Here is a 56225-nt window from a genome sequence, read left to right as displayed (position 1 = left end):
ATCCGGCAGCAGGCCCATGACGGCGAGCATCGATACCGATTTGCCCGAACCGGATTCACCGACGATGGCCAGCACTTCGTGTTTGTCCACGGACACATCAATGCCGTCGACGGCGGTGAAGGCACCGGTGGCGGTGGCGAATTTCACCGTCAGGTTCTTGATTTTCAGCAGGCTCATATCTCAGCTCCGCTTCAGTTTGGGATCGAGCGCATCACGCAGCCCGTCACCCATCAGGTTGATGGCAAGCACCGAGATCAGGATCGTCAGGCCGGGAAGGGTAACAACCCACCAGGCGCGCAGAATGAACTCACGCGCTTCCGCCAGCATCGTGCCCCATTCGGAGGCAGGCGGCTGAGCGCCCATGCCGAGGAACCCGAGTGCGGCCGCATCGAGAACGGCGGACGAGAACGAAAGCGTTGCCTGTACGATCAGTGGTGCAAGGCAGTTCGGCAGGATGGTCTTGAACATCAGCCGGAGATTGCCGGCACCGGCCACGCGCGCGGCCGTGACATATTCACGCCGAAGCTCGCTCATCACCGCCGCACGCGTCAGACGCGCAAAATGCGGCTGATAGACGATGGCAATGGCGATCATCGCGTTGGTGAGCCCCGGCCCAAGGATCGCGACCAGCACCAGCGCCAGAAGCAGCGATGGGAACGCCAGGATGACGTCCATCACACGCATGATGACGGTATCGACCCAGCCGCCGAAGAAGCCGGCAATGAGACCGATGACAATGCCGCCAATGAGCGCGATGGAAACGACAACGATGCCGATGAACAGCGAATATTGCGCGCCGTATATCAGACGGGACAACATGTCACGCCCGACGGCGTCGGTGCCGAAGAAGAAGCCGGCACGGCCGCCTTCCTGCCAGACCGGCGGCACCAGCAGCGCATCGCGATATTGCTGGGTTGGATCATGCGGTGCGATCAGCGGCGCAAAAACCGCGACCAGCACGAGGAGAATAAACACGGCAAGGCCGATGACGGCACCACGGTTCTGACGGAAATAGAACCAGAAATCGGCGATCATCCGGCGGCGGATGGCGGCGTCAGAAAGCCTGACGACCGGAGCTGTGGTCACATCGCTCATTTGTGACGGATCCTTGGATTAATGAGGCCGTAGGTGAGGTCGACGAGCAGGTTGACGATCATCACCAGACCCGCGATCAACAGCAGGCCGCTCTGCACGACCGGATAGTCGCGGCGCGAGATGGAATCGATCATCCACTTGCCGATACCCGGCCAGGAAAAGATGGTTTCGGTCAGGATGGCGCCAGCCATCAGCACGCCGATCTGCAGCCCGATGGTGGTGATGACGGGGATCATGGCGTTGCGCAGCGCATGAATGCCGACCACGCGGGAAGGAGACATGCCCTTGGCACGGGCCGTGCGCACGTAATCCTCACCGAGAACCTCCAGCATGGCTGAACGCGTCTGGCGCGCAATCACTGCAAGCGGAATGGTGGCAAGCACCACCGAGGGCAGGATGAGATGCGACAGGGCCGAGGCAAACGCACCCTTCTGCCCCGAGATCAGGCTGTCGATCAGCATGAAACCGGTGACGGAGGGGAAGAAATACATCAGCGAGATGCGGCCCGAAACCGGCGTCCATTGCAGGATACCGGAGAACATGATGATGAGCAGCAGCCCCCACCAGAAGATCGGCATGGAAAAACCGACCAGAGCCGTCGTCATGGAAATCTGGTCGAACCAGGAACCACGTCTGATGGCGGCGATGACACCGACCGGCACGCCGATGAGCGTTGCGATGATGATGGCGACGAGACCAAGCTCGACCGTCGCGGGAAAGAGCGACAGGAACTCGGTGAGAACCGGCTTCTTGGTGACCAGCGAATTACCGAGATCGCCCTGAAGCAGCCGTCCCAGGAAATGAAGATATTGCTGCCACACGGGCTGGGCAAAGCCGAGCTGTTCGGCAAGCTGCGCATGCCGTTCTGGCGAAATGCCACGCTCGCCCGCCATCAGCAGCACGGGATCGCCCGGCAGGACGCGCACGAAGGCGAAGGCAACGATGGTGATCCCGAGGAAGGTCGGAACGAGATAGAGAAGTTTGCCGAGAATGAACCGGATCATGGCTTTTTCCTGAAAAGACGCGCGGAAGAACAGGGTTCTTCCGCGCGTCCGGTTGTTCGGGGATTACTCCGCGATGTCGACGTTTTCGAAGGTGAAGTCGCCAAGCGGGCTCATGGTGAAGCCGGAAACCTTGGCGGACATGGGAACGAACTGCGTGGAGTGCGCAAGCGTCGCCCACGGAGCCTGTTCCTTGAAGATCACCTGTGCCTGCTCATAAAGCTTGGTGCGCTCGGCAACGTCGGTGGTCTGCTTTGCCTTGGCCAAGAGGTCCGAGAACTCCTTGTTGCACCACTGTGCACGGTTCGCACCGCCTTCACCGGTTGCGGCGCAGGACAGGAGAACGCTAAGGAAGTTGTCCGGGTCACCATTGTCGCCGGTCCAGCCGAGGATGACGGCGCCGTCGCGCTTCGTTTCGGTGGACTTCTTGAGATATTCACCCCACTCGAAGGAGACGATCTCGGCCTTGACGCCGACCTTTGCGAAATCCGACTGGATCAGCTCGGCGGTACGACGGGCGTTCGGCATGTAAGGACGCTGCACCGGCATCGCCCAGATCTTCATCGACAGATCCTTGACGCCAGCGGCTTCGAGAGCCTTCTTGGCAGCTTCCGGATCGTAAGCATCGTCCTTGATGCTGTCGTTGTAGGACCACATTGTCGGCGGGATCGGGTTCTTGGCAACCTGGCCTGCACCCTGGAACACGGCGTCGATGATCGCCTGCTTGTTCATCGCCATGTTCAGCGCCTTGCGGACTTCCGGCTTGTCGAAAGGTGCAACGGTCGTGTTGTAGGCGAAGTAAGCGACGTTCAGGCCCGGCTGTTCATCGAGCTTGAGGTTCTTGTCGGCGCGGATGGTCGCGAGATCAGCCGGAGCGGGGTATGGCATCAGGTGGCATTCGCCAGCCTTCAGCTTCTGCAGGCGAACCGCGGCGTCAGGCGTGATCGCGAAGATCAGGTCGTCGATCTTCGGGGCTTCACCCCAGTAGTCGGCGTTCTTCTGGAAGCGGATGACCGCATCCTTCTGATAGGCGACGAACTTGAACGGACCGGTGCCGATCGGCAGGTTGTTGAAGTCTTCCTTGGTGCCGGCCTTCTCAAGCGTATCGGCATATTCCTTCGACACGATGGATGCGAAAGGCATGGCGATGTTGGCGAGGAACGGCGCTTCCGGGCGGGTCAGCACGAACTTGACCGTGTGATCGTCAACCTTGACGATTTCCTTGATCAGGGACGGCATTTCCATGGAGTTGTAATATTCGTAGGTGATGCCTGCGATATACTGGTTCCACGGGTTCTTCGCGTCGCCCTGGCGGTTGTAGCTGAAGATCACGTCGTCAGCGTTGAATTCGCGGCTCGGCGTGAACTTGTCGTTGGAGTGCCACTTGACGCCCTTGCGCAGGTGGAAAGTATACTCGAGACCATCCTTGGAAACGTCCCACTTTTCCGCAAGGCCCGGCTCTACTTCTGTCGTGCCCTTTTTGAACTCCGTCAGACGGTTGTAGACCGGATGCGCGGAAGCGTCGAAGGTGCCGCCGGCGGTGTAAGGCGACGGATCAAAGCCTTCCGGCGATGCCTCGGAGCAGTAAACGAAGGTCTTCGCCATGGCTGGCATGGCGGAAGTCATCGCAAGTGCAGAAGCGATAAGCAAACTGCGGGTCAGCATTTTCATCTGATGGTCCTTTCCCTCTTTTTCTGAGTTCCTGCGGCCCCCTCCAGGGGCCTACCTCTTCTGGTCAGCGGCGGCACGGGGATGCCCGTCTCGCCGTTCGGTCTTTGCCTCCCGACCAATTACCCGGCGACCGGCTGAAACAACCGGTCGCGGTTCGTTTCCGGTGGGCAGAACCAACGCGGCCCTGCCTCCGTCATGTAAGCGATATCTTCGAGACGAACGCCGCATTCCCCATAAACGCACAGCATCGGCTCGATGGAAAAACACATGCCGGGCTCAAGCGCCGTGGCATTTCCTGCAACGATATAGGGTTCTTCGTGAATATCCAGCCCAAGCCCGTGACCCGTGCGGTGCGGCAGACCGGGAAGCTGATAATCCGGGCCAAATCCGGCCGCCTTCAGACTGTCCCGGGCGGCCTTGTCCACCTCGAAACAGGCGGCGCCAACGCGAGCGGCAGCGAAGGCCGCGGCCTGTGCGTCACGTTCGGCATTCCAGAGAAAACGCTGCCGTTCCGTTGGCTTGCCAAAGACATAGGTACGGGTGATATCGGAACGATAGCCATGAAGAATACCACCGAGGTCGACCAGCACCATGTCGCCCTGGTTCAGCGTCTGCGCATGGGGCACGCCATGCGGATAGGCCGTCGCCTCGCCGAACTGCACCGCCACAAAAAGCGGCTTCATACCAAGGGCAATATGGGCGGCATTGACGAAATCCGCGACTTCCGTGGTGGAGATGCCGGGACGCAGTCCTTCGAACACGGCCTTCTGCACATTATAGCTCGCGTCCATCGCGGTCTGAATAAGGGCGATCTCCGCTGCCGACTTGACCTGCCGCTGGGCGACGATCAAGGGCTGAGCGGAAATGATTCGGCCTTCCAGACGCTGCATGAGCGCGGATGCGAAAACAAAGGGCGTGGCGGGATCGATGGCGACGAAGTGACCTGCACAGGCCAGCGCACCGATACGCCTTGCCATCAGGTCGAACGGGCTTTCATCCTCTTCCCAGGTGGCGACTGCGCCGGGGATACGGATCAGAGTCTGGAGTTTCGGTTCCTCGAAGGTCGGGCTTATATAGATCGGCTCGCCCTCGGCCGGCACCAGAGCACCGTGAATACGCTCGGAAAGGCCAAGCGACAGACCGGTATAATAAGTCAGCGACGACGAAGCGTCGAGCCAGACCGCCTTGATGTTTTGCTGGGTCATTCGCGCCTGCAGGCCACGCAACCGCAACCTGAGCTCGTCTTCAGCGATCGATGAAACCGCGATCGGCTGAAACTGCTTCAGCGCCTCTTGAAAGTCTGCCATTCTCTCCCCGCCGCCTTCGGGCGCACGGACACTGGCGTGCCGGCACCTCCCAAGCGTTCTTTTGCCCATGCTTAACCACAGGGGGAAGGCTAAGCAATGGGGCGGGAGGACGCACCGCCACAAAACTGTGCATATTTATCTAGACATAACGAAATCGTGATCGACGCGAGCCTGATTTCAGCAGTCGTTGCCTTGACGCGGAAATCGAAAATCCCCCGGAAATCCAAGGGAGAAACCAGCCCCTTGTCCACGCGTCGCGTGCAGCCGGGAAACGGACCCCAATCCACCACGTAAAAAAGAGCCAAGAAAAGGAAAAAGCCTGCCGCGGGAGGAGGTGCGGCAGGCTTCAAACTTGATCGGTGATTGGGAGGAGGAGTACCACCGATCCACATCGAGCGACGCTGGGAGGAGGAGTGCGTCGCTTCGATGATTTGAATATAGCGGGATCTGTGATTTTTAACAGAGCAAGTCTCGCAATGCAGCATTGCATTTCTGCATAGCTCCGGAATGACTGCCCGGTTTTTCGGCACAACCTACCCTACCGCGGGAGGTCAGCTCTCCCGGTAGACCTGGAAACCGGCGAAGGACTGGTTGACTGGCATGAGCTCAAGACTGTTGATGTTGATATGTTTGGGCTGAGAGGCGACCCAATAGATGGTGTTGGCGATATCATCGGCCGTGATCGGATTGACGCCCTTGTAGAGATTGTCCGAAGCTTCCTGATTGCCCCCGGTGCGCACCAGCGTAAATTCCGTTTCGCACATGCCCGGTTCGATCGAGGTTACCCTGACGCCCTTGCCGTGCAGATCCGAGCGCAGACCGAGCGAAAACTGCCGCAGGAAGGCTTTGGTGCCGCCGTATACATTGCCGCCCGTATAGGGATAATGCGCGGCAACAGACGAAAGGTTGACGACGATACCTTTACGGTCGATCAGTGTCGGCAGGAGATGGTGGGTGATGTTCAGCAGACCGGTGATGTTGGTGTTCACCATGGTCTGCCAGTCCTTTAGCGGCACCTGCGGCGCGGGGGCCGTGCCCAGTGCCAGACCGGCATTGTTGACGAGGACATCGATGTCTCGGAAGCCCTCCGGCAAGGCGGCAAGCGCTTTTTCGGCCGCGTCCTCATCGGTGATGTCGAAGGCGGCGCCGTAGAAAGCCGATCCGAGTTCGGCCGCCAGTGCCTCCAGTCGTTCCGCCCGACGGCCCGTGCCGATGACCTTCCAGCCTTCTCTGATGAAGCGTCGGGCCGTAGCCTCTCCGAAGCCCGACGTCGCGCCGGTGATGAGGATGGTTCCGCTCATGATGATGCCTCCACTCTATTCGTTTTTTCAGGGTCAATCGGTGTCAGTAGTTTTTCCGCCGCCGCTGCAAGGCAACGCCGGTAGGCCGCGAGATCCGTATACAAGTCCTCATCGGAAACGTCGCCGACAATAACGTTGCCGCCCCGCCGCAAAATCCCGCCGTGCAGCATGAGATTGTCGACCATGTCGAAATTCTCGATCGACAACCCGTCCGGTCCGCGATACCGGCCCGTTTCATCCACGGTGACAACATTGCCGTAATGCGCCTTGATGCGGCTGAAGTGATTGGCCGCGACATTGGTGTAGGCGAACACCGGCTTGCCCAGCGCGCACATGAAGCCCAGCTCGTAGCTCGTTCCCGTGTCGGCGGCGATGCCGCGAAACGGTGTGAGATTGGCAATCACGGCATCCGCTTCAAGCATCATCCGTTCGTCGACTTCATTGATGTTGCAGCCATGACCGATCCTGGTATCCGCCGGCGGGATCTGCAGATCGCCCGGCGAAAGCGGGATGAAGCCGGCCTCCCGCGCCAGTGCTGCCTTGAGGTCGAGCATTTCGCGCGCATTCGGGAGGAACACTTCCGGTCCGGCGAGATAGATTTTCTTTGTCATCGGGAATTCATGCGATTTGTCAGGAAAAGATTTCCGACCCTAACCCGGGGACTTTCGCAAAGGCAAGTGCCAAGGGCGTGCGGCGTGGCGCGGCGGACCGACCGATAAAACGGTATCGTCCCGCTAGTCTTTCCGTTATAGCCGGAGCAGTAGACAGGAATTTCTGGAGCAGGACATGGCAGCACCCATCCGTTATCACGAAGGCGATATTTCCGCCGAAGATGCCGCGCGCTATACCGGCGCCATCGCCATCGATACGGAAACGCTGGGGCTGGTGCCGCGTCGCGACCGCCTCTGCGTCGTCCAGCTTTCGCCGGGCGACGGCACGGCAGACATCATCCGCATCGCCGCTGGGCAGAAAGAAGCGCCGAACCTCGTGCGCATGCTTGCCGATCCCGCCCACCAGAAGATCTTTCACTATGGCCGTTTCGATATCGCCGTGCTTTTTCATACGTTCGGTGTGACGACCACGCCGGTCTTCTGCACCAAGATCGCTTCACGGCTGACCCGCACCTATACGGACCGGCACGGGCTGAAGGACAACCTCAAGGAAATGCTGGAGGTCGATATTTCCAAGGCGCAGCAATCTTCGGACTGGGCAGCGCAAACGCTTTCCCCGGCGCAGCTCGAATATGCCGCTTCCGACGTTCTTTATCTGCATGCGCTGCGCGACAAGCTGACGGCGCGTCTCATCCGCGACGGCCGCCTTGATCATGCCGATGCCTGTTTCGCGTTTTTACCGACCCGTGCGAAGCTAGACCTGCTCGGCTGGGACGAAACCGACATTTTCGCCCATAGCTGAGCGTTTTCGCCTTCGTTTAAACACTGATTTACCAGACTTGCCTATTCTCGGCCGTAACTTTGGGCGGCCGGGGACTTTCCAGATGATTACTCCGCTACAACAGACGGCGGGCATTGCAGTGAGCGACCTCATGCGCTCGATGGTCGAATCCATCGAGGAACGCCAGCGCGAGGAGCAGGAAAAGGCCAACGGCACCAAGAAGGATGATGCGGTCAGAACGAACCCGCAGCCGGATGAAAGCCAGCGCGTCGCCAATGAGAAGATAAGCGCTTATCTCTTCGGTGCCATGAAGCCGGACCCGGATGCCTTCGCCTCGCTTGTTTCCCGCTTTTCCGCCGCCCTCGGCATCACGCAGGACGTGGATGAATCCAATTTTTCCTTCGCACAAAGGCTTCAGGATGCGCTGACCCTGACCCAGGGTTTCGAAAAAACCGATGCGCAGGGAAAAGCCACCACAATTTCCCTCGCCTCCTTCGGTGTTTCGCAGTTGCAGGTCGTCGATGTACTGAACAACGGCGTCAACGCCAAAACCGATCCCATGGCGGCCCTTGCCGCCCGCATCGCCGAGCGTGCCGGCCTCACCGGAACGGAGGAGGATTTTGGCGCGCAGATGTCGGAGGCCATCATGGCCGCGCGGGCGACCTTGCCCATGAACGTCAGTGAACTGGAGGAATCGACCGGTCTCGAGGAGCTCGGCATCTCAGCCAGCGCGATGATCGCCGCCATCGCCAATCCTTACGGAGATCAGGCGCGAGCGGTAAAAGATGCGCTCAATGACAAGGCACAAGGCACTCTCTTCATGACGAGGGAGACCCTGAAGGTCATCCAGCGTCTGGAAGACGTGGCAGATCCGAAGTCTAAGGAAGAATTGCAGGCCGAACGTGGCGAAAAGCGCATTGGCGAAATCAACGATGCGGAAGTGGCAGCCGAACGGGAAGAAGATATCCAGACCCGTGACGCACAGGGCAAGCTTGAGGACGTGCAGGAACTTCAGGACGTCGTGAAGGAGCACATTGACGCCTCCGCCGATGAGAAGGCGGATGGCGCAGCCGGCCAGGGCCCCGCCGACATTTCATCGGAAATCGCCCTGATTTCCGTGCTCGCGGCAACGCCGGCGGAAGAGGCCCCACCTGCTGAAGGCGATAACGAGCCTGAGGGAGCGGATGCGGCCACCACGCCGGCCGATGCGGAAAACGAGGCAGAAAAGCTGCTTGATGCACAGGCCGCTGTCGAAGCTGCCGGAACCGACATCTTGCCGATTTCGGTCGATGAAAACGGCCTTTATGCATTGCTGAAGAAAAAGGCGGCATGATTGCCGTCTGGAACTGTCACGTGAGCGAAACATGATGTGAGTTCAGACATGGTCGATATCTCAGGCGTGTCAGGCGGCGCCATTCACGATGCCGAACCGAACGCGGCCCAGGCCCTTCTTTCCATGGCGGCTCCGCCCCTCGCGCCGGAGGATGCCACCATCATTCCACTGGCTGGCGAAGAAGCGACTATCGCGCCCGCAGAAATCCAGCCGGAGCGAAGCTTTCCGAAAGCGAGCTGGCTGGATGCCATGCCGCCGGAGGCGCTGGAAGTCACGGTGAGCGAACCCGATCGTATCTCCTCCGTCAACTCGGACGACAACGGGCTTTATCGCATGTTCATAGGCGTTTCGCCCTGAGCCGGTCCGGCCGTGCGCAATCACTTGGTTAGCCAAATCTTAATATCTGCAGGCGAGGATTCGGCTTGATGATTCTGTGTGCGCTGAAAAGAGCGGCCTTCGAGCCTATGGTGCACATGGCGCTCCCGCATGAGCGGGCGAGATGACACCTGTATGCCAGCGGCGTGGCGATTTTCAACATTCGAGGCAGATGCGGATCACAGAGCCAATGGGGATTGGCGCTTTCGCAGCCGGCGCCGGCCACCGATAGAAACGGAGCGCAGCATGTTACCGCCTGTATCCAAAGTTTCCGCAGCCGATGCCACCTATGGAGCCTCGCTCGCGCCGGCGCAGCGCGCGCAGCCGAAAGGCGTCGTGCAGCCGCAACCAAGCGCTGCCCTTCCCGAACAGAGCGCCAGCCTTTTTTCACGGGCTGCAGTGGCCTCCCTCGCCGGCGAGTTCCATCTGGCCCGGAGCACCGCAGTCTTGGCGGAAACACTCGGCAAGCTGATGAACCTGCCGCGACGGGACGGCGAAGCCGTCGAAACCTATGTCGGGCGTCTGACGGAAGCCTTACGCGCCCTGCCGCCCGCGCAGCGTCTTGCGCTGGAACAGCAGATTGGCAAAGCACTGCAGGGTCTCAGCCTTTCGATGCTCGCGGAAATCCTGAAACAGCCGACGGGACCGGATGCGGCGCGGCTTGCGCTGCTGATCGAACTATCGCGTTACAGGGGGGCCGATCTGGCTGCGAGGGCGGTGGTCTCCTCCTATCAGCAGAATAATTCCGCCAGTCCGGCGCCCGCCCAGCCCAGGCAGCAGCCGACCGCCGCGAGCCCCAATGCGGAGTTCCGTTCCAATCCGCCCGCGGCAGCGCAATTGCCGGGCTCCACGACAACCGGCCGTCTGTTGCCGCTGCTCACTGGCCCACTCGCTCTCAGCGGTGCGGCAATGAAGGCAACGGTCACGGCGCTGGCCGCGCAACCGGAAGGAGCCGTCCGGCGTTCCGCCGCGCCCGCAAATGCGCCTGACCTGCCAGACCAGCCGGCAAAACCGGAAGGCAGGACGGAAAACACAACGCGTCCGCTTCCGCCGCAGACGGGCAGCATGACAAAAGAAGCGCCGGCAGAGACCCGTCCAGGCAATCCGCCTCGCGCGCAAACCGGCGAAACACGCCCTGCCCTTCCGCCTCGGGAGATGATGAAGACCGAGCAGAAAGACGTCCGCACCGCCTCACCATCAATCTTCGGCCCGCCTGCAACTGATGCAGAGAACGTGGCCAGTCTTGTGCTGGCCGCCGCGGCCGGCAAACTGCCGGCGAGAGCAAGCACGACGCAGCAGCCCCCTGCCATGCCGCAGGGCATCCAGCCGCCATCGCCCGACGATCAGCCAACCGAAAAGTCGGGGCTGATGACGTCCGCTGCCCACCCAACAGGGGAAGAAGCGGAGACGGTGGCTCACCGGCCTGAAGCTCCCTACTCTTCGCGACTCCCGCTGGACACGGAAGCGAGAATGGCGATGATGGAGCAATCCGCTTCGCAATCGCTGATCGCCGCCGCTCTGGCAAAAGACGGTACGCCGCTGCCGCTCGTCGCTTATCCCCCTGCCGATGATGATTACGAATCAGAAGCGCCACCCCGGGGCGGCGGGCCTTTTTCCGACGATGAGGCGGAAAGCGAAAGCGGAGCGGAGTCTGAAAATTCCGGCGATGACGACGGCCTGGAAGAGCGCGTTGCCGCCAATGACGGGATCGACACGCAGGAACGTCCGACGGCGACGGCCGCCGACGACAGCGCGGAGAATTATTACCTCAAGATGAGCGGCGTCCTCTGAACGCCACATTGCCTGCCGGCGGATCGCCCAAGAAAAAACCCGCCGGAAAATTCCGGCGGGTTCTTCATTTCAACGATCTGGACGATTATTCGCCGCGGTTCTTCAGAGCCGCGCCGAGGATGTCGCCGAGCGAAGCGCCCGAGTCGGACGAACCGAACTGTGCGACGGCTTCCTTCTCTTCAGCGATTTCCAGAGCCTTGATCGAAAGCATGACCTTGCGGTCCTTCTTCGAGAAGTTGACGACGCGGGCGTCGACAACCTGGCCAACGGAGAAGCGCTCAGGGCGCTGCTCGTCACGGTCACGGGAAAGATCAGCGCGACGGATGAACGAGGTGAGGTCTTCGTGGTTGACGAGCTTCACTTCGATACCGCCATCGTTGACCGCGGTGACTTCAGCGGAAACGACTGCGTTCTTGCGCAGGTCGCCGGAAGAAGCGGCTTCGCCGACAGCGTCCTTGCCGAGCTGCTTGATGCCGAGCGAGATGCGTTCCTTCTCAACGTCAACGTCGAGAACGACAGCCTTAACGACGTCACCCTTGTTGTACTCTTCGATGACCTGCTCACCCGGACGGTTCCAGTCGAGGTCCGACAGGTGAACCATGCCGTCGACATCGCCTTCGAGGCCAATGAACAGGCCGAATTCGGTCTTGTTCTTGACTTCGCCTTCGACTTCCGTGCCAGCCGGATGGCTGTAAGCGAATGCCTGCCACGGGTTTTCAAGCGTCTGCTTGAGACCGAGCGAGATACGGCGCTTCGACGGATCGACTTCGAGAACGACAACGTCAACTTCCTGGCTCGTGGACAGGATCTTGCCGGGGTGTACGTTCTTCTTGGTCCAGGACATTTCGGAAATGTGGATCAGGCCTTCGATGCCCGGCTCCAGCTCAACGAATGCACCGTAGTCGGTGATGTTCGTGACCGTACCGGAGATCTTCTTGCCAACCGGGTACTTGGCGGAGATGCCATCCCACGGATCCGACTCGAGCTGCTTCATGCCGAGCGAGATACGGTGGGTTTCCTGGTTGATGCGGATGATCTGAACCTTGACCTGCTGGCCAATGTTGAGGATTTCCGAAGGATGGTTGACGCGGCGCCATGCCATGTCGGTGACGTGCAGCAGACCGTCGATGCCGCCGAGGTCAACGAACGCACCGTAATCGGTGATGTTCTTGACGACGCCGTCAACAACCTGGCCTTCTTCGAGGTTCTGAACGATTTCAGAACGCTGCTCGGCACGCGACTCTTCGAGAACCGTACGACGCGAAACAACGATGTTGCCGCGACGCTTGTCCATCTTGAGAATTTCGAAGGGCTGCGGGTTGTGCATCAGCGGGGTAACGTCGCGGATCGGACGAATGTCGACCTGCGAACGCGGCAGGAACGCAACAGCGCCATCCAGATCGACGGTGAAACCACCCTTGACCTGGTTGAAGATGACGCCTTCGACGCGCTCGCCAGCTTCGAACTTGGCTTCGAGCTTGACCCAGCTTTCTTCGCGGCGAGCCTTCTCGCGCGACAGAACGGCTTCGCCGAGAGCGTTTTCAATGCGCTCGACGTAAACTTCGACTTCGTCGCCGACCTTCAGCGTGCCGTCCTTGGACTTCGCGCCGAATTCCTTCAACGGTACGCGGCCTTCAACCTTGAGGCCGACGTCGACGATGGCAACGTCCTTCTCGATTGCCGTTACGATACCCTTGGCAACATAGCCTTCGGCAAGATCGTTGGAGGCAAAGGATTCTTCGAGAAGCGCTGCGAAATCTTCGCGCGTGGGGGTAGATACTGACATGAAATCTCCTGATTGCATCCGCGCAATGGCGAATACAAAAGCGCCGGTGGGCTAGTGTTGTTGATACCCGACCCCATGCCCGCCTTTTCAAAAGGCTTTCCGGCGCAAGGACATGTCTTCGGGCAATTCCTGACTAAACGCAGACGGCAGGAAGCCGTTCCGCGAAAAACCTATCTCTTCAGAGCGGCGTCGATGATCGTGCGCGCGGCCTGAAACGCCGCCTCTATACTCATTTCCGACGTATCTAGCAAGTGCGCGTCTTCAGCGGGTTTCAACGGGCTGTCGGCGCGGCCCATGTCGCGCTCGTCGCGTTTTTTCACCTCGGCGAAAATGGCATCATAATCCGCGGTGCCGCCATTGGCCAGAATCTCATCGTAGCGCCGGCGCGCCCGCACGTCGGCAGAGGCGGTGACATATAGCTTCACTGGCGCATCCGGGCATACTACCGTGCCGATATCGCGGCCATCGAGAACCGTACCCGGCTCCCTCAAGGCAAAACGCTGCTGCGCCATCACGAGCGCGCGCCTCACCGGTGTCATCACCGCAATCCTCGACGCGGCTTCGCCAATATCGTGCCGGGACAGGACGGAGCGGTCGAGCCCCGCAAGATCGACCTCCAGGGCGACCTTCTCCGCCACGGCCTCGTCATCCAGCGGCAGACCCGCGTCCAGAAGCGCCTTCGCTGTCGCCCTGTAGGTCAGCCCGGTATCGAGATGATGAAAACCGTAGGCTTCCGCGATCTTTCGCGACAGGGTTCCCTTGCCCGCCGCAGCCGGCCCGTCTATGGCGATCGTGAAGGTCATTAAGCTTTCCGCCTGTGCATCTGTTATTCATATAATAGAGTGCGACACGCCTTACGATTTATATCAGCATTCCCGCACAGGGGTTGCGCCAAGGCAGGAGGCACCCGAAGTTTGTCTTTGACACGAAAGAGCGCAACGATTAAGGGGACCGGCTATAAATTTTACCGTCTATGCCGGTTTTACGGCGTACACACCGAAACTCATTCGACAATTTGAGGCTTAGACAGTGGCAAAAGCGGAACTTGGTACCAAGCGCACAGACCCCGATACCGGCAAGAAGTTCTACGATCTGAACCGCGATCCGGTCGTTTCTCCTTACACCGGCAAGTCCTGGCCGCTCTCCTTCTTCGAGGAAAGCACAGCTCAGGCAAAGCTCGAGCAGGCTGAAGAAGAGGATGTAGCGGAAGTCGATACCGAAAACACGGAAGTCGAACTCGTGTCGCTGGAAGATGCCGACGGCGACAACAGCGGCGACGATATCCCTGATCTCGGCGACGACGATGACGTCGAAATCGACGACGATGACGACACCTTCCTGGAAACCGACGACGAAGATGACGACGACGACATGTCCGGTATCATCGGCGTATCGGGCGACGACGAAGAAGCTTGATTTTATTCGACAATTCGGCCCGACGACAAAAAAATGACGCCGGGCCGTTTTTTATGCTTGCACTCGTCGGAAAGCCGCAGTAGTAAGCCGCCACCGAACGGAACAACTACCGCTTCGGTTCCCGGAACCGGAAGAAATGCCGGAACCCTTATGGGGCTATAGCTCAGCTGGGAGAGCGCTTGCATGGCATGCAAGAGGTCAGCGGTTCGATCCCGCTTAGCTCCACCAAATTTCCCAAGACAAAATTCATCACGTCAGTAAAATCTGGATCGTGCGACCTTCAGTCCCACCTCACGCGGCCATCTATCGCAATAACGCCCGCACATCCTGTCCGTTGATACGGCATTCCAGAGAACGGAGCGCACCGCTCTCCTCCACCACGCGACATTCGACATATCTGCCGCGCAAAAGGTTCTCCAGCGCTTTGAAGGCATTGAGGCCGCAGGCATAACGGCGGCCGTCCGGGGTGGTGCAGACACGGTTTCTCTCCACCTCCTCCACGCCTGCTAGGCGGAACTCCTCGTTTTTGAAGGTGAAGCGGCTGCTGGAGATAACGCGAAGGCGCTGGTCGGCATGCATCTTCAGCGGGAGGGGATCCGGCGGGGTCGGAACGCGCTCGTATTCCTGCCGGATGGGGTCAACCCGTACGGGCGAGGTGGTCCACAGCTGTTCGGTGTTGGGCGCAAGTCCTGCCGAGGCGGAGGCAGTCTCGCCATTGACAAGCGAGGCAATACGCATGCCGGCTATGGCGACGCCTATGACCAGGACGATCTGAAACAGCAAAATTGCGACCTGCCGGACCATGTCACCGCAACATCAAAAACAATGAACAAAATAACATCGGCCTGACGTTCCCTTGCGAGAGGCCACGGCAGCCCATCACATCAATAGAAGCTTGCCTGCGCTGATATCCCTGACCGTGCCCATGGCCATGATCGGAAGCCGATCGCTGTCGAGGATCACGCGTCCTGTTGTCCGCAGCCAGCGAAAACCACCAGAGGTGAGCTGGATACGGTATTCCTGATCGTAAAACACGCCGTTCGTCAGCGAATTATAGACCGCTTCAGCCACACGCGCCCGGGAGCCGCTTTCGATTTGCGCAATAAAATCCTCTACCGGGATACCGCGGGCGGCCTTTTCCGGACGAACCTCCCGCAGGCGCGCGGCCACGGCATCCAGATAAACCAGATTTTGCCCAATGTTCCAAGTGTAGTAACCCACAAGTGTCTCTTCGAGAGATATGTTCTTCAACATCGGCCTTCAACAGTCTGAGATGCTTGTGGCGGGTCTCTACCATAATGGACGATAAACGGCTAACCACAAGAATTCATTCTTTTGTCTGATATAGTATCTTTTTTGGCCGGTCGCTTATCGACAGGCCATTTCGGCCGCCATGTTGGCGAAGCGATCTTCCTGTGCCAAAGAAGGTGGACCTTGCCGCCACAGATCACAGGAGCCGCCGTGACCATCGGGCTTGCCCATGCCGAACTCATTGCCGTCGTCACCGCCATTACCGGAGATGAACCGCGCGTGATGACCGTTCGGGCGGGGGCGGCGCTTCCTTCGGGACCCTTCGAATTCGGTCACAGGACGCTTCAAAGCGGCTTGCGGGAATGGATTCACGAGCAGACGCATCATCCCGTCGGTTATCTCGAGCAGCTCTACACCTTCGCCGACCGCGACCGAAACAACGATATTCCGGGCGGCAGAACCATCTCCATCGGCTATCTGGGACTTGTCCGCGAACAGGAGGCGATGGACGGCAAACGTCCTTTCTGGCACGGGTGGTACGATTATTTCCCGTGGGAAGACCATCGCCAAGGACGCCCCGCGGTTCTCGCCAGCATCATCGAGAAGCTGCGGGGATGGGCGGATTCCGACCCATCTTGTAAAAACCAGCGCCACTTGCGGGCCGATTTTACCTTCGGCCTCGACGGCGGCGGCTGGAACGAGGAACTCACCCTTCAGCGCTATGAGCTGCTGTATGAGGCGGGGCTAGTTGAGGAAGCACAGGCCGAACCCCGGATCAATTTCGGAAGGCCGATGTTCGCCGATCACCGCCGCATCCTCGCCACCGGAATTGCCCGGTTGAGGGCGAAAATCAAATACCGGCCGGTGGTATTCGAACTGATGGCCGATACCTTCACGCTGCTGCAATTGCAGCGCGCCGTCGAGGCGTTGGCCGGGCTGACGCTGCACAAGCAGAATTTTCGCCGGCTGATCGAACAGCAGCAACTGGTGGAAGAAACCGGCGACATGGCCACGGAAACCGGCGGACGACCGGCAAAGCTTTTCCGCTTCCGCCAGACCGTCCTCGATGAACGCGCCCTTTCCGGAACGAAACTGCCGCTCTCCCGCAATTGACATATGCTCATAATGAGAATATCTCTTCGTTCTAGATATACTCAAAACGAGCATAAATGGGAGAGCATCGTGAACGAGCAGATTTCCGCCGCAAGCCTTTACGACCGCGTCGCCCGCGTCATTCCCAAGGCCGAATGGATGGGTTTCCAGGACGATGTGGAGGCGATCCTTGAGTTGAAGCGCAAGCGTAATGCCGTCATCCTCGCCCATAATTACCAGACACCTGAAATATTTCATGGTGTCGCCGATATCGTCGGCGACAGCCTTGCCCTTGCCCGAAAGGCGATGGAGGTGGAGGCGGATGTCATCGTTCTCGCCGGCGTGCATTTCATGGCCGAGACGGCGAAGCTGCTCAATCCGGGAAAGACCGTGCTCATTCCGGATGTGGCTGCCGGCTGTTCGCTTGCCGATTCCATCACGCCGGAGGATATCACCCTCCTGCGAAAGGCCTATCCCGGCGTGCCTGTTGTGACCTATGTGAACACGTCCGCCGCAGTGAAGGCGGCGTCCGATATCTGCTGCACGTCGGGTAATGCCCGCCAGGTGGTGGAATCGCTCGGCGTGCCGCGCGTCTTGATGCTGCCGGATGAATATCTGGCGAAGAACGTGGCCATGGAAACCAATGTCGAACTGATCGCCTGGCGCGGCCATTGCGAAGTACACGAGCTTTTCACCGCCGATGACATCAGGGAGCTGCGGGAAAGCCATCCCGGCGTGATCGTACTGGCGCATCCCGAATGTCCGCCTGAGGTTGTCGAGGCCGCGGATTTTTCCGGCTCTACCGCCGTGATGTCCGACTATGTCGGTCGTGAGCGCCCCGCCCGCGTGGTGCTTCTGACGGAGTGCTCGATGAGCGACAATGTCGCCGTGCATCACCCGGACGTCGAATTTATCCGCCCGTGCAATCTCTGCCCGCACATGAAACGCATCACGCTCGGCAATATTCGCACAGCCCTTGAGGAAAACCGCCACGAAGTGACTGTCGATCCGGCCATCGCCGCTGCCGCCCGTCGCGCGGTGGAAAGGATGCTGGAAGTATGAGCGAGCGCTTGCCGCAGCAGGACTGGACGGCCATCGTCGGCAACGGCATTGCCGGCCTGATGGCGGCGCTGACACTTGCGCCGCAGCCCGTGCTGCTTCTGACACGTGGTGCGCTTGGCGGCGAAACGTCGAGCGCCTGGGCGCAGGGCGGCATTGCCGCAAGCCTCGGTCCCGATGACAGCGTCGCGCTGCATCTTGCCGATACGCTCGCCGCTGGAGACGGTCTCTGCGATGCGGAAATGGCCGCCGATATCGTTTCCGCCGCCCCTGCTGTCATCGAGGCGCTGGAGCAGGGCGGGGCGCGCTTCGACCGGGACGCCGATGGCAGGCCCATCTTCGGGCTGGAGGCCGCCCACAGCCGAAGGCGCATCCTGCACGCCGAGGGCGACGGTTCGGGCGCGGCCATCGTCAGGGCTCTCGCCGCCGCCGTTCTGCGCACACCGTCGATCACGGTTCTTGAAGGCACCGAAGTGCGCCGGCTGCTGACACAGGACGGCGCGATTGCGGGCCTCGCCTGCGCCGGACCGAAAGGCGGCTTCGTTCTGCCGGCAACGCGGGTGATTCTCGCCACCGGCGGCCTCGGCGGCCTCTACGAGGCCACGACCAATCCTTCCGGCAATTTCGGACAGGGCATCATGCTGGCCGCCCGCGCCGGCGCAATTCTTGCCGACATGGAATTCGTACAGTTCCATCCGACGGCGCTTTCTTCAGCGCGGCGGCCGCTGGCGCTGGTCAGCGAGGCAGTGCGGGGCGAAGGCGCACTTCTCCTCAACGAAAGCGGTGAAAGGTTCATGGCCCCTGTTCCCGGCGCGGAACTCGCCTCCCGCGACGTCGTCGCACGCGCGATAGATCGTGAAATCCTGCGCGGCGGCAGGGTGTTTCTTGACGCCCGCAAGGCCCTTGGCTCCGGCTTTTCCGCCCGGTTTCCTGCAATCGACCTGCTCTGCCGGGAGGCTGGAATAGATCCGGCCCGTGAACTGGTGCCCGTGCGCCCTGCCGTGCACTATCATATGGGCGGCATTGCCACGGACGGCAGAGGCCGAAGTTCGGTGCCGGGCCTGTGGGTCGCCGGCGAGGCCGCCTGCACGGGGCTTCACGGCGCCAACCGGCTGGCCAGCAATTCCCTGCTGGAAGCTGCCGCAATGGGTATGCGTGCGGCGCAGGATATCGCCACCCAGCCCTCGTTCGCACGGCCGAGTACCACCGCTTCTGCAACCCGCACGGTGGACAATCCTGCCGCCGATCCCGCCACCGTCCGCGCCATCATATCCCGACATCTCGGTATCGTCAGACATGCGGCGGGTCTAACCGAGGCGATCCGGGATTTACTGCCGCTCGTGGAGGGAAAGGGCCCGGCATCCGATCCCGCCCTCGTGGGTCTGGCGATCGCTGTTTTTGCCGCCTTGCGGACGGAATCGCGCGGAGCGCATTTCCGCGATGATTTTCCTGGGAAGGATGCGACGGCGACGAGGCGTCGCCTGAGCATGGCAGAGGTGATTGACCTTGCCCATGCCCTTTCCTCGACCAGCCCCTCCTCTTCCAGCTTCGCACGGACCGCCTGACATGACCCTTGCCCCCCTGCCCCGCCTCATCATCGAACCGCTGGTCCGTAACGCCCTTCTGGAAGACCTGGGCCTTGCTGGCGACGTCACTTCTACCGCCGTCATTCCCGCCGATCACCGGTCGGTCGTCGTCATGGCGGCACGCGAAGAGGGTGTCGTCGCCGGGCTTGATGCTGCGGAACTGGCCTTCCAGCTCGTGGACCCGGCCATCACGATAGAGCGGAACGTGCAGGATGGAGCTTCCGTCGCACCGGGCGACACCGTCGCAACGATCAGGGGGCCTTCACGCGGGCTTTTGACGGCAGAGCGTACGGCTTTGAATTTCCTCGGCCACCTGTCGGGTATCGCCTCCGTCACGGCTAAGATCGTCGCGGCCATCGCCGGGACCAATGCTTCGGTCGCCTGCACCCGCAAGACCACACCAGGCCTCCGGGCACTGGAAAAATACGCCGTGCGCGCCGGCGGCGGCATGAACCACCGTTTTGCACTCTATGACGCTGTTCTCATCAAGGACAACCACATCGCCGTGGCGGGCAGCGTGCGTGACGCGATCCGCCGTGCAAAAAAGGGTGTCGGCCATCTCGTCAAGATAGAAGTCGAGGTGGACACGCTTTCACAGTTGCGCGAGGCGATGGATGAAGGTGTCGATGCGGTTCTTCTCGACAATATGACGCCTGAACAGCTGCGCGAAGCGGTGAAAATTGTCGCCGGTCGTGCCATTACCGAAGCGTCCGGGCGCATCACTCCACAGACGGCTGCGGCCATCGCCGCCACGGGCGTCGACCTCATCTCCATCGGCTGGCTGACCCACAGCGCGCCAGTTCTGGATATCGGACTGGATTTCGAGAGCAAAAATTGAAGCCTGCACGCGGCACGGAACAAATTTTCCGCGCCATCGTTATTATCCCGCCTGGGGTCGATTCAAGGCGGGGGGACGTGCGCACAAAGCGGGTCCATATGCCTTTTGACCTCTCTTAGAAAGGAAAGGCCTGTTATGGAAGACGCACAAGTTGGCTGGATTGCAGCAATCATCATTGGCGGTGTAGCTGGTTGGCTCGCCGAACAGTTCATGAAAAGCAATATGGGTGTTTTCATGAACATTATCCTCGGCATTGTCGGTGCCATCGTCGCCAATTTCCTTCTGGGACTGGTGGGCGTTTCGCTCGGCGGCTGGATTGGCTATCTCATTGCCGGTTTCATCGGCGCCTGCATTCTTATTGCCGTCGGGCGTGCATTTCGGCGCTAAGGGGAGGACAGAATGAGCTTTTTCGACAAGATCAAGAACGCGATTTTCGGCAAGGCGGAAGCCGCCCCACAGACTTCGGCTCCGGCCGGCACGCCGACGGGCACTGCCAGCACAACTGCAGCGGCCCCTGCCGCACCGGCTTCACCTGCACCGACAACGGCGGCACCGGCTTCAACCGGCAACGTCGATGTAGCGTCCATCCTGGATGCGGCGGTTAAGAAAAACGGCCAGAAGCTGGACTGGAAGCACTCCATCGTCGACCTTCTCAAAGCCCTCGACCTCGACAGCAGCCTGACCGCCCGAAAGGAACTCGCCAGCGAACTCGGTTACACCGGCGATACCTCGGATTCGGCGACCATGAACATCTGGCTGCACAAGGCCGTCATCAAGAAACTCTCCGAAAACGGCGGCAAGGTTCCGGCCGAACTTCTGGACTGAACCGATAAACGGGAGGCCGCCATGGACGACTATTCCAGCTTGAGGGAGCAGATCGGTCGCGATCTCGACACCCTGCAGGGAACGGAGAACCCGAAATCGATCTTCGAAATCGCCGACGATTACCTTTTGGGAGATCCGGGTCTGAAGCGAACCATCGTCGAAGACATTATCAAGGAAGAAGCGGACAAGCGCGGTATTGCTATCCACTGAAGCAGCGCCTAGCAGGCACCGGCGTTAAAAAAGGGGCGGCATCCGGTTTGGATGCCGCCCCTTTTGTGTCACGCACATCAAACCGCTATCTATGCAGCTTGGCTTCGGCCTTTTTCGCGTTTTCTTCCATCAACTCATACCACATCGCATTCATGACGGCGAAGATGGCGGCGAGAGGCAGGCCGAGCAGCCAGGCGAAGTACCACATGTTCGATCTCCTTCTTTCTTGATCAATAAGCATGACCGCTGTCATCGCGGATCGCCTTTTCATCCACCTTGCCCCACAGCACCCGATAGACCCACGAGGTGTAAGCGACGATGATCGGGATGAAGATGAGGGCGACGACCAGCATGATGAACAGCGTCATATGGCTGGAGGACGCGTCCCATACCGTCAGGCTCGATTTCGGATCGACCGAAGACGGAAGGATGAAAGGAAACATCGTGAGCCCCACTGTCGAGATGATGCCGAAGATTGCGAGCGAACTGGCAAGCAGCGCCATCACCTCCCGGCGCAGCGTCAACAACAGCAATGCGACGAGCGGAAAAAGAAGGCCGAGGGCCGGCGCCAGCATCATCCATGGATGCGCTGCATAATTGGAGAACCAGACCCCGGTTGCAATCTCCACCGTCTTTGACAAGGGATTGGACGGCCCATCGGTCACGACTTCCGAGGTGAAGCGATAACCATCGATACCAAACCACAGAAGAACGCCGCCAAGCGCGAAGAGAACGGTGGTGGCAAGTGCGGCGACGGAGCCGAAACTGCGGGCGCGGGCCGCCACCGGACCATCCGTTTTCAGTACCAGCCATGCGGCGCCATGCATGACCAGCATGGCGACGGATACAAGCCCGCAGAGAATGGCGTAGGGGTTCAGAAGTTCAAACAGCGTTGTCCCGTCATAGAAAATCCTGAGATCGTCATTGAGGTGGAAGGGAACACCCTGCAGTACGTTGCCGATCGCCACGCCGAAGATAAGCGAAGGAACGAAGCCGCCGATGAAGAGCGCCCAGTCCCAGCCGGTGCGCCATGCGGTACTCTCGCGCTTGGACCGATATTTGAAACCGACCGGCCGCAGGATCAGTGCAAACAGGGTGGCGAACATCGCCAGATAGAACCCCGAGAATGACACCGCATAAAGCGGCGGCCAGGCCGCGAAGATCGCTCCGCCACCGAGGATGAGCCAGACCTGATTACCCTCCCAGACCGGGCCGATGGAATTGATGACGACACGCCGCTCCACATCCGTTTTCGCCACGAAGGGCAACAGCGCGCCGGTGCCGAGATCGAAACCGCCGGTCACGGCAAAACCGATCAGCACCACGCCAAGCAGCAGCCACCAGATGATGCGGAGGATTTCGTAGTCGATGAGTTGGTGCAATATCATGATCGTTTACTCCGCAGCGACGAGTTTTTCAGGAACGAGCGGCGCTTCCGGCTGATGGTCCGGATCGGGGCCCTTGCGGATCGCTTTCAACATCAGGCCCATCTCGACGATGAAAAGTACCGTGTAGATGGCGATGAAGCACAGGAGCGTGATGAGGACCGTGGACGCGCTGAGACTGGAGACGGCGGCTGCGGTCGGCAACACGCCCTCGATGATCCATGGCTGGCGGCCGAACTCGGCCACGACCCAGCCCATTTCCGCCGCGATCCATGGCAGCGGAATGGCGAATACCGCCACCTTCAGCAGCAACGGGTAATGATCCAGCCGGCGGCGGGCCGAAAGATAGAAGAAGGTCGCGGTCAGAAGGATGAAGAACATGCCGAGACCAACCATGATGCGGAACGACCAGAAGAGCGTCGGCACATGCGGGATGGTATCCGCCGCCGCCTTGGCGATCTGCTCTTCGCTCGCCTGACGAGGATCGTCCACGTAGCGTTTCAGCAGCAGGGCGTAACCGAGCTCATGGCCGAGTTCCGCGAAGGTGCCGCGCACCTCTTCCGGCAATTCGGCGCCCTTGCCGGTGGCGCGAATCTGCATCAGGGCATCATAGGCCTTGATGCCGTCGCGGATGCGGGTTTTGGCCTGCTCCACGAGATCGTTGATACCGGGAATTTCCGTATCGAGCGAGCGCGTGCCGATGAGGCCCATGACCCACGGGATCTTCACGGCAAAATGTGTCTCGCGCGATTCCTGATCCGGAAAGCCGATGGCGGTGAACGGGGCCGGCGCAGGCTCCGTCTCCCACATGGCTTCGATGGAGGCGAGCTTCATCTTCTGGTGTTCGGTCGAAAGATAACCGCTTTCATCACCCAGCACGACGACGGACAGCGCGGACGCCAGGCCGAATGAGGCAGCAACCGTCATCGAGCGTTTGGCAAGATCGACATGGCGGCCTTTCAGCACATACCAGGCGGAAACGCCGAGCACGAAGATGGATGCCGTGACATAACCGGCGGAAACCGTGTGAACGAACTTCGCCTGCGCCACCGGGTTGAACAGGACTTCAAAGAAGTCAGTTACTTCCATGCGCATGGTCTGGGGATTGAAGGCGGAGCCCGTGGGGTTCTGCATCCAGCCATTGGCGATCAATATCCAAAGCGCTGAGAAATTGGAGCCGAGCGCCACACACCATGTCGCGACGAGATGGCCGAGCTTCGACAGTTTATCCCAGCCGAAAAAGAACAGACCGACGAAGGTGGCTTCCAGGAAGAAGGCCATCATGCCCTCGATCGCCAACGGCGCACCGAAGATATCGCCGACATAATGGCTGTAGTAACTCCAGTTCATACCGAACTGGAATTCCATGACGATGCCCGTGGAGACGCCCAGCACGAAATTGATACCGAACAGGGTGCCCCAGAATTTCGTCATCTGCCGCCAGATTGTGCGGCCGGTCATGACATAGACCGTTTCCATGATGGCGATCACCACCGACAGTCCGATCGTCAGGGGAACGAACAGAAAGTGATAGAGAGCCGTCACCGCAAATTGCAGGCGCGACAGCGCCACTATGTCGAGTTCCATGGTCTTATCCACCTTTTCCGGAAGGCCGGCCTTCCATTTGTAAGACGACGCCGGCTCTCAAAAAAATCTCAGTCCGGGCGCAATGTGTTCAGCACTACGCCGTATTCCGGAGTGCCGCTTTGACATTCATCAAATTGACGCCCCTCTTTCAGCACGACGATGCGGTCTGCGAATTCCGCCTCGCGGCGATTATGGGTGATGACCACGACGGTCCTGCCCTCCGCCGAGGCAAACAGGCGGGCAAGCACGTCGCGGGCGGTCTCGCCGTCCAGCCCTTCCGTCACCTCGTCGAGAAGCCAGAGGGGCTTGTCGGTGAGCAGGAAGCGGGCCAGCGCAAGCCGGCGCGACTGGCCGCCGGAAAGCCCCTGTCCCGCTTCGCCAAGCCTCGCCTCCAGTCGGCCCGGCATGGCCTTGACGTGTTCGGCAAGGCCCGCCGCCGTGAGGACCTCCCACAACTGGCTCTCGGTCGCGGCAGGATTTGCCAGCCTTAGATTGTCGGCGATGCTGTCGCGGAAGATCTGGCTTCTCTGTGTCATAGGGCTGGACGGCAGCGCGCTGACCGTGCCTGCCGACGGCTGCAATTCGCCCGCCAGCAGCTGGATGAGGCTTGTCTTGCCCGCGCCGCTTGGACCGACGATCGCAAGCCTTTCTCCGGCGCAGATCTCAAGCTCGATATCCGTCAGCACTACGTTGCCTTCACGTTCGAGGCGCACGCCATGAAGCTCGGCCGCAATGCCGCCAGCCGGCAGGGGCGGACAGTGCAACGCAGCTGCAGGCGCGAGTCGTGGTGCAATGCGGCGTGCGGAAAAAAGCGTTCGTCCCAGTTCCATCGCCCCACGGCGCAGCGCCGTGAACGGCTCCAGGGCCGCCAGACAGACCAGCAGGCCAAGCGCCGCGGCGGGCGCACCGAGCTTTTCCTGCTCCGCCAGCCAGGCCACGCCGAGAAGCGTCGCGCTCAAAAGTACCGCCGTTGCAACGCCGAAGGAAAACCCGGCATTCGTCTCAATGCGGTTCAAAGCTTCATCGCAATCGAGCAGATAATCATCGGCCCGTTTCACCGCCTCGACCTGTGAGGCAAGCCGGCCGGCCACGAGCAGTTCCGCCTGCCCGCCGACAAGATCCGCCGCGCGAGCGCGTAGCGCCTCCAGACCGACCGCCCTTCGGCGCGAGAATTTCTCCGCCCGCAAAGCTGCACGCACCGCAATACCGAGGCCGGAAGCGACAAGAAACGATGCAGCCAGAAGACCGGCAAGCGGATCAATGAAAGCAAGCCCGATGCCGGTTGCGATCGCCGCAAGGACCGCGACGGCCGCGGGAAGCAGCACACGCAGGTAGAGTGAATCCAGCGCATCGATATCCGCTGTCAGCCGGTTCAAAAGGCGCGCCGGCCTTGCCTGGAGATTTTTCGCCGCCTGCGGCGCGGCAAAACCGCGAAACAGCTTTTCCCGAAGTGCCGCGAGGATGGAAAGCGTGGCCTCGTGGGTCGTCATGCGCTCACCATACCGCGCGGCGGTGCGGGCCAGCGCGAGAAGGCGAATGGCGGCTGAAGGTGCAAAAACGTCGAAAGCATAAGCTGTCGCCGGAAGCAGGCCGGCAATGGCGGTGGCCGTGATAAACCAGCCGGATATGCCAAGCAGACCGATGCCTGCCAGCACTGTGGTCGCCGCCAGAACCGCACCGGCCAGCAACATGCCGCTCCGTGCCGACCAGAAGAGGGCGATAACGGGTTTCAATATGGCGAAGCGCGACATCATGAGGGATCTCCCGATCTCACCGCCGCCATATCCACGACCCTGTCCATGCGCGCGGCCAGCACCGGATCGTGGGTCGCGACGATCAACGTCCTTCCCTTTGCCAGTTGCAGCAGGTTTTCCGTAACGAGTTCGGCCGTCTCGCGGTCGAGATGCGCTGTCGGCTCATCGGCCAGAATGAGCCGTGCGGCGGGGTCGGCGAAGGCACGGGCAATGGCGAGCCGCACCGCTTCACCGCCGGAAATGCCATGGCCGCCATCTCCCACCGGCAGATGCCCGCGGGAAGACGACAATTGATCGAGGCCGGTGCTTTCGAGCGCCATGTCAACCATGCTCCGCGTGATGCCGGCCCGGCCGAAGCGAATGTTCGCCTCCAGCGAGCCGGCTGTGAAAAACGGCTTCTGGCCAATCCACCCGATGGATTTGCGCAGTATGTCCGCCGTCTCATCGTCGAGTACGGTGCCGCCGATTTTTATCGTGCCGCCCTGGGCCTTGGCGAGCCCGGCAACAAGGGAGAGCACCGTGGATTTGCCGCAACCGGAGGGTCCGAGAAGTGCCACTGTTTCACCCGCCCGGACATTGAAATCGAAATTTCGAAGCACGGGCGATGCACCGGGATAGGCGAAGGTCAGGTCATGCATATCCACGGTTGCCGGCGTCGCAACTGTCACGTCCGGCGCGTCCTTGCCCGTGCCTGCAATAGCCGACCCACCCTTCGCCAGATTGTCGAGCGCTCCGAGCGCAGCCTCGCCGGCCGCCCGGTCGTGCCAGACGGCGGACAATTCCCGCAGAGGCTCGAAAAATGCCGGCGCGAGAAGCAAGATGAAAAGACCTTCGGCAAGCGTCAGTTTCTGACCCCACGCGCCGAAATCGAGAAAGCCGAGCAGATGGAAACCGATGTAAACGGCCGTCATGGCGACGCCGAGCGCCGCGAAAAGCTCAAGCACTGCCGATGAGAGAAAGGCGATCCTGAGCACCGCCATCGTTCTCTTCTTGAGATTCTGCGCATCGGCGCTCAGGCGTGTGGCCGTTAGATCGACCGCCTCCAGCGCGCGAATCGTTTCCAGCCCGCGCAGCCGGTCGAGCAGGAAAGCGTTCATATTGCCGGCCTCAACAAGCTGCTTTTCACTGGCGGCCTTGGCCTGCCAGCCAATCAAAGCCATGAACAGCGGAATGGTCGGCATGGCAAGCAAAAGCACCAGCGCCGCGATCCAGCTGAACGGAAGGATGACGAGGGCATATGCCACGGGAACGATCGTTGCCTTCATCCTTGCCGGGTGAAAACGGGAAAGATAGGGCACCAGTGCTTCCGACGTTTCGGCGACGACAGCTGCCACCTCACCGGAAGCCGTTCGCGAGAGGTCGAGCGGGGAGACCCTGGCCAGGGCGTGGAGCGCTTCCAGCCGCCGCTGCGAAAGAGCCGCCCGCGCCATACGGAACGACATGCGCGCTGCGGTTTTTTCCAGAAGGGCCTTGAGGATACCGAGAAGAAAAATGGCGGCAGCCGGCGGCATGAGCGCCATCATTGGCGCACCATCAGCAATTTTTCCGACGGAAAAGGCAAGCAGACCCGCCTGTGGCAACCAGAACAGCGAAACGAGAACATGCAGCAGGGAAGCCGATCTTGCCGCCGCCGGTGCGTGCATTTTTTGCGGGGTGGGCGCTTTATCGGCGCGGGGCTTGCGGCCAGGAATGGAAAAGACCCGCCGCGTACCGAGTGACAGTGCAACCGGCGCGGAACAGCCGTCATCGCGGCTGTCGGCCAAGGGAGGGGTCTGGGCTGACATGGTCATGATCGCCTCAGCCGTCCTTTTTCGCGACGCGGGGCCGACCAAGGGAAACGATCTTGTCCTTGGCCTCCAGAAGCTTGGTGACTTTGGAACCGAGCGCCAGAAGAGAAGCCAGCCGTTCCGTCTCCAGCCTTTTCACATCGTCATACCAACCCGTCAGCTGCTCGATCAGCGTCTTCATCTCATCGATACGCCTCTGCGCATGACGCTCATCTTCGTTTTCCGGCGTTTCCATCAGGATTTCCCGAAGCACGCTGAGGGTCGGATCGATTTCGCGTTTCTTGCGCTCCTCAGCAAGCGTTCGCAGGATGTGCCAGACATCCTCAGGCGTCGTGAAAAAATCACGCCTGTCTCCGGGGAAGTGCTTGAGGATTGCCAGATTCCAGGCTTGCAGTTCCTTGAGGCTCATCGACACGTTGGACCGCGAAATGCCGAGCGCCTCCACAATATCGTCCGCGCAGAGCGGCTGTGGCGATATGTAAAGCAGAGCATAAACTTGGCCGACAGTGCGGTTGATGCCCCAGCGGCTGCCCATCTCACCGAAATGCAGCACGAAGGACTGAACGAGCGGGGAGAGATTGGAAGACATTTCTCTTCTTTCTGAATTTTCAGTAATTTCTGAAATTTCGATAACGCAAAAAACGACTGGCGGCAAATCACCTTTTTGACCTGCGTCAAAATGTGCAAATGGGCAGAGACGACGCTGGTATAGACGGTCCTGGGTGCAGTCCGGGCAAAATATGCGGCAGTTGTGTTGGGGGGTATGACAGGCTGGAGCGTTTGCTGGCGTCCGTCACTTTCCCTCCGTCATTCCGGCCTCGAGCCGGAATCCAGTCAGCCCAAGTCCTTGGGCCGCAAGGACTCTCTCGTCGCGCAGACGCGTGTCGGCTGGATCCGGCTCCAGGCCGGAATGACGTCCCGAAGCAGTCGATGATATCGATAACATCTACGCGAGTCGCCACGACCAAGAATCAGCCCAAAAAAATGGGCGGCGGGATGACCCGCCGCCAATCGAAACGTCGGCGTAGTCGCGCGTAGAAACCTTGCTTACGAAAAAGCGATCTGAACCTTCATGGCGCGGCTGCGGTCGGAAGCGAATTCGAAGGCCGAGATGGCATCGGCGAGATCAACGGTCTGGGTGATGAAAGGTTTGACATCGATCAGGCCCTTTTGCATCAATTCAACGCCGGTTGCGAATTCCTCATGGAAGCGGAAGGAACCGCGCAGATCGAGTTCCTTGGCGGTGATCGCCATCATCGGCAAGCTCATATCGCCGCCAAGGCCAAGCTGGACGATGATGCCGCGCGGGCGAAGCGCCGCGATACCGCCGGCAAGCGCCACGGCGGCGCCTGAGCATTCATAGAGAATATCGAAGGTTCCCTTGTTCGCACCGTAGGCGGCAAGCGCGTCGGGCTCGTCCTTGCTATTGATGACGCGATCCGCACCCGCCTCACGCGCCTTGCCAAGCGTGAAATCGGAAAGATCGGTGGCGACGATCTCAGCTGCACCGGCGCGGCGCGCGGCCAGAATGGAGAGGATACCGATCGGGCCGCAGCCCGTGACAAGCACACGTTTTCCCAGCATATCACCGGCTCGGCGGGTGGCGTGCAGCGTTACCGCCAGCGGTTCCGCCATGGCGGCCTCACCGGCGCTCAGGCCATCGGCCGGCACGCATTGCAGGGCATCGGCCACCAGGACCTCGCGGAAGGCGCCCTGAATATGCGGGAAAGGCATGGCGCTGCCATAAAACCGCATGTTCAGGCACTGGTTGTGCAGGCCTTCCTGGCAGAAGCGGCAGGTTCGGCACGGCCGGGATGGCGAAACCGCAACCAGACCGCCGATCTTCAGCCCATCGACGCCTTCGCCCAGTTCCTCAATTACGGCGGAGACCTCATGGCCCAGCACCATCGGTTCACGCAACCGCACGGCGCCGAAACCGCCATGATTGTAATAGTGCAGATCACTGCCGCAGATTCCGCCCCTGGCCAGACGGAGCCGCACCTCACCCGGTCCCGGCTTTTCCTCCGGCCGGTCTTCGATGCGCACATCCTTTGCCCCGTGGGCGACAATCGCTTTCATGACAACTCCCGTTCAAGCGCGCGCCATTATGGCGCATAAAATTCTTCATCCCATTGCTGCCGCAAGATGCGCCTCGACGCGCCTTGTCAGTTCGCCACCCGCCCGATACGTACCGAAAGCGGGCGCATCAGCCTTGACATCCGCCCTCAAACGGATGAATGTTATCGGTAACATATACTTTCAAGAATGCAATGTCGAGAGACTGGAGGAAACAGTGGGCCTTAATTTGTTCGATCTTTCCGGCCGCCGCGCCCTGATCACGGGTTCGTCCCAGGGCATCGGGTTGGCGCTGGCGCACGGGCTGGCGGAAGCAGGGGCGGAAGTGGTGCTGAACGGGCGCGATGAGGTGAAGCTGAAGGCAGCGGCAGCCAGCATCAAGGGTGCCAGAACGCTTGCCTTCGATGCTACCGATCACGGCGCGGCGCGCGAGGCGATCGACCGTTTCGAAGCGGAGGTCGGCGCCATCGATATCCTCGTCAACAATGCCGGTATGCAACACCGAACGCCGCTGGAGGATTTTCCGGCGGATGCCTTCGAGCGCCTGCTGCAAACCAACGTCGCCTCGGTGTTTCACGCCGGGCAGGCTGCCGCGCGCCACATGATCGGCCGCGGCCGTGGCAAGATCATCAACATTGCCAGCGTGCAGACCGCCCTTGCCCGCCCCGGCATCGCCCCCTACACCGCCACCAAGGGTGCCGTTGGCAACCTGACAAAAGGCATGGCGACGGACTGGGCCAAATATGGACTGCAGTGTAACGCCATTGCGCCCGGTTATTTCGACACCCCGCTCAACGCCGCCCTTGTTGCGGACGAGACCTTTTCGGCATGGCTTGAAAAGCGCACGCCGGCCGGTCGCTGGGGCAAGGTCGAAGAGCTCGTCGGCGCCTGCATTTTCCTGTCGTCCGATGCATCATCCTTCGTGAACGGCCACATTCTCTACGTCGACGGCGGCATTACCGCCTCGCTTTGACACCCCAGGCCCGGATGGCCGGCTGCACCGCCATCCGGGCTTGAACGACGACACCACGACGCTTTGGGAGGAGGCCGTGACCACCATGACCGAGAAGAACAAAGTTGCACTGATCGGCGCAGGCGCCATGGGCGGGGCGATCGGGACACGGCTCATAGAGACCGGCAATCAGCTGACGGTTTTCGATCTGGATGCGGAAAAGGTGGCGGCACTGACGAGCCTCGGCGCGCAGAGCGCGAGCACAGCGGCGGAAGCAGCGTCGATTTCCGATGTAGTCATTCTCAGCCTCAATTCGCCGAAAATCGTTCGCATTGCCGTCTTCGGCAAGGATGGCGTCGCGGCGGGGGCCAAGCCCGGCACGCTCATCATCGACATGTCTTCCATCGATCCGGAAGCCACAAAGGAACTGGCAGCCGATGCCGCCGAAAAGGGCCTGCGCTGGGTGGACAGCCCGCTTTCGGGCGGCGCGCCCAAGGCGCTTGTCGGCCAACTGACGCTTATGGCGGGGGGCAGCGAAAAGGATGTGGCCGATGCGCATCGCGTGCTGCGACATGTGGCCAGCAATTACACTCATATGGGACCCTGCGGCGCAGGGCAGACCACGAAACTCATCAACCAGGTTCTGTGCGGTCTGAACTTCCTTGCTGTAGCGGAAGCGACGCAACTGGCGCTGGACGCCGGCGTCGATGCCGCAAAAATTCCGCAGGCACTGAAGGGTGGCCGCGCCGACAGCGCCATCCTGCAGGAGTACATGCCGCGTTACGTGGCAAGGGATTACCGCCGCACCGGCCGGATCGACAATATGGTGAAGGACCTGAACGGCGCGCAGGATCTCGCCCGACGCACCAACACGGCCATGCCGCTGACGGCTGTTTGCGCCGAGGTGCACCGGATGCTCACGGCAGCAGGGCTCGGTGGAGAGGACCAGGCAGCGCTTATGGAGTTTTTCAGCGGCGCAAAGCGAAGCTTTCCGGACTGATTGACCGGCAGACAGGGGATGGCAGGAGCCTGTTGATACAGTCCCTGCGAGCCATTGCGAAATTGTCTTTCAGCGAAGATGATCAGGCGAATCGGCACGGCAGTGGCCCCGATGACAGCAGACGCATGTATGCAAAGGACAATTTCCCGATGACCACCTCCGCGACAGGCACGGGAATTGCCAGTCTGACCGTTTCCGGAACCGGTTTCATTGCCGAAATCGCTTATCAAGGGGCGACGCTTCTGAGCTGGCGGCCGGTCTCTGCCGATGGCAGCGGAGGCGAAAATCTTGTCGACGGATATTCGACGCCCGCCGAAATGCAGTCCCAAAATGGCGTGAGGAACGGCATTCTCGCGCCCTTCTCCAACCGCATCCCGGATGGTCGGTTTAGTTTTGCCGGGCAGACGCACCGCATTGAGCCGGTGCTTGCCCATGAAGCCCTCGTCTTCCACGGATTTGCCAGAGCCCTGCTCTTCGTCCTCGCCCAGTCATCGGAGGAAAACGGCGCTCATACTCTCATCTTCCGTGCCGAAATATCGCCTGCGGATTTCAGCGGTTACCCTTACCGTCTCGCCATCGAAGTGGAATATCGCTTCGTCGACCATGACGTTAACATCGACATACGCGGCATCAACCGCGACGACCGGCCCCTGCCCTTCGCCGCCGGCTGGCATCCCTATTTCCGCCTGCCTGGCACCACGTCCATCGACGACCTTCTCCTCACTCTGCCTTCGCGAACAGCAATTGAAACAAACGAGTATCTCATCCCCCTGCGAAACCCACAGGGCGGGTTACTCAAACGGAACGACACCCTTTTTCTCCATACCCCGCTGGCCGGGCATGTGGTCGATGCCTGTTTCACCGATCTGATTGCATCCGCAAACGGGCTTTACGAGACGAGGCTCGAAAACCCGCATGACGGTTCAAGCCTGACGGTCTGGCAGGAGCGTGGGCACATGCATGTCTTTACCGGGGATACGCTCGCACGCGAGAGGCGGCGCTCCATCGCGCTCGAACCCGTGGAAACGCCGACCAACGCCTTCAACCAGGCGGAACTCGCGGATGCAATTACGCTGCAACCGGGCGAGACGCGAAGCTTCCGCTTTGGCGTCCGTTTCAAGGCAGCACGCTGATCAAGGTTCGATAGCCCTCAGATATGCGTCGTCGGCAGCGAAGACGACAGTTTCACCGTCTCCATGGAGATATAGGCGGACATGTCGTAAAGCTGCACGCGGCGCAGAATCTGTTTGTAGACCGTGTCGTAATATTCGACATTCGGCAGTACGAGCTTCAGAATATAATCAAAATTGCCGGTGAGCCGGTGAACCTCGACGATTTCAGGGATGGTGCTGACCGCGGCATGGAACCGGTCCAGCCAGTCCTCCGCATGAAGGCCCGTTCTTACCAGCAGGAAAACCGTGGTCGGAAGATTGATCTTCCGCCGGTCGAGCAGCGCCATGGTGCCTGTCACGTAACCTTCCGTTCGTAGCCGCGTGATGCGGCGCGAACAGGCCGATAGCGACAGGGAAACTTCCTCTGCGATATCGGCGAGCGGGGTTTCGGCATTTTCTTGGAGAATCGCAAGGATTCGGCGGTCGCGGTCATCAATCATCAGCGAACAATGCACAGGTTAACGCAAGCGCGCAAGAAATTTGCGACATCAGGACAGAAAGTGCGCAAAGTTTGCATCTAGGCCGCGAAAACTGCGCAAAAACGCATGCCGTTTTCGTTGCGACGATGGCATTCTTACTTTCAATCAAAGTTGAAAGGGAACTCTTATGAAACGGATCGGCCTGATCGGCGGCATGAGCTGGGAATCCACCGCAACCTATTACCGCATGATCAACGAGGCGGTTCGCGACAGCCGCGGCGGTCTGGTCTCGGCCGATATCGTCATGCATTCGCTCGATTTTTCCGAGGTCGTCGCCCTTCAGAAGGCAGACCGCTGGGATGAGGCCGGCGCGCTTCTGGGTGCAGCAGGCGCGCGCCTTGCCAATGCCGGCGCCGATTGTGTACTGATCTGCACCAATACCATGCATCTCGTTGCCGACACCGTTGCGAAAATGTCCGGCGTGGCGCTGATTGACATCATCGACGAGACCGCAGCCGCCCTGAAAACGGATGGACGCAGCAAGCCGCTGCTGCTCGCCACCCGCTACACGATGGAACACGGTTTCTACACCGACCGGATGCGCCGCCACGGCGTCGACGTGGTCGTGCCGGATGCGGAAGACAGGGCCGCCATCCACGACATCATCTTCGGTGAATTGTGCCAGGGCGAGATCAAGTCCTGCTCGCGTGACCGCTATCTTGCGGTCATCGAGAAGGCCCGCGCACTCGGCGTTGATTCCGTCATTCTCGGTTGCACCGAAATTTCCCTGCTGATCGATCCCGACGCCCTGCCGCTGCCGGGTTACGATTCGACCGCCATTCACGCGAAGGCCGCCGTCGGCTTTGCGCTCGGAGACAAGGCATTCGACAGAGCTGCATGAATGTGCCGCCTCTTTGCATATTCCGGTAAACCGGTCTGGCTCGACAGCCTGCTGATCGAGCCGGAAGCCTCGCTGGTCAGCCAGTCCATGGCAGCAAGGGAAGCCAAGACCGTCGTTAATGGTGATGGTTGCGGCCTTGGCTGGTATGGCGAACGCGGAACGCCCGGCGTCTTTCGCGACACGCGGCCGGCCTGGTCAGACGCCAACCTCGCGGCACTTTGCCACCAGCTTCGCTCGGGCATGTTCATGGCGCATGTGCGATCTGCAACGTCGGGCGAAGTCTCGCGCGCCAATTGCCACCCCTTTGCGCATGGGAAATACCTTTTCATGCATAACGGCCAGATCGGTGGCTATGAGCAGATCAGGCGCGATATCGATTCCCTTATCCCCGATGACATCTATGCATCCCGACGCGGCACGGGCGATAGCGAAGCGATCTTCTTGATTGCCGCCGGCCATGGCCTTGAGGTGGACCCGGTCAATGCCATCTCTACCGCGCTGCGGCTTTGCCAGGAAAAGATGATGGCGGCAGGTGTCTCTTCCGCATTGAGATTCAGCGCCGTTCTGATGGATGGTGATTGCGTTCACGCCTTCCGCTGGTCAAGCGATGACAAGCCGCCGACACTTTATTGGCGCGGTCTGGACGAAGGCATTGCGTTGAGTTCGGAACCCTTTTCCTTCGATTGTGCTCCCTGGTGCGCCGTTCCACCAAATACCAGCGTGACGATCCGCGCCGGAAAAATGACGACACAGGCTTTTTTCCTTCCGTAATCCCGGCTTTGCTGGCCGCATTTTCCCGGTTTCGCGGCGTCGCTTCCGTCGACCGGTGCGGCTGCCGCGATGCCTCGTTTATTTTCATTGAATTTTTGCAGCCGCGAAGGCTAGTGTGTGGTCCATGGCGTCGGATCGGAATAAGCACGATTTTCGGCTCGACGCGCAAAACGGAATATTAGAGCGAAACAGATTTCAGGACCGGTGAACCATTTAGAAGTGTTGCAGCCTCTCCCTTTCTTGCACGTTGCCCACCATCGCGACGACCGTGCAAACCCGTTCAGGAACGACCCGTAATGGGCCGGCAATCCCTTCGGCGATCCTCGGAACGCAGAGTAAAAATTCTTATTTTTCATCACCCTAAGCCGTTCAACTTTCCGAAAAAATTGCTGTTGCCACACCTCCATATCGATGCATAAACTGGCATCAGCAAAGGCAACACGGATCGACCTCATCAGACCCTCTCCTCCCACCAAGGTGCTGACCGACCAATGATCAATAATCTCAACGCCGCCGATCTCCCCCGTCCCGCGCCGCGCAGTTCCAACCCGGAAATCATGGCGTCGGAAATCATCGAACGCCTCACCTACCGTATCGGCAAGGACGTCAAGGTTGCCAAGCCGCATGACTGGCTGACCGCGACCATTCTCGTCGTACGCGACCGCATCATCGACAAGTGGATGGAATCCACCCGCAAGGCCTATGCCAACAATTCCAAGCGCGTTTATTACCTGTCGCTCGAATTCCTGATCGGCCGCCTGATGCGCGACGCCATCTCCAATATCGGCCTGATGCATGAAATCCGCGACGCGCTGTCATCGCTCGGCGTCGATCTTGACGTCATCGCCGGGCTGGAGCCGGATGCCGCGCTCGGCAATGGCGGCCTTGGCCGTCTCGCCGCCTGTTTCATGGAATCCATGGCGACGGTTGATATCCCCGCCTATGGCTATGGCATCCGTTACGTGCACGGCCTCTTCCGCCAGCAGATGGCTGACGGATGGCAGGTGGAACTGCCGGAAACATGGCTTGCCCACGGTAACCCCTGGGAATTCGAACGCCGCGAAAGCTCCTATGAAATCGGCTTCGGCGGATCGGTGGAGACAATCGGCGGTTATGAAGATCCGCAGCGTTTCGTCTGGAAACCGGCCGAACGCGTCATCGCCATGGCCTATGACACGCCGGTCGTCGGCTGGCGCGGCACGCGCGTCAATACGCTCCGCCTCTGGTCGGCACAGCCGATCGATCCCATTCTGCTGGCTGCCTTCAACGCTGGCGACCACATCGGCGCGCTGCGTGAAAGCAACAAGGCGGAGAGCCTGACGCGGGTTCTTTATCCTGCTGACGCGACGCCTGCCGGTCAGGAACTGCGCCTGCGGCAGGAATTCTTCTTCTCCTCCGCCTCCTTGCAGGACATTCTGCGCCGCCATCTGCAGCAATATCCGGATTTTACTTCGCTGCCGGAGAAGGTCTCGATCCAGCTAAACGATACACATCCGGCCATATCCATTGCGGAGATGATGCGCCTTCTATGCGATGTGCACGGGCTGGAATTTGATGAGGCCTGGAAGATCACCCAGGGTACCTTCTCCTACACCAATCACACGCTGCTGCCGGAGGCGCTGGAAAGCTGGCCCGTGCCGCTGCTCGAACGTCTTCTGCCCCGGCACATGCAGATCGTCTACGCCATCAACGCAAATACGCTTCTCTTTGCCCGCAAGGAAAAGAAGATGGCGGATCAGCAGATCCGCTCCATCTCGCTCATCGATGAAGGCGGCGAGCGCCGCGTGCGCATGGGCAATCTCGCTTTCATCGGCTCTCATTCGATCAACGGCGTTTCCGCCCTCCATACCGAGCTGATGAAGGAGACGGTCTTTGCCGATCTCCACGGCCTCTATCCTGACCGTATCAACAACAAGACCAACGGCATCACACCGCGCCGCTGGCTGATGCAGTGCAATCCCGGCCTCACCAGCCTGCTTCGCGAAACGATCGGCGACGATTTCCTAGACGATGCGGAAAAGCTGACAGCGCTCGACCGTTTCGCCGACGATGCCGCGTTCCGCGAGAAATTCGCCGAGGTGAAGCGTCTGAACAAGGTGCGCCTTGCCAATACGGTGGCGCAGCGCATGGGCATTCGCGTCGATCCGTCGGCCATGTTCGACATCCAGATCAAACGTATCCATGAATATAAGCGCCAGCTTCTGAACCTCGTGGAAACCGTCGCGCTTTACGACCAGATTCGTTCTCACCCGGAACTGGATTGGGTTCCGCGCGTTAAGTTCTTTGCAGGCAAAGCGGCGCCGAGTTACCACAACGCGAAGCTGATCATTAAGCTTGCCAACGATATTGCCCGGGTCATCAACAACGATCCGGCCGTGCGCGGGCTTCTGAAAGTGGTATTTGTTCCGAACTATAACGTCTCGCTCGCGGAAATCATGGTACCCGCCGCCGATCTCTCCGAACAGATCTCAACGGCCGGCATGGAGGCCTCCGGCACCGGCAACATGAAATTCGCCCTCAACGGCGCACTCACCATTGGCACGCTCGATGGCGCCAACGTTGAAATGCGCGATCATGTTGGTGAAGAAAACATCGTCATTTTTGGCATGACGGCCGATGAGGTGGCCAGAGCCCGTGCAGAGGGTCACAATCCCCGCGCGATCATCGAAGGATCGTCGGAACTGTCGCAGGCCCTTTCGTCCATCGCATCAGGCGTCTTCTCGCCGGATGACCGCTCACGATTCGCCGGCCTGATCGACGGTATTTACAACAGCGACTGGTTCATGGTTGCCGCCGATTTCGACGCCTATGCCGGTGCGCAGCGAGAAGTAGATGCGATCTGGAGTAATCCGGATAGCTGGTACGCCAAAACAGTGCGCAATACGGCGCGCATGGGCTGGTTCTCGTCCGACAGGACGATCCGCCAATATGCCACCGAGATCTGGAGAGCCTGATGAAAAAACCGCTCAATTCGGCCGAAGAAAAAAAGACTGGCGACATCACGAAGGCTGAAATCGAGGCGATCAAGAGCGGTTTGCATTCCAATCCCTTTGCCCTTCTCGGCGTTCACGAAACGCCGGAAGGGTTTTCTGCCCGCTGTTTCATTCCGGGTGCCGAGGAGGTTTCCGTCCTGACGCTGGACGGAAATTTCGTGGGCGAATTGAAGCAGCTGGACCCGGACGGCTTTTTTGAAGGCCCGATCGATATTTCGAAACGCCAGCCGGTGCGTTACCGCGCCTGCCGCGACGATGCCGAATGGGCGGTGACAGACCCCTACAGCTTCGGCCCGGTTCTCGGCCCCATGGATGATTATTTCGTCCGGGAAGGATCGCATCTGCGGCTGTTCGACAAGATGGGCGCGCACCCGCTGAAACTCGAAGGCGTTGAAGGTTTTCACTTCGCCGTCTGGGCGCCGAATGCGCGGCGCGTTTCCGTCGTCGGCGATTTCAACAATTGGGACGGCCGCCGGCATGTGATGCGTTTCCGCAAGGATACGGGCATCTGGGAAATCTTCGCGCCCGACGTCTATGCCGGCTGCGCCTACAAATTCGAGATTCTCGGTGCAAACGGCGAGCTGCTGCCGCTGAAGGCCGACCCCTATGCCCGCCGCGCCGAGTTGCGGCCGAAGAACGCTTCCGTCACTACGTCTGAACTGACGCAAAAATGGGAAGATCAGGCCCATAGGGAGCATTGGGCGCAGGTGGACCAGCGCCGCCAGCCGATCAGCATCTATGAGGTCCATGCCGGCTCCTGGCAGCGTCGTGAGGACGGCACCTTCCTAAGTTGGGACGAGCTCGCCGCCCAGCTCATTCCCTATTGTACGGATATGGGCTTCACCCATATCGAGTTCCTGCCGATTACGGAACATCCCTATGACCCTTCCTGGGGTTACCAGACGACGGGTCTCTACGCCCCAAGTGCACGTTTTGGCGATCCCGAAGGGTTTGCCCGCTTCGTCAATGGCGCTCACAAAGTTGGCATCGGCGTTTTGCTGGACTGGGTTCCCGCACATTTCCCGACCGACGAACATGGACTTCGCTGGTTCGATGGCACCGCACTCTATGAGCACGCCGATCCACGTCAGGGTTTCCATCCCGACTGGAACACGGCGATCTATAATTTCGGCCGCGTCGAGGTCATGTCTTACCTCATCAACAACGCGCTTTACTGGGCTGAAAAATTCCATCTCGACGGCCTGCGCGTCGATGCAGTCGCCTCGATGCTCTATCTCGATTATTCCCGCAAGGAAGGTGAGTGGATCCCGAACGAATATGGCGGGCGCGAAAATCTCGAATCCGTGCGCTTCCTGCAGAAGATGAATTCCCTCGTTTATGGCACCCATCCGGGCGTCATGACGATTGCCGAGGAATCCACCTCCTGGCCGAAAGTGTCGCAGCCCGTTCATGAGGGCGGTCTCGGTTTCGGTTTCAAGTGGAATATGGGCTTCATGCACGACACGCTGAGTTATTTCTCGCGGGAGCCTGTGCATCGCAAGTTCCATCATCAGGAACTGACCTTCGGCCTGCTTTACGCCTTCACCGAAAATTTCGTGCTGCCGCTGTCCCACGACGAGGTCGTGCATGGCAAGGGGTCGCTGATCGCCAAAATGTCCGGCGATGACTGGCAGAAATTCGCCAATCTCCGCTCCTATTACGGCTTCATGTGGGGTTATCCCGGCAAGAAGCTGCTGTTCATGGGTCAGGAATTTGCGCAGTGGAGCGAATGGAGCGAAAAGGGCGCGCTCGACTGGAACCTGCGCCAATATCCGATGCATGAGGGCATGCGCCGCCTCGTGCGTGATCTCAACCTCACCTACCGATCCAAAGCCGCCCTGCACGCCCGCGATTGCGAACCCGACGGCTTCCGCTGGCTTGTGGTCGATGATCACGAGAATTCCGTCTTCGCCTGGCTGCGCACCGCGCCCGGCGAAAAGCCGGTTGCGGTCATCTGCAACCTCACCCCGGTCTATCGGGAAAACTATTATGTGCCGCTGCCCCAGGCGGGGCGGTGGAGGGAGATTCTCAACACCGATGCCGAAATTTATGGCGGCAGCGGCAAGGGAAATGGCGGACGCGTTCAGGCGGTCGATGCCGGCGGCGATATCGGGGCGATGCTCGTCCTGCCGCCGCTCGCCACGATCATGCTCGAGCCGGAAAACTGACAGACAGAGAGGGAGGACACCATGTCGGAAAAAAGAGTTCAGCCTTTGGCGCGTGATGCAATGGCCTATGTCCTCGCGGGCGGCAGAGGCAGCCGCCTGAAGGAACTGACGGATCGCCGGGCAAAACCCGCCGTTTATTTCGGTGGCAAGGCGCGCATCATCGATTTTGCGCTCTCCAACGCGCTTAATTCCGGCATTCGCCGCATCGGCGTCGCCACGCAATACAAGGCGCACTCCCTCATTCGGCACCTGCAGCGCGGCTGGGACTTCTTCCGCCCCGAACGTAACGAAAGCTTCGACATCCTGCCCGCCTCCCAGCGCGTTTCCGAAACGCAATGGTATGAGGGTACGGCAGACGCGGTTTACCAGAACATCGACATTATCGAGCCCTATGGGCCGGAATACATGGTCATCCTCGCCGGCGACCATATCTATAAAATGGACTACGAATACATGCTGCAGCAGCATGTCGATTCCGGTGCGGATGTGACGATCGGCTGCCTTGAAGTGCCGCGTATGGAAGCAACCGGCTTCGGCGTCATGCATGTGAATGAAAAAGACGAGATCATCGATTTCATTGAAAAGCCTGCCGATCCGCCCGGCATTCCCGGCAATGAGGGTTTTGCGCTCGCCTCCATGGGCATCTACGTCTTCCACACGAAATTTCTGATGGAAGCGCTGCGCCGCGACGCCGCAGACCCCACTTCCAGCCGCGATTTCGGCAAGGACATCATTCCCTATATCGTGAAACACGGCAAAGCCGTTGCCCACCGCTTCGCAGATTCCTGCGTGCGTTCGGATTTCGAGCATGGCCCCTACTGGCGGGACGTCGGCACCATCGACGCCTACTGGCAGGCCAATATCGACCTGACGGATGTGGTGCCTGACCTCGATATCTACGACAAATCCTGGCCGATCTGGACCTATGCGGAAATCACCCCGCCGGCAAAATTCGTCCATGACGACGAGAACCGCCGTGGTTCGGCCGTGTCTTCGGTCGTTTCCGGTGACTGCATCATTTCGGGTGCGTCGCTCAACCGCAGCCTTCTGTTCACAGGCGTGCGCGCCAATTCATACTCCCGCCTTGAGAATGCCGTAGTACTGCCGAGTGTGAAGATCGGGCGTCATGCCCAGCTCAGCAATGTCGTCATCGACCATGGCGTGGTCATTCCGGAAGGACTGATTGTAGGAGAAGACCCAGAACTGGATGCCAAACGTTTCCGCCGTACCGAAAACGGCATCTGCCTTATCACCCAATCGATGATCGACAAGCTGGACCTGTAGCGCCGATGAATGTCCTTTCGGTTTCATCCGAAATCTACCCCCTGATCAAGACCGGAGGGCTCGCCGATGTTGCCGGCGCGCTCCCCATCGCGCTCGAAGCCTATGGCGTCAAGACGCGCACGCTGATACCCGGGTACCCAGCGGTGAAAGCTGCCGTGACGAACGCGGTGAAATGTTACGAATTCACCGACCTGCTGGGCGAAAAGGCCGATCTGCTCGAAGGCCGGCACGAGGGACTGGATCTCCTCATCCTCGATTCGCCCGCTTATTACGAGCGCTCCGGCGGGCCCTATCTCGACCAGACCGGCAAGGATTATCCCGACAACTGGAAGCGCTTTGCGGCGCTTTCGCTGGCGGCGGCCCGGATTGCAGCTGGCGAATTTCCCGACTGGCGGCCGGATCTCCTGCACGCTCATGACTGGCAGGCTGCCATGGCGCCAGTCTACATGCGTTATGCCGAAACGCCTGAAATTCCGAGCCTGCTCACCATTCACAACATTGCCTTCCAGGGGCAGTTCGGCGCCAACATCTTCAGCAAGCTTGGGCTACCAGCCCATGCTTTCGGCATGGAGGGCGTGGAATATTATAACGATGTGAGTTTCCTCAAGGGCGGACTGCAGACGGCGACGGCGCTCAGCACCGTCAGTCCCTCCTATGCCGAGGAAATCCTCACCCCGCAATTCGGCATGGGCCTGCACGGCGTTATCGGCAGCCGAGCCCATGTGTTGCACGGCATCGTCAACGGCATCGACGCGGACGTCTGGAACCCGGCAACGGATCATCTGATTCATGACAATTATTCCGCCGCCAATCTCAGAAACCGGGCCCTGAACAAGAAGTCTGTCGCCGAACATTTTCGCATCGATGACGATGACAGCCCGCTGTTTTGCGTCATCTCACGCCTCACCTGGCAGAAGGGCATCGACCTCATGGCCGAAGCCGTGGACGAGATCGTTTCCCTCGGCGGCCGTCTGGTGGTGCTGGGCGCGGGCGATGTGGCGCTGGAAGGTGCGCTCCTGGCGGCCGCATCCCGCCACCATGGCCGCGTCGGCGTTGCCATCGGTTACAACGAACCCCTGTCACATCTCATGCAGGCGGGCTGCGACGCGATCATCATCCCCTCGCGCTTCGAACCCTGCGGCCTCACCCAGCTTTATGCGTTGCGTTACGGCTGCATTCCGGTCGTCGCCCGCACCGGCGGCCTTGCAGACACGGTGATCGACGCCAACCATGCCGCTATCGCCAACAAGTCGGCGACCGGTGTGCAATTTTCCCCCGTCACGCTTGATGGACTCAAACAGGCGATCCGCCGGACCATCCGTTATTATCACGACCCGAAACTATGGACACAAATGCAGAAACTCGGGATGAAATCCGATGTTTCCTGGGAAAAGAGCGCCGGCCTTTACGCCGCGCTTTACAGCCAGCTTATTTCGAAAGGCCATTGAACCAATGATCAAGACTGTTCAGACGAAGCCCTATCAGGACCAGAAGCCGGGCACTTCAGGCCTGCGCAAGAAGGTGCCCGTCTTCGCCCAGGAAAATTACGCCGAGAACTTCATCCAGTCGATCTTCGACGCGCTTGAGGGCTTTGAAGGCCAGACGCTGGTGATCGGCGGCGATGGCCGTTACTACAACCGCGAAGTCATCCAGAAGGCGATCAAGATGGCCGCCGCCGCCGGCTTCGGCAAGGTTCTGGTCGGTCAGGGCGGCATTCTCTCCACGCCGGCCGCATCCAACATCATCCGCAAATACAAGGCCTTCGGCGGTATCGTGCTTTCCGCCAGCCACAATCCCGGCGGCCCCACCGAAGATTTCGGCATCAAATACAATATCGGCAATGGCGGTCCCGCCCCGGAAAAGATCACCGACGCGATCTATGCCCGTTCCAAGGTCATCGACAGCTACAAAATCTCCGATGCCGCCGATATCGACCTCGACAAGGTGGGCAGCTTCAAGGTGGACGATCTGACGGTCGAGGTGATCGATCCGGTCGCCGATTATGCCGCCCTGATGGAAGAGCTGTTCGATTTCGATGCCATCCGTGCCCTCATCGCCGGCGGCTTCAAGGTCGTGGTCGATTCCATGAGCGCCGTCACAGGCCCTTATGCCGTTGAGATCATCGAAAAGCGGCTTGGCGCTCCGAAGGGCTCGGTCCGCAATGCTACACCGCTGCCGGACTTCGGCGGCCATCACCCCGATCCGAACCTCGTCCATGCCAAGGAGCTTTATGACGACGTCATGAGCCCGGAAGGCCCCGATTTCGGCGCTGCTTCCGATGGCGATGGCGACCGCAACATGGTTGTCGGCAAGGGCATGTTCGTCACGCCATCAGACAGCCTGGCGATCATCGCCGCGAATGCCAGACTGGCACCCGGTTACGCGGCAGGCATTTCCGGCATCGCCCGTTCCATGCCGACAAGTGCGGCAGCTGACCGTGTCGCCGAAAAGCTCGGCCTTGGCATGTACGAGACTCCAACCGGCTGGAAGTTCTTCGGCAACCTCATGGATGCCGGCAGGGTGACGATCTGCGGCGAAGAAAGCTTCGGCACAGGCTCCAATCATGTACGCGAGAAGGATGGTCTTTGGGCCGTGCTCTACTGGCTGAACATCGTCGCCGCCCGCAAGGAAAGCGTGAAGGACATCGTCACAAAGCACTGGGCCGAATATGGCCGCAATTATTACTCCCGCCACGACTATGAGGAAGTGGATTCGGACGCCGCCAACACGCTGGTGGCGACCCTGCGCGAAAAGCTCGCGACGCTTCCCGGCACCAGCTACGGCAATCTGAAGGTCGCCGCGGCAGATGATTTTGCCTATCACGATCCGGTCGATCAGTCCGTCAGCAAGAACCAGGGTATCCGCATCCTGTTCGAAGGCGGTTCGCGCATCGTGCTGCGCCTTTCCGGCACCGGTACGGCAGGTGCCACACTTCGTCTCTATGTCGAGCGTTACGAGCCGGACGCGGCGCGTCACGGCATCGAAACGCAGGAAGCGCTCGCCGACCTGATTGCAGTTGCCGATACGATCGCCGGCATCAAGGCCCATACGGGACGAAGCGCGCCGAGCGTTATCACATAAGCTGGCTGCGGCGCTGCTTTCTCCTGAGAGCGCCGGGCACAATACGATGAGTTCACAAAGCAACTCGTTGGAGTGACACGTCCGCCGCCCTGCTCGGCGTCATCCTCGGGCTTGCTCGAGGATGACGGAGGAGGGTTTCCAACCCTCCTATTCTGCCGATACCTTTCAGAAGAGATATTATCTAGCGGAGACAGATAATGCAGACACCTTCCGTTTTCCCCAAAGGCGCGCTGCAGACGGAAAACGGAACGGAATTCACGGTCTATTCCCGGCACGCCTCCCAGATCGATCTTTGTCTTTTCGATACGGCCGGGGAAAAAGAGATGGCGCGCCTGCCAATGGTGCGCGGCGAAGGCGACATTCACGGATTGATCGTCTCCGACGCTGGTCCGGGTACGCGTTACGGCTTTCGCGCTCACGGTATTTATTCGCCCGAACATGGCCTGTGGTTCGATCCCGCAAAGTTACTGCTCGACCCCTATGCCAGGGAGATAGACCGTTCCTTCCGGCATGATCCAGCCCTTTTTGCCTTTGGTCAGGAAACGGGCCACATCGTGCCCAAGGCAATTCTTGCCAGCCATGAGCCGTTCAAGCGCCAACCCCCGCTTTTCACCGAAGGTGGGCTGATTTACGAACTTTCCGTGAAGTCCTTTTCACAGCTGCATCCCGAGGTGCCGGAAGACATCCGGGGCACCGTCGCCGCGCTCGCCCATCCCGCCATCCTCGCCCACCTGAAAAAAATCGGCGTCGACGCGGTGGAGCTGATGCCGATTACCGCGTGGATCGACGAGCGTCACCTGCCGCCTCTCGGCCTTTCCAATGCCTGGGGTTATAATCCCGTCGGCTTCATGGCGCTTGATCCTCGACTCTGTCCCGGTGGCGTGCGCGAACTGCGCGAGACGGTTGCAGCGCTGCATGCGCAGGGCATCGGTGTCATTCTCGATCTGGTCTTCAACCACACGGGTGAAAGCGATATCGAAGGATCGGTTCTATCGCTGCGCGGGCTCGACAATCTCACCGCCTTTCGTCACCCGCCGGGCAAACCGGGGGTTCTGGTCAACGATACCGGCACCGGCAACACGGTCGCCTGCGACCATCCCTATATCCGGCAGCTTATTATCGATTCTCTCAGGCATTTCGTTCTCAGTGCCGGCGTGGACGGTTTCCGCTTTGATCTGGCCCCAGTGCTCGGACGAACGGCCAATGGCTTCGAAATGGCAAGCGAAACGCTCTCGGCCATGCATTCGGACCCATTGCTTTATGACCGCCTGCTAATCGCCGAACCGTGGGATATCGGCCCCGGCGGGTACCAGCTCGGCAATTTTCCGGAAAGCTTCCTCGAATGGAACGATCGCGCCCGCGATGACATGCGCCGGTTCTGGCGCGGGGACACCGGCACGACCGGGGCGCTGGCCGATGCGCTTTCCGGTTCCTCGCCGATCTTTTCCCGCCATGGCCGCCAGCACACCCGCAGCGTCAATTTTCTCGCTGCCCATGACGGTTTCACCCTGTACGATCTCGTCAGCCACGAACATAAGCACAATGAGAAAAACGGCGAGAGCAATCGCGACGGCCACAATGACAACCATTCCTGGAACAATGGTTTTGAGGGGCTGACAGACGATCCCGTCATTGGAGCAGCCCGGATTGCAGATGTGAAGGCGCTGCTTTCCACGCTTTTCGTCTCTCGCGGCGCCCTGATGCTCACGGCGGGCGACGAGGGCGGCCGCAGCCAGCAAGGCAACAATAACGCCTATTGCCAGGACAATGAGATAAGCTGGGTCGACTGGTCATCGCTTTCCCGCGAATTGATCGACCATACGGCCTTTCTCGCTTCATTGCGCAAACGTTTCGACGTGTTTTCGGGGACAGGCTTCTTCTCAGGCCATGGCGATGTGATATGGCTCGCCCCCGCCGGCGAGCCGATGACGACGGCAGACTGGGAAAGGCCAATTGCGCAGGCTTTTGCCATGGTGCTTTCCACCCTCGACCGGGAAACTGGTGCCGACGCTGAACTTGCCGTGCTGATAAACCGCAGCCGTGAGATCGTGCCTTTCACCCTGCCGGGCGATGGCTGGTCCGCCATCGGCACGGATTTCGGTAACCCCGCCTTCCTTCCAGCCCGTTCGGTGGTGTTTTATCTGCGCGGTTGATCCCGTCGCGTCACGAGCCGTATAAGTCGCGGGAGACAATGCGGACGAGGTAACATGACAAAAGAAATTGCGCTGGCCGAGATGAAAAACCACGTTGGCACAGAAATGGGCGTTTCCGACTGGATCACGGTCGACCAGACAATGATCGACAGCTTCGCAAAAGCAACACTGGATGACCAGTTCATCCACACAGATCCGGAACGCGCCAAAGCGGAAAGTCCCTTTGGCGGCACCATTGCACATGGGTTCCTGACGCTGTCTCTGCTTTCGGCCCTGAATTACGACGCCCTGCCGCGCATCCGCGAGCAGACCATGGGCATCAATTACGGCTTTGACGCCATTCGTTTCGTCGCTCCGGTCAAAAGCGGTGCTCGCGTGCGCGGCCGTTTCACCCTGGCGGAGACGCGCTTTCGCGGAGCCTCCATGCTGATGACCACCTACGATGTGACGGTGGAAATCGAAAACGAGAAAAAGCCGGCGCTAACCGCGCGCTGGACCACCATCAGCCAGTTCAATCCGGAGGACAGGCCGGAGGACGCCTGAAACCCACGAGGGAGAGACCGCATGCATGACGAAGCCGTGAGGAATGCGTTTCTCGTTCAGGCAAGAGCCTGCGACAGCCTCGGCTCTCCCTTCACCGCACGGCTTTGCCGCGCCATGGCAACAAGGCTCGACCGCCAGACAGAGGTCGGCGAGCGAATTTTGTCCTGGTCCGGCGATGTCGGCCCATCCGGAGATTCCGTACCGCTGCGGCTGGCCGGCGCCCTGCATGCGCTTGCCATAGAGGAAAAGATCGCGCCGCTCGCCGATATTCCGCCGGAAAACGAAGAAGCGCTCTGGCAGGCATGTGCAAACGCCCTGCGTTTTCATTCCGCCTTCATCCTCGAAAGGTTGCAATCACCGCCGCAGACCAACGAGGTTCGCCGTTCTGCCGTTCTGCTGCCTGGCTTTCTTTCGATTGCGAAAATGACGGGCAAGCCGCTGGTGCTTTCCGAAGTCGGAGCCAGCGCTGGCCTCAACCTGCAATTTGACCGTTACCGATATCGCCTCGGCGATCTCGCCTGGGGTGAACAGTCCGATGTTTTCCTGTCACCGGAATGGCGCGGCGACACCCCCGCCCATGAGCGGATCGACGTCATCGAGCGCGCCGGCTGCGATATCAACCCACTTGATCCGTCATCCGCGGAAGATCGTCTGCGGCTGATGTCCTATGTCTGGGCCGACCAGACCGACAGGCTGGAACGAACGGCCGCCGCCCTGCGCATAGCGATGGAACACGCTCTGCATGTCGAGAAGGCCGACGCTGTCGACTGGCTGCAACGCCGCCTTGCCACGCAATATCCGGGCGCTGCCCATGTCATCTATCATTCCGTCGCCTGGCAATATCTGCCCGATGACCTGAAACAGGCCGGCGAGACTGTGATTGCCGAGGCCGGCGCCCGCGCCACGCCGGACGCCCCGCTTGCCCGGCTGCAAATGGAAGCGGATGCGACGCCCGGCGGTGCTGCAATTATGCTTCAAATCTGGCCGGGCGGCGAAAAGCAGGAAATCGGCCGCGCCGATTTCCATGGGCGATGGGTGGAATGGCGGGGTTGGACAGAGAGTTAAACCGCCACGTCCTCAGCCGCCTCCTGCAGCAGCCCACCGACATAGGTCGCGAAGGAGCGCCAGCACTCCACCCGGAATGTGTCATCCGCCGTGCGCAGCAGGACCACTTCCGCCTTGCCGAAAATAGTGCGTGAACAGCCACCTACCGGGAACCTCGCAAGAGAAAGGTCCTGCGGGCAGCCGGCATTGAGAGCTGCTTCCGCGCCAGCGCCGGAAACGATGATGGCGGTGTTGCGGTGGGAAATATCAGTTGCCGAAAACAGGCCGGAAACGCCGGCAAGCGCCACCATGAGATCGCTTTCGCCCTGATCGATCACCAGCCATTCATCCGGGCCGAGCCACAGAGCGGATCGCAGACCAGAGGTGACCGAGCTTTTCGGGCTGGTCGGCAGGGCAAGACCGAGCGCTTCGGACAGCGCCGGCACGGCGCTGTCGCGTGCCCGTAGCGACAACCGCGAGGCAGAAGCCGCAGGCTTCAGCGATACAAAGGGCGAACCGCCGTGAAAATCCTCAAGCACAGATTTGCGTTTTGCGTGCAGCATATCAGCCATTGAGACGGGCTCCTTCCTTGTCGAGGAAGACCATGTCGGTCACTTCGACGGCAATGGTTTTATCGGCAAGCGGAATATAGAGCGTTTCGCCCATGCGCGCCCTGCCATCCGCCACCAAGGCGAAAGCAATGGAATGGCCGAGATTTTCCGACCAATAGGCTGAAGTGACGTGGCCGAGCATGGTCATTGGCTTTGGCTGGTTCGGATCGGCAACGATCTGACCGCCCTCGTCCGGAACGGTCAGCCGGTCCTTCGTCTTCAGGCCGACAAGCTGTTTGCGGCCGGAGCGCGTTAGATCGGGGCGTTTCAGACCGCGAATACCGACGAAATCCGTTTTCTTTTTGGAGACAGCCCAGGCAAGCCCGGCATCATCGGGCGTCACGGTGCCGTCCGTATCCTGCCCGACGATGATATAGCCCTTTTCGGCACGCAGGATATGCATTGTCTCGGTACCATAGAGGCAGCCGCCGACGGCTTCAGCCCTCTCCCGGATTGCAGACCAGACGGCCGCGCCGTAATCGGCAGGCACATTGATTTCGAAACCGAGTTCGCCGGTGAAGGAGACGCGGAAAAGCCGCGTCGGCACGCCGCAGAACTTGCCTTCCGCCACCGCCATATGCGGAAAGGCCTCCGGCGAAAGGTCGATACCCTCGACGAAAGGCGCGATAACCTCGCGCGCCTTCGGCCCCTGCACGGCAATCACGGCCCATTGTTCGGTTGCCGATGTCAGCCAGACATTGAGATCGGGGAATTCGGTCTGGAGATAGTCCTCCATGTGCTGGAGAACGCGCGGCGCGCCGCCCGTCGTCGTCGTCACGTGGAAACGGTCTTCGGCCAGGCGCCCAACAACACCGTCATCGTAAACGAAGCCGTCTTCGCGGGTCATGATGCCATAACGGCAGCGGCCGGGTTTCAACGTATCCCAGGCATTGGTGTAGATGAGGTTCAGGAACTTCGCCGCATCCGGGCCAACCACCTCGATTTTGCCGAGGGTTGAGGCATCAAACACGCCGACGCTCTCACGAACCGTCTTGCATTCACGGTTGATCGCTTCATGCATGTCCTCGCCCGCCCGCGGGAAGAACCAGGCACGCTTCCAGTTGCCGACATCCTCGAATACCGCGCCAGCTGCCAGCTCTTCGTCGTGCATCGGCGTCTTGCGCGCGGGATCGAACAGCGCGCCGCGTGAATGGTTGATGAGCGTGCCGAAAGTAACCGGCGTATAGGGCTGGCGGAAGGTGGTGAGGCCGACCTTGGGCAAATCCCGGCCGAGCGCTTCCGATGCAATGGCAAGGCCATGCATGTTCGACATCTTGCCCTGGTCGGACGCCATGCCATTGGTGGTGAAGCGCTTGATGTGTTCGACCGAATGCATGCCCTCGCGGACGGCAAGGCGAATATCCTTGGCGCAGACATCGTGCTGGAAATCGATGAAAGCCTTGACGCCGGTGCCCTCGCCTGCACCCTCCGCCGCACCAATCATGCCGCCTGTCCAGGCCCGGGCGTTTTCACCGGAAAACGCCACCGCGCCGCCACCCGCAGCCGCGGCCTCGGCGATCAGCGCCGAAAGATCATCCGTGCCATTGCAGGCGCCGATGGAGACGCAGTTCTGCACATGGATGTCAGGCAGGAAACGCTGGTTAGCCGCGTCAAACTTGAGCTTGCCGCGCGATTGCGAGAACAGATGCACTGAAGGCGTCCAGCCGGCGGAGACAACTAGCGCGTCGATGGCGATCTTGCGCTTGTTCGACCCGCCATTGCGGCCGACCGTCATGGAAGATACGCGCAGGCGGCCGGCGGTATTGTAAACGCTGTGACCCGCCAGCACCTCGATGCCGAGTGCCCGGGCCTCGTCCAGCAGACGCTGGTCCGGATTTTCGCGGCAATCGACGATGGCGGCGATCTGCACCCCGGCCTTCTTCAGATCGAAGGCAGTCTCATAGGCGGAATCATGAGCGGTGTAGACACCGACATTGTGGCCCACGGCGACGCCGTAGTGGTTCAGATAGGTGCGGGCGGCCGAAGCCAGCATGATGCCAGGCCGGTCATTGTTGGCGAAGACCATGTGGCGCTCGATCGCACCGGCCGCCAACACGACCTTTTTGGCGCGGACCTGCCAAAGGCGCTCGCGCGGCTGATGTTTGGCCGGCGTCGCGAGATGATCGGTGACGCGTTCGGCGAGCGCGACAAAATTGTGGTTGTAATAACCAAAGGCGGTCGTGCGCGTCAGAACCCGCACATTGGGCAGGGACTTCAGCTCGGCAAAAACCTTCTGCGCCCATTCATAACCGGGCAGACCGTCGATGACCGCGCCGGCATCGAAACGCAGGGCTCCGCCGACGTCCGCATTCTCATCCACCAGAATGACGCTGGCGCCAGTTTTCGCGGCAGAAAGCGCAGCTGTGAGACCGGCGACACCGGCGCCGGCCACCAGCACGTCGCAATGGGCATAACGTCCGGAATAATGATCCGCATCCGGCTCGCTCGGCGCCTTGCCGAGGCCGGCGGCGCGGCGGATCAGCGGTTCGTAAATCTTGTGCCAGGCGGCCTTCGGCCACATGAACGTCTTGTAGTAGAAACCGGCCGCGAACATCGGCGACAGAAGATCGTTGATGGCGCTCAGATCGAAGGACAGTGACGGGAAACGGTTCTGCGAGGCGATAATCGCGCCGTCGAAGACTTCCTGGACCGTGGCGCGCACGTTGGGCTGCTTGCGCAGGCTGTCACGGGACACGTCTATCAGCGCATTCGGCTCCTCCGGCCCGGCGGACAGGAAACCACGCGGACGGTGATATTTGAACGAGCGGCCGATCAGATGCACGCCATTGGCCAGAAGGGCTGATGCAACCGTATCGCCCTCCAGCGCAGGATAAATCTTGCCGTCAAAGGTAAAGCGCGCGGTTCTCGCCGGCGTGAGACGGCCTGCGCCCTTGATACGATAATCGCCGCTCATTGCCCGGCTCCCTTTTCTGCCGAAAGGACCGTTTCAATATCGGGTTTCGGTTCACCCGCCTTGTAGGTCATCAGGAATCTGTCGCTCACCGAATCGCGGGCGGCGTTGAAAAAGCGGCCGCAGCCGTGAATGTGACGCCAGCGCTCGAAAACGAGGCCCTTGTCGTTGTCGCGGATGAAGAAATATTCCGCAAAGGCCTCGTCGGAAATATCGGCGATGTTTTCCGGCCGGGCGATATGGGCTTCGCCCGCCCAGCGGAATTCCAGTTCGGAACGGTCTTCCCCGCAATAGGGGCAATGGATCAGAAGCATCGTCGCTCCACCTAGAGAGAATTTTCCGGAAGGATCGTTCCGGCGGGTTGGTCACACAGCCGCTTCCCCATGGCTACAAAAGGGGAAAGCCGCTTTAAAAGCTGCTCAAAATTATCGAAGGGGCGCAACGCCGAGGCCCGGCCCATATTGACGATGGCGACCGCCATCATGTCGGTGTCGATCGCGAAGGGATAATCCTGCTCGCCATCCTCATTCTCTCCGACAAAATAGACCATCTTGTCCGCGAGGCTGGGAGCACACAAAAGCAGGCCTTTTTCCGCCGTGAAGGGCCAGTCTTTCTCACCCTGCATCTTCGCAATCTTCTGGCTGCGAAAATCCTCGGCCCCGGGAATGACGCTACCGGCGGGCACGGCCTCGGCCGCGCCTGATATATTGATCGCAAGCATGGCCGCCGCCAGCATCAATGCGCCACCGCGGCAGCGGCAGCCTCATCGATCAGGCGGCCGGTACGGAACCGGTCTAGCGTCAGCCCGGCCGCCAGACGATGCGGTTCACCGCGGGCGATGAGATGCGCGAAGAGATTGGCCGAACCCGGCGTCGCCTTGAAGCCGCCCGTGCCCCAGCCGCAATTGACGAAGAGGTTTGGCACGGGCGTCACGCTCTGGATGGCGGAACGATCAGGCGTGTTATCGGTGATGCCACCCCACTGACGCATCATCTTCACCCGCCGGAAGATCGGAAAAAGCTCGCAGATGGCGTCGAGCGTGTGAGTGATGATCTGCAGACCACCAGTCTGGGAGTAGGAATTATACTGGTCGGTGCCAGCTCCGATCACCAGTTCGCCCTTGTCCGACTGCGAAATATAGGCATGCACCGTGTTGGACATGACGACGCAGGGGAAAATCGGCTTCAGCGGCTCCGAAACCAGCGCCTGCAGCGGGTTGGAATGCAAGGGAACGCGCACGTCTGCCATCTTCATGATGACGGAGGAATGACCGGCGGCCGATACGCCGATCTTCTTTGCGCCGATGAAGCCGCGATTGGTCTCGACACCCGTCACCGCGCCATCAGGCCCGCGGCGAATGCCGGTCACCTCGCAGTTCTGGATGATATGCACGCCGCGGTCGGACGCCGCGCGCGCATAACCCCAGGCGACAGCGTCATGGCGTGCCGTGCCGCCGCGACGTTGAAGGGCTGCGCCATTGATCGGGTAACGCGCATTACCGGATATGTCGAGCGGCGGACAGTACGCCTTTGCCTGCTCCGGCGTCAGCCACTCATTGTCGATGCCATAAAGACGGTTGGCATTGATATGACGGCTGAAGGACTGCCGGTCATGGATATTGTGCGACAGCATCATCACGCCGCGCGCCGAATACATGACGTTATAATTGAGATCCTGGCTCAAGCCCTCCCATAGCTTCAGGGAATGCTCGTAAATATCCATGCTCTCTTCATAGAGATAGTTGGAGCGGATGATGGTGGTGTTGCGACCGGTGTTGCCACCGCCGAGCCAGCCTTTTTCCAGAACCGCGACATTGGTAATGCCGTGTTCCTTGGCAAGATAATATGCCGCTCCGAGACCGTGGCCGCCCCCGCCAATGATGATGACATCATAGTCCTTGCGCGGCTCGGGTGAGGCCCATTGCGCATCCCAGCCCTTATGACCCCTGAGCGCCTCACGCGCCACGGCAAAAACGGAATATTTGCGCATTCGCAATCTGCTCCTCGAGAACCGGCCAGAGGCCTGGAACATAGCCCCGGCCCGTATCATACACATGGCAAATCGGGATGGGAGGCAATATCCATTTTGCGACGCGGCAATGGTTTTGTTTCGACATGGCCGAAAGATTGCGCGACGGCGCGCATTTTGTGGCTGAATATGCGCTACCGGCTGGACTTGCTGCAAATGATCTGTTATTGCACGTCACCAATCGCCCGGCTCAACAGCCGGATGAACCACTTTTTGTTTGCGTGCGAATGCCTTTATTCACACAGCAAGATAACCAAACTAAAGGAACGGGTTTAACGTGCAGGTACTAGTCCGCGACAATAACGTTGATCAGGCGCTCCGCGCCCTGAAGAAAAAGATGCAGCGCGAAGGCATTTTCCGTGAAATGAAGATGCGTGATTATTACGAAAAGCCCTCCCAGAAGCGCGCTCGCGAAAAGGCTGAAGCCGTTCGCCGCGTTCGCAAGCTGGCACGCAAGCGTGCACAGCGCGAAGGTCTGGTTGCTGGCCCCCGCGCAGGCCGTTAATAGGCCGTCTTTTGGACGTTTTTGAATGCTTGTTGGGCGGGGGCGATCAATTCGCCGCCGCTCTTTGTGTTTGTGGCCGGAGAACGCTCTTGAAAACGACCGTGAGACCGGCCTGCGAGGGAACCCACACCGAATGATCGCTGTCGACACCTGTGTTGTGAAAAACGCCGATGCCTCCACGCGCCGGTTGCCATTAAAAAACAACAGAGGGTTCCGCGCTTCTCTGGTCGTCTGCGCCGTGCTTGCCGGTCTTTCCGGCTGCGCGACATCCAACCAGACGGAAGATGTGTTCAGGATCGACCGCGCACAGGGCTCGCAGGAAAACATCGCCTCGCTCACCTCGGTCATCAACGCCAATCCGCAGGATCCTGAGGGTTACAACGTCCGCGGCTCGGCCTACGGCCGCGCCGGCGATTCGCGCCGCGCCATCGAAGATTTCAACAAGGCGCTGCAGCTCAACCCGCGCTTTTACCAGGCCTATGCCAACCGCGCGCTGGTTTACCGCAATAGCGGCCAGCAGCAGCAGGCCCTTCAGGACTACAACGCCGCCCTGCAGATCAATCCGAGCTACGATGTGGCGCTGATCGGTCGCGGCAATCTTTACCGGCAGTCCGGACGCGTCAACGAAGCCTTCAACGATTTCTCCCGCGCCATCGAGCTGGAAACCACCGACGGTCGCGCATGGCACAATCGCGGCCTGATCTACCAGCTGCGTAACCAGCATGCCCAGGCCATCGAGGACTTCTCCAAGGCAATCTCGTTGTCATCGACGTCACCGGAGCCCTATAACGGTCGCGGCCTTTCCTACGTCGCGCTCAATGACGACGAAAACGCCTTCGCGGATTTCAACCACGCCATTTCGCTTGACGGGAATGTGGCGGAATCCTGGGCCAACCAGGCGCTGGTCTATGAGCGACGCGGTGAGATGGCCAAGGCGGCCAAGTCATATGCGCATGCGGCGCGACTCGATCCCAAATACAAGCCCGCACTGGATGGTGTTGCCCGCACGCGCGGCGCCGCTGGCGCCTCCTAAGGCGTCCGGAACCAATAAAAAAGCCGGCTGGTTTATAACCCGCCGGCTTTTTTAATGAAGAAAAAGAACCATCAATGGCTGTCGCGGCGTGCCTCGGGCGCGGCATCCACCGCCCACAATTCAGCCTGCACGGCGTTTTGAAATTCCATGACCTCGCGCCGCATGGCGGCGTCCTCATAGCCAAGCGCCGTCAGACGGGCGGCCAGTTCACGGCACTCCCTGCGCCAGAAATCATTCGCCTCCACACCATGCAGCCGGTCGAGCATGGTTGCACATCGTTTTACGTCGGCAATGCGGTTCTTTGCCGGAAAGGCGATTACTTCTGAACTCGTCGTCACGCGGGCACCCTGCTCTTCGAGGAATCAATACCGACTTTTTAAAGGCGAGATGGTTAACGAAGTCTGCAGAGCCGGCCAGACGCTCCGCAAGGCCCGCCCCGGAGGCGGTTTTAGACTTATCAGAAGCAGGCATCACTGTTGTCTGGCCGACGTCATCGATGCGAATCGGCAGTTACTGAGGAATTTACCAATCAAGATTACCGAAATTTCATGCCGCGGGAGGTAGAAGAAGTATATGTGTGTTGAAACAGCACCGGTCTCATCGTATATTTCCTGCAAAGAAGAAAAATGCCGCAGCGCAGTCAAAAATGGAGAAATCGTTCTCGGGAGGAGAGCAACATGTATGCACCTCGTGTTTTTTTCAGCATGATCGGTGCTTTGCTTGCTTTTGCGGTTGCGA

Annotated in this window: 53 protein-coding genes and 1 tRNA gene (2 of these 54 running past the window's edge); 29 read left to right on the top strand and 25 right to left on the bottom strand. The window is 60.0% G+C overall.

Translation table 11 applies throughout. From position 1 onward, the window contains the following. From ACZ47E_RS15115 to ACZ47E_RS15085, 7 genes are all read right to left on the bottom strand, one after another. A protein-coding gene (locus ACZ47E_RS15115; RefSeq protein ID WP_278067683.1) for an ABC transporter ATP-binding protein crosses the window boundary here: on the bottom strand, positions 1-177 show its start. Its footprint begins 663 nt before the window's first position; 177 of the gene's 840 nt are visible here — the first part of the coding sequence; its start codon is at positions 175-177; the stop codon falls past the left edge of the window. 3 nt (positions 178-180) lie between these two features. After that, a complete protein-coding gene (locus tag ACZ47E_RS15110) occupies positions 181-1095 on the bottom strand; it encodes an ABC transporter permease subunit (protein WP_004437857.1) in 915 nt (304 codons plus the stop codon). Next, complete coding sequence (locus ACZ47E_RS15105; RefSeq protein ID WP_035210674.1) at positions 1092-2099, bottom strand: ABC transporter permease subunit; 1008 nt, start codon at positions 2097-2099, stop codon at positions 1092-1094. Before ACZ47E_RS15105 ends, ACZ47E_RS15110 begins: the two co-directional genes overlap by 4 nt. 63 nt (positions 2100-2162) lie before the next feature. Then, positions 2163-3767, bottom strand: a complete 1605-nt coding sequence (locus tag ACZ47E_RS15100) for an ABC transporter substrate-binding protein (protein ID WP_113730365.1) — start codon at positions 3765-3767, stop codon at positions 2163-2165. A gap of 119 nt (positions 3768-3886) precedes the next feature. Next, positions 3887-5074 carry a M24 family metallopeptidase gene (locus ACZ47E_RS15095; RefSeq protein ID WP_464017004.1) on the bottom strand — a complete coding sequence of 396 codons (1188 nt, stop codon included), beginning with the start codon at positions 5072-5074 and terminating at the stop codon, positions 3887-3889. A 551-nt stretch (positions 5075-5625) separates the two neighbouring features. Beyond that, complete coding sequence (locus ACZ47E_RS15090; protein WP_035210670.1) at positions 5626-6375, bottom strand: SDR family oxidoreductase; 750 nt, start codon at positions 6373-6375, stop codon at positions 5626-5628. Continuing rightward, positions 6372-6986, bottom strand: coding sequence for a nucleoside 2-deoxyribosyltransferase (locus ACZ47E_RS15085; RefSeq protein ID WP_035210668.1), 615 nt, complete (start codon positions 6984-6986; stop codon positions 6372-6374). Before ACZ47E_RS15085 ends, ACZ47E_RS15090 begins: the two co-directional genes overlap by 4 nt. Positions 6987-7161: 175 nt before the next feature. On the opposite strand from ACZ47E_RS15085, the gene ACZ47E_RS15080 reads away from it, so the two are divergent. The 4 genes from ACZ47E_RS15080 to ACZ47E_RS15065 all read left to right on the top strand — a co-directional run bounded on the left by ACZ47E_RS15080 (position 7162) and on the right by ACZ47E_RS15065 (position 11266). Beyond that, on the top strand, positions 7162-7788 hold the full coding sequence (locus tag ACZ47E_RS15080; RefSeq protein WP_006698074.1) for a ribonuclease D: 627 nt from the start codon (positions 7162-7164) through the stop codon (positions 7786-7788). 82 nt (positions 7789-7870) lie between these two features. Then, on the top strand, positions 7871-9100 hold the full coding sequence (locus ACZ47E_RS15075) for a hypothetical protein (RefSeq protein WP_113730367.1): 1230 nt from the start codon (positions 7871-7873) through the stop codon (positions 9098-9100). A 48-nt stretch (positions 9101-9148) separates the two neighbouring features. Beyond that, positions 9149-9457: a hypothetical protein gene (locus tag ACZ47E_RS15070; RefSeq protein ID WP_004437838.1), complete on the top strand. Its 309-nt coding sequence runs from the start codon at positions 9149-9151 to the stop codon at positions 9455-9457. Between the two features lie 264 nt (positions 9458-9721). Further along, a complete protein-coding gene (locus ACZ47E_RS15065; protein WP_278067684.1) occupies positions 9722-11266 on the top strand; it encodes a hypothetical protein in 1545 nt (514 codons plus the stop codon). Between the two features lie 85 nt (positions 11267-11351). Here the strand turns inward: ACZ47E_RS15065 and rpsA are convergent, their stop codons facing one another. Both rpsA and cmk read right to left on the bottom strand, forming a co-directional pair. Then, entirely contained in the window at positions 11352-13052 is a 1701-nt protein-coding gene (gene rpsA, locus ACZ47E_RS15060) for a 30S ribosomal protein S1 (protein ID WP_004437832.1), read from the bottom strand. Between the two features lie 170 nt (positions 13053-13222). Beyond that, positions 13223-13855, bottom strand: a complete 633-nt coding sequence (gene cmk / locus ACZ47E_RS15055) for a (d)CMP kinase (RefSeq protein WP_004437829.1) — start codon at positions 13853-13855, stop codon at positions 13223-13225. Positions 13856-14081: 226 nt separating this feature from the next. On the opposite strand from cmk, the gene ACZ47E_RS15050 reads away from it, so the two are divergent. Together ACZ47E_RS15050 and ACZ47E_RS15045 are read left to right on the top strand one after the other, a co-directional pair. Continuing rightward, positions 14082-14468 carry a TIGR02300 family protein gene (locus ACZ47E_RS15050; protein ID WP_004437826.1) on the top strand — a complete coding sequence of 129 codons (387 nt, stop codon included), beginning with the start codon at positions 14082-14084 and terminating at the stop codon, positions 14466-14468. Positions 14469-14620: 152 nt separating this feature from the next. Continuing rightward, positions 14621-14696 (top strand) — tRNA-Ala (locus ACZ47E_RS15045). A 75-nt stretch (positions 14697-14771) separates the two neighbouring features. On the opposite strand, the gene ACZ47E_RS15040 is transcribed toward ACZ47E_RS15045, so the two are convergent. Beyond that, a complete protein-coding gene (locus ACZ47E_RS15040) occupies positions 14772-15272 on the bottom strand; it encodes a thermonuclease family protein (RefSeq protein ID WP_278067685.1) in 501 nt (166 codons plus the stop codon). A 75-nt stretch (positions 15273-15347) separates the two neighbouring features. Further along, a complete protein-coding gene (locus ACZ47E_RS15035) occupies positions 15348-15722 on the bottom strand; it encodes a PAS domain-containing protein (protein ID WP_006698082.1) in 375 nt (124 codons plus the stop codon). 207 nt (positions 15723-15929) lie between these two features. On the opposite strand from ACZ47E_RS15035, the gene ACZ47E_RS15030 reads away from it, so the two are divergent. The 7 genes from ACZ47E_RS15030 to ACZ47E_RS15000 all read left to right on the top strand — a co-directional run bounded on the left by ACZ47E_RS15030 (position 15930) and on the right by ACZ47E_RS15000 (position 21329). Next, entirely contained in the window at positions 15930-16832 is a 903-nt protein-coding gene (locus ACZ47E_RS15030; protein WP_278067686.1) for an NUDIX hydrolase, read from the top strand. Between the two features lie 69 nt (positions 16833-16901). After that, positions 16902-17873, top strand: coding sequence for a quinolinate synthase NadA (nadA, locus tag ACZ47E_RS15025; RefSeq protein ID WP_278067687.1), 972 nt, complete (start codon positions 16902-16904; stop codon positions 17871-17873). Next, positions 17870-19435 (top strand): L-aspartate oxidase, encoded by a 1566-nt coding sequence (locus tag ACZ47E_RS15020; RefSeq protein ID WP_278067688.1) that lies wholly within the window; start codon positions 17870-17872, stop codon positions 19433-19435. The genes nadA and ACZ47E_RS15020 overlap by 4 nt, the downstream gene beginning before the upstream one ends. 1 nt (position 19436) lies before the next feature. Beyond that, positions 19437-20294, top strand: a complete 858-nt coding sequence (gene nadC, locus ACZ47E_RS15015; protein WP_044459454.1) for a carboxylating nicotinate-nucleotide diphosphorylase — start codon at positions 19437-19439, stop codon at positions 20292-20294. A 135-nt stretch (positions 20295-20429) separates the two neighbouring features. Continuing rightward, a complete protein-coding gene (locus tag ACZ47E_RS15010; RefSeq protein ID WP_004437812.1) occupies positions 20430-20681 on the top strand; it encodes a GlsB/YeaQ/YmgE family stress response membrane protein in 252 nt (83 codons plus the stop codon). Between the two features lie 12 nt (positions 20682-20693). Continuing rightward, complete coding sequence (locus tag ACZ47E_RS15005; protein ID WP_004437809.1) at positions 20694-21119, top strand: DUF3597 domain-containing protein; 426 nt, start codon at positions 20694-20696, stop codon at positions 21117-21119. A gap of 21 nt (positions 21120-21140) precedes the next feature. Further along, positions 21141-21329 (top strand): hypothetical protein, encoded by a 189-nt coding sequence (locus tag ACZ47E_RS15000; RefSeq protein WP_004437805.1) that lies wholly within the window; start codon positions 21141-21143, stop codon positions 21327-21329. An 85-nt stretch (positions 21330-21414) separates the two neighbouring features. Here the strand turns inward: ACZ47E_RS15000 and cydX are convergent, their stop codons facing one another. From cydX to ACZ47E_RS14965, 7 genes are all read right to left on the bottom strand, one after another. Then, complete coding sequence (gene cydX / locus ACZ47E_RS14995) at positions 21415-21537, bottom strand: cytochrome bd-I oxidase subunit CydX (protein WP_278067689.1); 123 nt, start codon at positions 21535-21537, stop codon at positions 21415-21417. Positions 21538-21559: 22 nt separating this feature from the next. Next, positions 21560-22717, bottom strand: coding sequence for a cytochrome d ubiquinol oxidase subunit II (gene cydB, locus ACZ47E_RS14990; protein ID WP_278067690.1), 1158 nt, complete (start codon positions 22715-22717; stop codon positions 21560-21562). Between the two features lie 6 nt (positions 22718-22723). Beyond that, the gene (locus tag ACZ47E_RS14985; protein WP_006698090.1) at positions 22724-24301 is read right to left on the bottom strand and encodes a cytochrome ubiquinol oxidase subunit I; all 1578 of its coding nucleotides are present in this window, start codon (positions 24299-24301) and stop codon (positions 22724-22726) included. A gap of 68 nt (positions 24302-24369) precedes the next feature. After that, positions 24370-26055 carry an amino acid ABC transporter ATP-binding/permease protein gene (locus tag ACZ47E_RS14980; RefSeq protein ID WP_278067692.1) on the bottom strand — a complete coding sequence of 562 codons (1686 nt, stop codon included), beginning with the start codon at positions 26053-26055 and terminating at the stop codon, positions 24370-24372. Further along, complete coding sequence (gene cydD, locus ACZ47E_RS14975) at positions 26052-27839, bottom strand: thiol reductant ABC exporter subunit CydD (RefSeq protein WP_416359431.1); 1788 nt, start codon at positions 27837-27839, stop codon at positions 26052-26054. The genes ACZ47E_RS14980 and cydD overlap by 4 nt, the downstream gene beginning before the upstream one ends. A gap of 13 nt (positions 27840-27852) precedes the next feature. Then, on the bottom strand, positions 27853-28431 hold the full coding sequence (locus ACZ47E_RS14970) for a GbsR/MarR family transcriptional regulator (protein WP_004437788.1): 579 nt from the start codon (positions 28429-28431) through the stop codon (positions 27853-27855). A gap of 458 nt (positions 28432-28889) precedes the next feature. Continuing rightward, positions 28890-29921: an L-idonate 5-dehydrogenase gene (locus tag ACZ47E_RS14965; RefSeq protein WP_022563448.1), complete on the bottom strand. Its 1032-nt coding sequence runs from the start codon at positions 29919-29921 to the stop codon at positions 28890-28892. Between the two features lie 214 nt (positions 29922-30135). Between ACZ47E_RS14965 and ACZ47E_RS14960 the strand changes: the two genes are divergently transcribed. From ACZ47E_RS14960 to ACZ47E_RS14950, 3 genes are all read left to right on the top strand, one after another. Then, complete coding sequence (locus tag ACZ47E_RS14960; protein ID WP_278067693.1) at positions 30136-30891, top strand: SDR family oxidoreductase; 756 nt, start codon at positions 30136-30138, stop codon at positions 30889-30891. An 85-nt stretch (positions 30892-30976) separates the two neighbouring features. Further along, the gene (locus ACZ47E_RS14955; protein WP_112637379.1) at positions 30977-31870 is read left to right on the top strand and encodes an NAD(P)-dependent oxidoreductase; all 894 of its coding nucleotides are present in this window, start codon (positions 30977-30979) and stop codon (positions 31868-31870) included. A gap of 149 nt (positions 31871-32019) precedes the next feature. Beyond that, on the top strand, positions 32020-33003 hold the full coding sequence (locus ACZ47E_RS14950) for an aldose 1-epimerase (RefSeq protein WP_112637380.1): 984 nt from the start codon (positions 32020-32022) through the stop codon (positions 33001-33003). Positions 33004-33020: 17 nt separating this feature from the next. Here ACZ47E_RS14950 and ACZ47E_RS14945 read toward each other — a convergent pair whose 3' ends face one another. After that, entirely contained in the window at positions 33021-33482 is a 462-nt protein-coding gene (locus ACZ47E_RS14945; protein WP_003508584.1) for an Lrp/AsnC family transcriptional regulator, read from the bottom strand. 166 nt (positions 33483-33648) lie between these two features. Between ACZ47E_RS14945 and ACZ47E_RS14940 the strand changes: the two genes are divergently transcribed. The 10 genes from ACZ47E_RS14940 (at position 33649) to ACZ47E_RS14895 (ending at position 48420) form a co-directional block, all read left to right on the top strand. Then, positions 33649-34362: an aspartate/glutamate racemase family protein gene (locus tag ACZ47E_RS14940; RefSeq protein ID WP_112416458.1), complete on the top strand. Its 714-nt coding sequence runs from the start codon at positions 33649-33651 to the stop codon at positions 34360-34362. Beyond that, the gene (locus tag ACZ47E_RS14935; protein ID WP_004437768.1) at positions 34363-35133 is read left to right on the top strand and encodes a class II glutamine amidotransferase; all 771 of its coding nucleotides are present in this window, start codon (positions 34363-34365) and stop codon (positions 35131-35133) included. Positions 35134-35624: 491 nt separating this feature from the next. After that, positions 35625-38087 (top strand): glycogen/starch/alpha-glucan phosphorylase, encoded by a 2463-nt coding sequence (locus ACZ47E_RS14930; protein WP_004437765.1) that lies wholly within the window; start codon positions 35625-35627, stop codon positions 38085-38087. Beyond that, positions 38087-40294, top strand: coding sequence for a 1,4-alpha-glucan branching protein GlgB (glgB, locus tag ACZ47E_RS14925; RefSeq protein WP_006698098.1), 2208 nt, complete (start codon positions 38087-38089; stop codon positions 40292-40294). The genes ACZ47E_RS14930 and glgB overlap by 1 nt, the downstream gene beginning before the upstream one ends. A gap of 21 nt (positions 40295-40315) precedes the next feature. Further along, the gene (glgC, locus tag ACZ47E_RS14920) at positions 40316-41578 is read left to right on the top strand and encodes a glucose-1-phosphate adenylyltransferase (RefSeq protein WP_004437759.1); all 1263 of its coding nucleotides are present in this window, start codon (positions 40316-40318) and stop codon (positions 41576-41578) included. Between the two features lie 5 nt (positions 41579-41583). Further along, complete coding sequence (gene glgA / locus ACZ47E_RS14915) at positions 41584-43026, top strand: glycogen synthase GlgA (RefSeq protein WP_044459461.1); 1443 nt, start codon at positions 41584-41586, stop codon at positions 43024-43026. Between the two features lie 4 nt (positions 43027-43030). Beyond that, positions 43031-44659 (top strand): alpha-D-glucose phosphate-specific phosphoglucomutase, encoded by a 1629-nt coding sequence (locus ACZ47E_RS14910; protein WP_006698100.1) that lies wholly within the window; start codon positions 43031-43033, stop codon positions 44657-44659. 197 nt (positions 44660-44856) lie between these two features. Further along, positions 44857-46812 (top strand): glycogen debranching protein GlgX, encoded by a 1956-nt coding sequence (gene glgX / locus ACZ47E_RS14905; protein WP_278067694.1) that lies wholly within the window; start codon positions 44857-44859, stop codon positions 46810-46812. Between the two features lie 54 nt (positions 46813-46866). Beyond that, positions 46867-47355 (top strand): MaoC family dehydratase, encoded by a 489-nt coding sequence (locus tag ACZ47E_RS14900; protein WP_004437750.1) that lies wholly within the window; start codon positions 46867-46869, stop codon positions 47353-47355. 21 nt (positions 47356-47376) lie between these two features. Next, on the top strand, positions 47377-48420 hold the full coding sequence (locus tag ACZ47E_RS14895; RefSeq protein WP_278067695.1) for a DUF2332 domain-containing protein: 1044 nt from the start codon (positions 47377-47379) through the stop codon (positions 48418-48420). Here ACZ47E_RS14895 and ACZ47E_RS14890 read toward each other — a convergent pair. Genes ACZ47E_RS14890 through ACZ47E_RS14870 form a run of 5 tightly spaced genes read right to left on the bottom strand, consistent with a single transcriptional unit; the run spans position 48417 to position 53910 of the window. After that, on the bottom strand, positions 48417-48971 hold the full coding sequence (locus ACZ47E_RS14890; RefSeq protein ID WP_108081706.1) for a sarcosine oxidase subunit gamma: 555 nt from the start codon (positions 48969-48971) through the stop codon (positions 48417-48419). The genes ACZ47E_RS14895 and ACZ47E_RS14890 overlap by 4 nt on opposite strands. Beyond that, a complete protein-coding gene (locus ACZ47E_RS14885; RefSeq protein WP_278067696.1) occupies positions 48964-51924 on the bottom strand; it encodes a sarcosine oxidase subunit alpha in 2961 nt (986 codons plus the stop codon). The genes ACZ47E_RS14890 and ACZ47E_RS14885 overlap by 8 nt, the downstream gene beginning before the upstream one ends. After that, complete coding sequence (locus ACZ47E_RS14880; protein WP_004437737.1) at positions 51921-52235, bottom strand: sarcosine oxidase subunit delta; 315 nt, start codon at positions 52233-52235, stop codon at positions 51921-51923. Before ACZ47E_RS14880 ends, ACZ47E_RS14885 begins: the two co-directional genes overlap by 4 nt. Positions 52236-52246: 11 nt before the next feature. Continuing rightward, positions 52247-52657 (bottom strand): hypothetical protein, encoded by a 411-nt coding sequence (locus ACZ47E_RS14875; RefSeq protein ID WP_004437734.1) that lies wholly within the window; start codon positions 52655-52657, stop codon positions 52247-52249. Further along, the gene (locus ACZ47E_RS14870) at positions 52657-53910 is read right to left on the bottom strand and encodes a sarcosine oxidase subunit beta family protein (protein WP_003522141.1); all 1254 of its coding nucleotides are present in this window, start codon (positions 53908-53910) and stop codon (positions 52657-52659) included. The genes ACZ47E_RS14875 and ACZ47E_RS14870 overlap by 1 nt, the downstream gene beginning before the upstream one ends. Positions 53911-54226: 316 nt before the next feature. Here ACZ47E_RS14870 and rpsU point away from each other — a divergent pair, with 316 nt between their 5' ends. Both rpsU and ACZ47E_RS14860 read left to right on the top strand, forming a co-directional pair. Then, positions 54227-54454 carry a 30S ribosomal protein S21 gene (gene rpsU / locus ACZ47E_RS14865; RefSeq protein WP_003508541.1) on the top strand — a complete coding sequence of 76 codons (228 nt, stop codon included), beginning with the start codon at positions 54227-54229 and terminating at the stop codon, positions 54452-54454. Between the two features lie 133 nt (positions 54455-54587). Then, positions 54588-55487 (top strand): tetratricopeptide repeat protein, encoded by a 900-nt coding sequence (locus tag ACZ47E_RS14860; RefSeq protein WP_006698105.1) that lies wholly within the window; start codon positions 54588-54590, stop codon positions 55485-55487. A 71-nt stretch (positions 55488-55558) separates the two neighbouring features. Here the strand turns inward: ACZ47E_RS14860 and ACZ47E_RS14855 are convergent, their stop codons facing one another. Beyond that, positions 55559-55825, bottom strand: a complete 267-nt coding sequence (locus ACZ47E_RS14855) for a DUF6074 family protein (protein WP_004437715.1) — start codon at positions 55823-55825, stop codon at positions 55559-55561. A 339-nt stretch (positions 55826-56164) separates the two neighbouring features. Here ACZ47E_RS14855 and ACZ47E_RS14850 point away from each other — a divergent pair, with 339 nt between their 5' ends. After that, positions 56165-56225, top strand: partial view of an exopolysaccharide production repressor protein gene (locus ACZ47E_RS14850; protein ID WP_004437712.1) — the 5' end (the start) only. Its footprint extends 218 nt past the window's final position; only the first 61 of its 279 coding nucleotides appear in the window; its start codon is at positions 56165-56167; its stop codon lies off the right edge, out of view.

It is taken from the genome of Agrobacterium sp. 5Ca39, assembly GCF_055382365.1.
This window is presented reverse-complemented; position numbering and strand designations above follow the sequence as displayed.

What these genes read in the sequence shown, in the direction of transcription:
- ACZ47E_RS15105 (WP_035210674.1), bottom strand. Translation starts at nt 2,099, where the DNA reads ATGATCCGGTTCATTCTCGGCAAACTTCTCTATCTCGTTCCGACCTTC.
- ACZ47E_RS14955 (WP_112637379.1), top strand. Translation starts at nt 30,977, where the DNA reads ATGACCGAGAAGAACAAAGTTGCACTGATCGGCGCAGGCGCCATGGGC.
- ACZ47E_RS15090 (WP_035210670.1), bottom strand. Translation starts at nt 6,375, where the DNA reads ATGAGCGGAACCATCCTCATCACCGGCGCGACGTCGGGCTTCGGAGAG.
- ACZ47E_RS14875 (WP_004437734.1), bottom strand. Translation starts at nt 52,657, where the DNA reads ATGCTGGCGGCGGCCATGCTTGCGATCAATATATCAGGCGCGGCCGAG.
- ACZ47E_RS15005 (WP_004437809.1), top strand. Translation starts at nt 20,694, where the DNA reads ATGAGCTTTTTCGACAAGATCAAGAACGCGATTTTCGGCAAGGCGGAA.
- glgC (WP_004437759.1), top strand. Translation starts at nt 40,316, where the DNA reads ATGTCGGAAAAAAGAGTTCAGCCTTTGGCGCGTGATGCAATGGCCTAT.
- nadC (WP_044459454.1), top strand. Translation starts at nt 19,437, where the DNA reads ATGACCCTTGCCCCCCTGCCCCGCCTCATCATCGAACCGCTGGTCCGT.
- ACZ47E_RS15020 (WP_278067688.1), top strand. Translation starts at nt 17,870, where the DNA reads ATGAGCGAGCGCTTGCCGCAGCAGGACTGGACGGCCATCGTCGGCAAC.
- ACZ47E_RS14965 (WP_022563448.1), bottom strand. Translation starts at nt 29,921, where the DNA reads ATGAAAGCGATTGTCGCCCACGGGGCAAAGGATGTGCGCATCGAAGAC.
- ACZ47E_RS15065 (WP_278067684.1), top strand. Translation starts at nt 9,722, where the DNA reads ATGTTACCGCCTGTATCCAAAGTTTCCGCAGCCGATGCCACCTATGGA.
- ACZ47E_RS14970 (WP_004437788.1), bottom strand. Translation starts at nt 28,431, where the DNA reads ATGTCTTCCAATCTCTCCCCGCTCGTTCAGTCCTTCGTGCTGCATTTC.
- ACZ47E_RS14910 (WP_006698100.1), top strand. Translation starts at nt 43,031, where the DNA reads ATGATCAAGACTGTTCAGACGAAGCCCTATCAGGACCAGAAGCCGGGC.
- cydD (WP_416359431.1), bottom strand. Translation starts at nt 27,839, where the DNA reads ATGTCAGCCCAGACCCCTCCCTTGGCCGACAGCCGCGATGACGGCTGT.
- ACZ47E_RS14885 (WP_278067696.1), bottom strand. Translation starts at nt 51,924, where the DNA reads ATGAGCGGCGATTATCGTATCAAGGGCGCAGGCCGTCTCACGCCGGCG.
- ACZ47E_RS15010 (WP_004437812.1), top strand. Translation starts at nt 20,430, where the DNA reads ATGGAAGACGCACAAGTTGGCTGGATTGCAGCAATCATCATTGGCGGT.
- cydB (WP_278067690.1), bottom strand. Translation starts at nt 22,717, where the DNA reads ATGATATTGCACCAACTCATCGACTACGAAATCCTCCGCATCATCTGG.
- ACZ47E_RS15035 (WP_006698082.1), bottom strand. Translation starts at nt 15,722, where the DNA reads ATGTTGAAGAACATATCTCTCGAAGAGACACTTGTGGGTTACTACACT.
- ACZ47E_RS15070 (WP_004437838.1), top strand. Translation starts at nt 9,149, where the DNA reads ATGGTCGATATCTCAGGCGTGTCAGGCGGCGCCATTCACGATGCCGAA.
- ACZ47E_RS14860 (WP_006698105.1), top strand. Translation starts at nt 54,588, where the DNA reads ATGATCGCTGTCGACACCTGTGTTGTGAAAAACGCCGATGCCTCCACG.
- ACZ47E_RS15040 (WP_278067685.1), bottom strand. Translation starts at nt 15,272, where the DNA reads ATGGTCCGGCAGGTCGCAATTTTGCTGTTTCAGATCGTCCTGGTCATA.
- glgB (WP_006698098.1), top strand. Translation starts at nt 38,087, where the DNA reads ATGAAAAAACCGCTCAATTCGGCCGAAGAAAAAAAGACTGGCGACATC.
- ACZ47E_RS14880 (WP_004437737.1), bottom strand. Translation starts at nt 52,235, where the DNA reads ATGCTTCTGATCCATTGCCCCTATTGCGGGGAAGACCGTTCCGAACTG.
- rpsA (WP_004437832.1), bottom strand. Translation starts at nt 13,052, where the DNA reads ATGTCAGTATCTACCCCCACGCGCGAAGATTTCGCAGCGCTTCTCGAA.
- ACZ47E_RS15000 (WP_004437805.1), top strand. Translation starts at nt 21,141, where the DNA reads ATGGACGACTATTCCAGCTTGAGGGAGCAGATCGGTCGCGATCTCGAC.
- ACZ47E_RS14930 (WP_004437765.1), top strand. Translation starts at nt 35,625, where the DNA reads ATGATCAATAATCTCAACGCCGCCGATCTCCCCCGTCCCGCGCCGCGC.
- ACZ47E_RS14895 (WP_278067695.1), top strand. Translation starts at nt 47,377, where the DNA reads ATGCATGACGAAGCCGTGAGGAATGCGTTTCTCGTTCAGGCAAGAGCC.
- ACZ47E_RS15110 (WP_004437857.1), bottom strand. Translation starts at nt 1,095, where the DNA reads ATGAGCGATGTGACCACAGCTCCGGTCGTCAGGCTTTCTGACGCCGCC.
- ACZ47E_RS15075 (WP_113730367.1), top strand. Translation starts at nt 7,871, where the DNA reads ATGATTACTCCGCTACAACAGACGGCGGGCATTGCAGTGAGCGACCTC.
- ACZ47E_RS15085 (WP_035210668.1), bottom strand. Translation starts at nt 6,986, where the DNA reads ATGACAAAGAAAATCTATCTCGCCGGACCGGAAGTGTTCCTCCCGAAT.
- cmk (WP_004437829.1), bottom strand. Translation starts at nt 13,855, where the DNA reads ATGACCTTCACGATCGCCATAGACGGGCCGGCTGCGGCGGGCAAGGGA.
- ACZ47E_RS14935 (WP_004437768.1), top strand. Translation starts at nt 34,363, where the DNA reads ATGTGCCGCCTCTTTGCATATTCCGGTAAACCGGTCTGGCTCGACAGC.
- ACZ47E_RS14940 (WP_112416458.1), top strand. Translation starts at nt 33,649, where the DNA reads ATGAAACGGATCGGCCTGATCGGCGGCATGAGCTGGGAATCCACCGCA.
- ACZ47E_RS15080 (WP_006698074.1), top strand. Translation starts at nt 7,162, where the DNA reads ATGGCAGCACCCATCCGTTATCACGAAGGCGATATTTCCGCCGAAGAT.
- glgA (WP_044459461.1), top strand. Translation starts at nt 41,584, where the DNA reads ATGAATGTCCTTTCGGTTTCATCCGAAATCTACCCCCTGATCAAGACC.
- ACZ47E_RS14950 (WP_112637380.1), top strand. Translation starts at nt 32,020, where the DNA reads ATGACCACCTCCGCGACAGGCACGGGAATTGCCAGTCTGACCGTTTCC.
- ACZ47E_RS14980 (WP_278067692.1), bottom strand. Translation starts at nt 26,055, where the DNA reads ATGATGTCGCGCTTCGCCATATTGAAACCCGTTATCGCCCTCTTCTGG.
- ACZ47E_RS15095 (WP_464017004.1), bottom strand. Translation starts at nt 5,074, where the DNA reads ATGGCAGACTTTCAAGAGGCGCTGAAGCAGTTTCAGCCGATCGCGGTT.
- glgX (WP_278067694.1), top strand. Translation starts at nt 44,857, where the DNA reads ATGCAGACACCTTCCGTTTTCCCCAAAGGCGCGCTGCAGACGGAAAAC.
- ACZ47E_RS14890 (WP_108081706.1), bottom strand. Translation starts at nt 48,971, where the DNA reads ATGGCTGATATGCTGCACGCAAAACGCAAATCTGTGCTTGAGGATTTT.
- ACZ47E_RS14985 (WP_006698090.1), bottom strand. Translation starts at nt 24,301, where the DNA reads ATGGAACTCGACATAGTGGCGCTGTCGCGCCTGCAATTTGCGGTGACG.
- ACZ47E_RS14900 (WP_004437750.1), top strand. Translation starts at nt 46,867, where the DNA reads ATGACAAAAGAAATTGCGCTGGCCGAGATGAAAAACCACGTTGGCACA.
- ACZ47E_RS14945 (WP_003508584.1), bottom strand. Translation starts at nt 33,482, where the DNA reads ATGATTGATGACCGCGACCGCCGAATCCTTGCGATTCTCCAAGAAAAT.
- ACZ47E_RS14870 (WP_003522141.1), bottom strand. Translation starts at nt 53,910, where the DNA reads ATGCGCAAATATTCCGTTTTTGCCGTGGCGCGTGAGGCGCTCAGGGGT.
- ACZ47E_RS15100 (WP_113730365.1), bottom strand. Translation starts at nt 3,767, where the DNA reads ATGAAAATGCTGACCCGCAGTTTGCTTATCGCTTCTGCACTTGCGATG.
- cydX (WP_278067689.1), bottom strand. Translation starts at nt 21,537, where the DNA reads ATGTGGTACTTCGCCTGGCTGCTCGGCCTGCCTCTCGCCGCCATCTTC.